Here is a 57,671-nt window from a genome sequence, read left to right as displayed (position 1 = left end):
CAGAGCAGCCCGGCTCGGCACGACCACTGCACTGGTCACCCTCTTCGCCTGCGCCCCTGTCGCGGCCGCATCCGCGACGGGGACCGGTTCCGCCCACGACAAGGGCAAAGAGCGGGTCATCACCCTCGTCGGCCGGCTCGCGGAGCAGTCCCGTTTCCCCGTCAACCCCGGCGGCGCCCCTGCCCAGGGCGATCGGACCGTCGTCCGCTCGATCCTCTTCGACGAGGCCGGCAAGCAGGTCGGCGAGACCGCCGGCACCTGCACCACGACCCGCGTCGCCGACGGCGGAGCGGAGGTGTGCACCGTGACCTACACCCTCCCGGACGGCCAGATCTCGGTGCAGGGCATGGTCTTCGGCCATCTGAACCCGGGCCCTCCCCCTTCGTTCGACAACGCGATCACCGGCGGCACCGGGAAGTACGACCGGGCTCGTGGCTCGGTCCACGCCGACACGATCGCTACGGGCACGAGGCGCTTCACGATCGACCTCAAGGGCTGACCGACCTTGCCCCCGCCCGGCGCGTCCGGCGGGGGCTCCTTCACGTGATGCATGCAGCGCTCAGCGGGCCGATCCCAGACGGTCACCGCGTACGGCATGGCCGACCCCCGTTGGCCGGCCGCCGCACCACCAGCCTCCGGTCATCAGGCCCCGCCGCCGTCATCCGCCGCCGCTGACCAGCGCCGGGATGACCGGCTTGGATGCAACGGCCTACGGCCGAGCCTGCTGCTCCAGACGCCGAACCGCCTCAGCCGCCCGCCCGTTCACACGGATGAACAGCCTGCGGTGCCGGGCGGGCACCTGCCGGGCTGCGGGGACCGGCCGAGATCGTCACCAGCACCAGCACCAGCACGGGCCGCGCGTACGGCGGAGGGCCTCGGGATCCAAGGCCGGCGCTGGCTTGCACGCGCTCTCATGGACCATCGGCACGGCGTCACCGAGCCGCCTCAGAGCCCTGGTCTTCGGCGCCGGATGGGTCGTCAGCGCGCACGACGGACCGGTCGCGGTCCACCGCCGGTGATCAGACCCCTGCGACGGAGGCCTCAGCCGTCGGCTCGGCCGGGCGCCGGTGCCGTACTGCCCCGCACGATCAGTTCGACAGGGACGATCGACCGGACACCGCGCTCCCCGTTCCCCGCCAGCCGCTGTACCAGCAGGTCGACCGCGCGGCGGCCCGTCTCCGCGAAGTCGTTGTGGACGGTGGTCAGGGGCGGCAGCAGGTAGGGGGCTTCGGGGATGTCGTCGTAGCCGATGACGCTGACGTCGTCGGGCACCCGCCTGCCCGCCTCGTGCAGGGCTCGCAGAACGCCCAGTGCCATGTGGTCGTTGGAGGCGAACACCGCGGTGGCGTCCGGCCGGGAGGCCAGTCGTCGGCCCAGGGTGTAGCCGGAGCTCGCGCTCCAGTCGCCGATCAGGGGCTCGGGCACGAACGCGCCCGCCGCCTCCAGGGCCCGGCGCCAGCCCCGTACGCGCTGTTCGGCGGCGAGCCAGCCGCTGGGCCCCGCGATGTGGTGGACGGTGCGGTGTCCGAGCGACAGCAGGTGCTCGACGGCCAGGCCGGCGCCCGCGGCCGAGTCCGAGGTGACCACGGGGACGTCCGGCCCGAGGTGGCTCTCCAGAATGACCAGGGGGATGCCGGGAACGATGTCGGCCAGTGCCTTGTCCGTGTCCTGCTGCGGAGCGATGGCGATGACGCCGTCCGCTCCCTCCGCGGCCAGTCGGCCCACGGCCTGCGCGACGGCGCTCGCTTCGGACGGGGGCAGAGCGATGGAGCTGATCAGGTAGCCGGCCTCGCGGGCCGCGAGGTTGATCGCGGTGAGGATGGAGGCGGGGCCGTGTCGGGACGCGTCGAACGAGATCACGCCGAGGACCCGGGTACGGCCGCTCGCCAGGGAACGGGCGCTCGAACTGGGGCGGTAGCCGAGCTCGTCCATCGCCGCCAGAACTCTTGCTCGCGTGTCGGGACGTACGGAAGGGTGCTCGTTGAGGACACGGGAGACGGTCTGCTTCGAGACCCCCGCCAGCCGGGCGACGTCATCCATCACCGGCTTGGCGCCGGCGAAGCTGCGGCGGCTGCGCCCGCCGGCAGCCGCTTTGCCGGTGGCGGCTGCGGACATCGTGGTCTCCTCGGGAGCACCGGATCGATCTCGGTCGTCGGCCGTCGGGCCGGCTCAAGGATATGCCGGACGGCCCTGCGATCGGCCACGGGCTCGGGCCCGCCGCCTGTGCCACGTGTGCCGGGTGTATCAGGCCGCCGCGACCCGAACGGCGAACGGCGTGTCTCAGCCCAGGCGGACCTGCCAGGCTCGCTGCGCGGTCCATGTGACACCGCCGACGTGGGCCTTCTGGTGCGGCGCCGTTCCCGACGGAAGGTGCACCCCCCGCTGTCCTGGGTGCAGTGGAAGGATCCGCAGCGTGATCCCATGGGTCCGCACCGCGCCCGCGTCCAGCCGGTCGAGGCCGATCTCCCAGGGCGCCCCGGACTGGAACTGGTCGGCCACGAGCGTCTCGCCGGTGTAGGCACGCGCGACGTCACCGGTCCAGTCGATGCGCAGGAGCACGCCGTCGGGCCGGTCGAGGAGCGTGTCCGGTACGTCGATGCGGTACTCGGCCGCCGCGGTCTCGTAGTACTTGTCGGCCGGAGCGCTCGCCCTGCCCATGGGGTTGGCCGTCGGCGCGGGTGCGGGTCCGGCCGGCCGGGTGAGCCGGACGGGGAGGGGTGCGTGGACGGGTGCGGGGAGGGGTGCGGGCGCCTGCGTCGGCGGCGGTGCTGACAGGCGGTAGCGGGTGAAGATCCCGTCAGGTTCCGTGTGCACCCGCCCGCCGGGAACGCTCAGCGGCTGCCGCGGCGCCGGGAAGACCGCGAAGGTCGGTTCGGCGGCGGTGCTGTGGACCCTTACCTCGTCGTGGTCGAAGACGACCCCCTCATGACACAGCACCAGACGCTCGGCGCCCCACGCACGGCCGCGGTAGACGCTCGGAGCCGTGGTCCCGTCCAGTACGAGCAGGCCGACGCGTCCGCCGTCAGGAGTGTCGATCTCCACGAGGGCGTCGGTTCCCGCTGTCAGGCCGGTGATCAGGATGCGGTCGTCGACATGCGTGACGTCGCCGCTCGGAGCCCTCACCGAGGAGACCGAGGAGACCGTGGAGGCGTCCAGGGCGAGTTCGGGGCGGATGCCGTCCACGGCGGCGAGGACGAGGACGGTCCGGCCTTCGTGGTCGACCCGGCACACCGGCCGGGCGGTCGCCCACTCCAGCAGGGCCCCTGCCACCCGCATGCGCAGGGGCCAGCAGAAGAAGGCGCCCGAGGGGATCGTGACGGGCGTGCTGGGCAGCGAGACCTCGGTGCCGTCGGGCCAGACGATGTCGAAGGTGGTGTCGGGATGGGAGGGCAGCGGCTCGTGCGGCTGGTGGTTGTTGACGAACAGGAACCCCGAGGAGGCGTCGCAGCGCACCGCCCAGCGCAGGGTGGAACGGTCCCGCTTTCCACTGGGCCGCTCCTCGGGCAGGACGGAGGTCATGGGTGCGATGCGGTGCCCGGAGTCGGCGAGCAGCAGGTGCTGGAGGCGCAGCTCGTGGTAAGAGGGCCGGTACTGGCCGTACTCGCCCAGCGGTGCCTGGAAGTCGTACGTGAGTACGGGCAGGTCGTTGGGGTAGCCGGTGGCGTGCGACTCCTGAAGGGTGCTGAGATCGCCCTTCGGGTTCGTACCGCCGTGGAACATGTAGTAGCCCTGCCACGTCGAACCGCAGCCGATCTTGACGAGCCCCAGAGCTGCCACGTCCGCGGCGTCGAGCCGTGGCCGCCGGTGGTAGGAGTGGGCCATGCCGCCGCCGAGTTCACAGGTCGCCCAGGGGAACCGGTCGGTGGGCGCGCCTCCCCCGCCCCGTACGGTCGTGGGCCGCAGGTCGGCGCCGATGCCCTCGTCGTCGCGCTGATGGGTGAAGAAGAAGTGGGTGCGGCAGGTGTCGGGCCAGCCGCCGTGGGCCTCGGTCCAGAAGGTCTCGGGGTAGCCGCCGTACAGCGGCAGCAGTTCGTCGGGCGGCAGTTCGACGCCGCCCCAGGCGGTGGCCGTCCACAGCGGCGCGCTGAGGCCACTGCGCTGGGCGAGTCGTTTGAGGGTGAGCAGGTGGCCGGGCTGGTCGTGGAGTTCGTTCTCGATCTGGATCGCGACGACGGGTCCGCCGTTCGCCCGGTCGAGTCCTCGCAGCTGTTCGCCGATGGCCGCGAACCATCGCCGTACAAGTGCCAGGTAGGCCGGGTCGTCGGTGCGCGGTACGCAGTCGAGGCCGAGTACCCAGTCGGGCAGGCCACCGTTGCGGACCTCGGCGTGGCACCAGGGTCCGATCCGGGGAACGAGGTCGAGACCGTGGCGGGCGCACAGTTCGGCGAAGTGCCGCAGGTCGCGGTCGCCGTCGAACCGGATGCGGCCCTCGTGCTCCTCGTGGTGGATCCAGATCACGTACGCGGCGACGACGGTGATGCCGCCCGCCTTCATCTTCAGGAGTTCCTCCTCCCAGCGCGCCGCCGGACAGCGGCTGAAATGGAACTCGCCGGAGACGGGGAACCACGGGCGGCCGCCCCTGGTGAGGTAGCGGCTGGTCACCTCGATGGGGTCGGTGACGTCGGGCGCGTCGCCGAACGGCAGGTGACCCGACAGCGGAGGGGCGGCGGGCGGCGGCAGCCGCAGGTGGTTCCGCATCAGGTCTTCTCCCCTCCGAGGTCGGGTGTATCGGTCAGGAGGGCTCGTGAGGTGACCGTGGCGTCGAGTTCGAGGAGCACCAGCTCATTGGTCCCGGCGCGCAGAACGGGCGCGGGCACGTAGAGGGTGCGTTGTGGGCCGCGGTTCCAGTACCGGCCGAGGTTGAAGCCGTTGATCCACGCCTGCCCCTTCGTCCAGCCCGGCAGCGCGAGAAAGGTGTCGGCGGGGGTGCCGACGTGGAAGGTGCCGTGGTGGAAGGCCGGCCCGGCCCGCGTGGCGTCGTGTGTGGCGTCCGCGAGGGGGGCGGGGTCGTGCAGCGCCAGCGGGTAGGCGTCCCACTCCCGCAGTACGGCGCCGTCGAAGGACACCGGGCCCAGGAGGCCCTTGTCGTCGCCGAGGCGGGGTCCGTAGTTGACCCCGCCCATGTTCTCCACCAGGACGTCGAGTCGGGCGCCGGCGCGCGGCACCCGCACGGTCAGGCTCTCCTGGTGGTGTTCGTGTTCGAGGACGCCGGCCGGGGCGCCGTCCACGAAGACCTGGGCGCGGTCGCCGACACCGTGGGTGAAGTGCAGCACCCCGTCACCCGCGGCGGGCAGCGCGGTGCGGTAGAGCACGAAGCCGGCGCGCAGCCCCATCGCCTCCATCGTCAGCGGTTCACGGGAGTGCACGGGGACGCCGAGTTCACCGGCCCGGTCCAGGAGCGGTGTGCGGCGGTCCAGGGTCACCGTGGTGGGGGGCAGCTTCGGTGACGGAGCGGGAACCGGCTCGTCGGGCACGGGCGCGTGGCGTGCGATGACCTCGCGGAAGGCGTGGTACTTGGGGCTGGGGTCGCCCGACTCGGCCAACGGCGCGTCGTAGTCGTAGGAGGTGACGACGGGGCTGTAGGCGTGGTCGTGGTTGGCGCCGTTGGTGAAGGCGAAGTTGGTGCCGCCGTGGAACATGTAGATGTTCACGGAGGCTCCCGACGCGAGGAGGGTCTCCAGCGAGGCGGCGGCGTCGTCCGCGCTGCGCACATGGTGCGGTTCGCCCCAGTGGTCGAACCACCCGATCCAGAACTCCGTACACATCAGCGGTCCACGCTTCTGGTGGGCGCGCAGCCGCTCCAGGGACTGCTCGATCTTCCCGCCGAACGTGCCGGTGGCGAGCACGCCGGGGATGCTTCCGGCCTCCAGGTGGGCGAGGTCGGCCTGGTCGCAGGTGAAGAGGAGTTCCTCGACGCCTCGTCGACGGAGTCCCTGTTCCAGGTGCTTCAGGTACGCGGCGTCGTTGCCGTACGCCCCGTACTCGTTCTCCACCTGCACCGCGATGACGGGCCCGCCCGCCGCTGCCATGAAGGGCACGAGCTCGGGAAGGAGCAGGTCGAAGTAGCCGTCGATCGCGTCGGCGAAGCGGGGGTCGCTGCTGCGCAGCCTGATGTCACGGTCCGAGGTGAGCCAGGCCGGCAGCCCGCCGCCGTCCCATTCCGCGCAGATGTACGGTCCGGGCCGCAGCAGGACGTGCAGCCCCTCCTCCTGCGCGAGGCGCAGGTAGCGCGGGAGGTCCAGGATTCCGTCGAGGTCGAGGGTGCCGGGGGCCGGCTGGTGGAGGTTCCAGGGGACGTAGGTCTCCACCGTGTTCAGCCCCATCAGCCGGGCCTTGCGGAGGCGGTCCGCCCATTGGCCCGGATGAACACGGAAGTAGTGCAGGGCGCCGGAGATGATCCGGAAGGGTTCGCCGCGCAGCGTGAAGCCGTCGGCGGTGGTGGTGAGCGCGCTCATCGTCTGGCGAGTCCTTCTGCTTCTGATGCGGGGTCGGTTGACGTACGGGTGGCGCTGATCAGCCGGAGAGTGGCGGCGAGGCACAGGAGCGAGACGGCGGCGAGGAGCAGGGGAACCGCCCGGATGCCCGCCCGTTCGACGACCTTGCCGAGCGCCGGTCCCGCGGCCACTCCGCCGACCATGGAGGCGGCGATGACCAGGGCGCTCGCGCGGCGTGCCTGCGGGGCGACCTCCAACAGCCACGGCAGCGCGGTGGGGAAGATCGGTGCGACGAAGAGACCGACACCCGCGTACGCGTAGGGTGCGGGTGCGGGTGCGGGAACGGCAGCCGCGAACAGACAGACCGTCATGCCTGGGCAGGAGACGGTGATGAAGGCCTGCGGCGATGGGCGCGACCAGGAACCGGCCGACGGCATCATCAGCCAGTACGCGGACGTGGCGGTCGCGGCGGCTCCCGCTCCGTATCCGACCGTGACGAGGTGGATGGGCTCCCAGCCGCCGACGCCCGCCTCGATGCCGACGTGCAGGACGTACAGCACGACGAAGACGCCCAGTACGGTGGCGAGGCTGCGGCCGAGAACCCTGGGAGCGGCCGGTGTCCCGTCGCCTTCCGCCGCCCTGGGGCACGGCCCGGTCCCGGACGCCGCGCAGAGCGAACAGCAGGGGCAGGGTGAGGACGGCGAAACCGAGGAAGACCGTGGGGTAGTACTCGGAACCGGCCAGTCCGATCAGCGCGGGGCCCAGGATGGCACCGACGCCCAAGTGAGCGTTGAGGATGTTGAGCATCGCGGTGGATCCGTGTCCGAACCTGGTGGCGAAGAGCTGGTTGAGGCCGTAGTCGATGCCGCCGAGGCCGAGCCCGGCCAGGAGCGTCGCGAGCAGCGCCATCGACTTCGGTTTCCACGTGCCGGGGCGCTGCCTCTTCTGCGGCACAGCACGAACTCCTTGCGGTTGGTCGCCGGAGCCGACGATGTGGCAGGACTCGGAGGGGCACTCGAAGCGTGGTTGATGTTACCGGTAACTTGAATGGCGTCAAGAAACGCTGGTCTCCAAGTCGATTCAGTGCGTGCTGCGTTGTACGCGCTTTCGAAGAGAACGACCACGCATCTGTCCGGATGATTCAGGAGCAGGTGGCTCCCCGACTGTGGCTGCGCGGGGCCATCGCCACCGTCCGGCATCGGTCGGCGGACCAAGGCCAGAGGCGTCAACCCGCCGCCGGGCCGCCGCCGACATGAGCCTGACGGCCCAGAGGCACAGCCCTCGCATGCTGAGCGCGCCGAGCGCAGGTCGGCGGCGCAATACAGGCGCACGCGGCACTGGCGAACCGTTCGCGGCGCCGCCGTCAGTCCCGGCAGCCGTACGCCGCTGCCACCTCCGCCAGTCCCTCCAGGCCGCCGTCCGCGCCACCGCCCTCGCCCACGCGGGCGAGGAAGAGCACCCGGGCCGGCACACCGGCGGCCGCGTACGCGACGAGGCGGTGATGGCCGTCCAGTACCGCACCGACCAGCCACCGCTCCTCGTGGCGCGCCTCCACGTAGCGGTCGTCGATCCAGCCGAGGACCACGGCGGCGGGCCGCTCCCCCGCCGCCATGGCCGCCGTGTGCCGGGCGATGGTCGCCGGGTCGAGTGCCTCCGGCGGCTGTGAGGGCAGGAGGGCGCCGTACGTGAACGGCACCCGGCCGCCCGGGACAGGTGTGGCGAGTTGGAAGTGCGCGACGCCGGGCCAGTAGTCCTCGGGACGGTCCTCGCCGTACTCCGAGTCCTCGCCGTCCTCCTCCGTCCGGGCCGCCGCCCGGCGGTACCACCACGACTGGGCCGGCTCGGACACGCGCTCCAGCGGCAGATCGAGCAGGAGGGCTCGGTAATGACCGGTCTCCAGCTCGCCGAGGACCGGGCTCCATTCGGCGAGCAGCGCGGCGTCGAGCCGGGACAGGTCGGCCAGCCGGCCGCGCATGCGGGCTGCGATCCGGCTCGCCTCGTCGTCCGGCCAGTCCAGCATCGTCAGGCCCAGTTCGCACGTGTCGCACAACGAGCCGACCCGGTACAGCGGCTTCCCGTCGAACGTCAGGGACCGGTCCCAGCGCGGCCAGGAAGAGCCGGGCGACGGCGGGTCGAAGGCGACCCGAACACGGCCCGCGCCTCCGTCGACGGAAAACCGGGCCCGTGCGCCGGACTCGACGACGACGTCCCGCACCACCGCGGGCGTGCGCTCGATGCGGCCGCCGGCCCAGGCTTCGCGCACGGCCGTCGCGTACGCCGCCCCGCTCGCCCCCTCCGGCAGGAGCGGGTCGCGTCCTGTCAGTCGTACGAGCGCGTGATGGACGTCGTACACCCGCTCCTCAGAGCCCTCGGCCAGCCATCGCAGCAGGTGCGGTACGGCGGCGGGATCGCCCATCAGCTCCAGGGCGACGACGAACGCGGTGCGGTCGAGCCCGGTCACCTCGGACAGCCGGCCCGCGATCGACGCCGTCCACTCGCGGGCACCGAGGCGGCCCAGCGCGAGCGCGGCGCGGCCGCGCGCGGCGGGGATCCCGAGGAGGGCACCGAGGCGCGGGGCGAAGGACGGATCGCCGGAGAGTCCCATGGCGTTGACGAGCTCGGGGGCGGGTGGGCCGTCGGCGCGGTCGTCGCTCCCACCGGACGCACGGGCCTCCTCCTCGTACGTGGCCAGCAACCCGGCGGGCAGCCGGAGCCCGCGCGCCACGGCGGCCCTCAGCACGTCCTGGCGGTCTTCGGCTGCGGACGCAGGTTCGCTGAACAACCGCAGCAACACCTCGTCGCCGGGCTCGCCGAGGGTGCGGAGGAGCCAGGTGAGGTACCGGCGGAAGTCGGCCCGTTCCGTGTCCGACCGGTACAGCTCCTCGACCGCCTCGGCGAGACCGGCGGGCCGCTCGGCCGTCAGCGCGTCCAGCCCGGCCCATGGGTCGTCGGCACGCAGGGCGGCGCGGAGACGTACGTGGACGGTGTCGTGATCCCCCATGCAGGGAGTATCGGCCACGAACGGACGACCTCAGCAGCGGATTTACTGCCGACCGGCCGACAGCAGCGGACAGCGGATCGAGGCCGCGGCGGTGTCCGCGGCCACGGCCACCGCCGAACTGCCCAACGTGCGTGATCCAGCCGTCATCAGGAGTAAAACCTCGACGCCGTCACCGCTGTCAGTGGGGCGCTCTAGATTGGTCGGTTGCGCGGGAGAGCGCGCTGCCGATCAGGGAGGGGACTTCGGTCTTGCCGTTCATCAACGGGTACACGAAGCGGGACGGGACGGTGGTCCGGCGCCATTGGCGGGCGCCGGCCGGGACGAGCCGGGAGACCGCGCTCGCCATCGGGATCGTGGCGGCCGTGTTCGTGTTCGGAGGCTCGTCCGGCACGTCTGCCGGCGACAGCGGCCCGAGTGCGGAGCGGTTACCCGCGCCGCGGTCCTCGTCGGCGGTGACCTATCCGATCAAGTGGCCCAGCGGGAACAGGACGGTGACCCGTCCGGCGCCGGCGGTGTCGTACCCGATCCGGTGGCCTGGGTGGCAGGAGCCTGCTCCGCGCCCGGTGCCGACGGTGTCGTACCCGATCAAGTGGGAGCGCGACGGGGGCGGGAGGTGAGCCGGCGTCCGTCGGCGCGGCGTCGTCCGGCCCGGCGGCGTTCGCGCAAGACGTCCGGTGGCGAACAGCTCCTTCTCGTGGGCGGGGGTCTGGTACTGGCATGGGTGCTGGTCACGGGCCTGGTCAGCTTCATGGCCGCCCACCCGTGGGTCCCGGTCGTCCTGGTACTGCTGATCGGCGGGGCAGCTGCGGCCTGGACGGTCCAGCGACGGCGGGCTGCCCGATGGGAGCGGGTCAGGGCCCAGGGGCTGCGTTATGCGCTCACGCAGTTGGACGCTTTGCACCACCGGCAGTTCGAGCACGCGGTGCGGGACCTGATGCGGCGCGACGGATGCGCGGACGCTGTACAGGTCGGCGGTGCCGGGGACAACGGCGCGGACGTGAAGGCGACCGATCCGTACGGGCGGTCGTGGGTGATCCAGTGCAAGCACCGGCGGGCGGGTCTGGCCGGTTCCCCGGTCGGCACGCCGGACCTGCAGGTGCTCAACGGCACCGGCCGGCCGGTACACAAGGGCGATGTGGTCGTCCTCGTCACCAACGGCGGGTTCTCCAAGCCGGCACTCGAGTTCGCCCGCTCTCAGCGGTTGCACCTGGTCGACCGCGCCGTCCTCGCCCAATGGGCGAGCGGATCCAGGCCTCTGTGGGAACTGCTGCCTGCCGTGCCTCCGCCCCGCCGCCCCACGTCCCTGTCCTGACAGCGAACCCGGCTTTCACCCGTATGGGTATAGACGGGTCACATCGTCCGGCAAAGGGCATCCTCAGGGCGTACCCGGGTGGCTTTGCCGTCGCCCTTTACCCGGAAAGGCGCCAGTGAACAGCGAGCCCGCAACCCTTTATCACGTCGATGATCTCCCCGCCCTGGACTTCGACCCGTTCCTGCGCACCTCGCTCCTTGAGGCTCCCGTCCGTCGGATCCGGCTGCCTCACGGTGAGGGCGAGTGCTGGCTCGTGACGAGTTACGACCTCGTGCGGTTCGTCACGTCGGACCGGCGCTTCAGCCGGGACATCACCGGCCGTCCCATTCCCAAGATGACCCGGCACGCCATTCCGCTGGACCGGGCGGTCAGCTTCGTCGACCCGCCCGGCCACGCCCGGGTACGGGCCGCTGTCGCACCGGCCTTCAGCAGCACGGCGATGGACCGTCTGCGGCCGCGCATGCAGGAGCTGCTGGACGCCCTGGTCGACCGGCTCCTGCTCAGGCGGCAGCCGGCCGATCTCGTCCGCGACATCACCTCCCCCTTCCCTCTCGCCGTGATCGGCCTGGTCATGGGCGTGCCGGAGGCCGACCAGGCCCAGGTGCGCGAGTGGGCCGACACCCTGTTGACCAGAGCGTCCGACGAACAGGCCGCCCAGCGTGCCGAACGCGTCAAGCGGGACAGTCGCGCCTACTTCCTGCGTCTTGCCCGGCTGCGGCGCGACGACCCTCGCGACGACACCATGACGACGCTGGTCGGGGCCATGGACCGCGGGGCCATCGACGAGGAGGAACTGCTCGCGCTCGCCACCCTCATCGGTCTCAACGGGTGGCACGCGGTGTGCAACAACGTCTCCAACATGCTGTACGCCCTGCTGACCACCGAGGACCTGTGGGACAGGCTGTGCGCCGAGCCGCACGCCGTGCCCCAGGCCGTGGACGAACTCCTGCGATGGGTGCCGCACAAGCACGGCGTGGGCCAGCCCCGTATCGCCACCGAGGACGTCCGGGTCGGGGAAGCGCTGGTCCGCGAGGGCGAGTACGTCTACGTCTCCTACGTGGCCGCCAACTGGGACGAACGCGTCTACCCCCAGGCAGGGGACATCGACTTCGACCGCCAGGGCCCCCGGCACCTGGCCTTCGGCAACGGTCCCCACTTCTGCGTCGGACCGCTGCTGGCCCGGATGGAAGCGGAGGTACTGCTGTCGACCCTCACCGCCCGTCTGCCCACCCTGCGCCTGTCCGTCCCCCACGACCGCGTCCCCTGGCAGACCGACATCCTCATCCGCGGGCCCAGGACACTGCCCGTGACCTGGTAGGCGCCGGCTGACCCGCGCAGGCGCGCGACGCTTTGGTGCCTGGACCGTCGCTCCTTCCGCGGCGGCGGCAGCGGCAGATCGCTCCCCCAAGTGAGCCCGCACGACGCACGGTTACTCTGTGGCGTGCGCGAGTGTCGGCCCTTCCCCTCCACCGGTTCCCGGTGCGGGAAGGCCGGTGGGGACGCACCTTTGTCGATGTCTTCGAGGGGAGCCGTTCATGACCACGGCGAAAGACCTGTTCATCATCGCCATCGGCCCGACGCCGCAGCATGCGGTGGGCCAGGGTAACCTCTCGCTCGCACTCGCCGGAGCGGAGCTGGTCGACCTCATCGGTGCCGGGGTCGTCAGCGTGGACGAGGACCACATCGTGGCGGAGGGGGCGTCGGCGCCGGACGATCGGCTTCTCGCCGAGGCCGCGGCGCAGCTCGTTCGGCAGCCGCCCCATGAGCTGGTCGAGGACTGGCTGTGGCGCCGGGGACGAGACCTCTCGGCCGCCTACCAGGCCGACCTGGAGGGGAGCGGTGACTTGATGTCGAAGCGAAGCGGCCGGTTGCCTTTCAGCCCGCTGCGCGTGGAGCCGGCCGATACGCCCATCCACCGCCGGGCGGCCGACCGCTGGCAGCAGAAGGAACCCGTCCTGACCGCCCTCGCCTCGGTTCTGGGCATCTCCCACGAGGGATCCGAGGACGAGCCCCGCCTCGATGACGATGCGGTGACGGCCGTGGTGGCCGCCGCACACGACGCGGTGATGGAACTCGAGGCCGCCCGTCAGCGACGAACCATCGAGAACGCGACCTTCGCCAACATCTGGCGCGGACCGTGATCCGCACCGGCACCGGCACCGACGTGCCGCGCGCCGGGTGCGTGCCGCCTGCGGCCGGGTGAGTCGCCGGGGCAGGGGCGACCTGCGCCACGAGGGCGCGGGCGGCTCGCGGAACGTGCGCGCCGCCCGTGCCGTCGTGTGTCCGCCTGCTCGGTGTCTTCGGCGGTGCCCCTTTTACAGGCCTTCGTCGGGGGCGCCGCTCTCGCCGAACTCCTCGTCCTGCATCATGACGCCGGCGAAGCCGCCCATGATCTCGTCCATGTCCAGCTCGGTGGCTCCCGCCGGGGCCGTCGGCTTGGTGCCCGCGCTCATCTTCAGCACCAGGCCGAGCTTCTTGACCTCGGCGCTCTCGGCCAGCTTGGCGAGGTCGACGTACACCTCGGTCAGCTCACCGTTCTTGAGCGTGAAGTCGGCCGTGACCTTGGTGTCGGGGGCGTCCTTCAGATCCTCGTCCGACGGCAGGTCCATGCCGGGCGGCAGGTCCGCCGTGAGCGGTCGGATCTCGCCGATCAGCTCGGTGACCAGGGTGCGGAACGGGGCCGTCGCGGTGATGTGCTCGGTGCCGTCCTCGCCGCCCGCCGTCTTGAAGTCGACCTCACGGGCGATGACCTCGCGGAGGGCGTCCAGGAGCTTCTTCTGGGTCTTGGCGTCCAGCGAGGGTTGCGGAGACGGCTCGGAGCCGGGCTCCTGGCCCATCTCCTCGCCGAACTTCTCCATCTCCTTGGTGCTGAACTTGACCCACTCGCCCTCCAGCGCCTTCTTGAGACCCCCGGCCTCCGGGGGCAGCTCGTCGGCGGGCGGCATGGGGGCGCCCATCGCCTTGCCGAGCGCTTCGACGTCGGACCGGATGTAGGTGTAGTCGCCGACGACCCGGTACTCGACCAGGTCGCCGTCGGGGTTGCTGATCTTCATCGCCATGCCGACGAAGTCCTTCTCCTCGGACTCGTCGATCGGCTTCTTCGACTCCACCGTGACGCTGATCTTCGCGCCGCTCATCAGTTCGGCGGCCTCGTCGGGGAGCTCGTCGCCCGGCTCCGGCTCCGACTCGGCGTCCAGCTGCTTCAGGGTCTCGGCGTCGACGTCCAGGTCCAGCTCGAAGGAGATCGACTTCTCCTTGCCCAGCTTCTCGAAGGCCTGGTCCAGCTTCTTCCCTGCGGACAGCTGCTCCACCGTGCCACAGGCGGCCGTACCCGCCAGGACGGCGCAGACGACTGCGGTGGCGCTGAGGGTCTTGCGTATCGCGGTGATGATGATCTCCTCGTAGGTCCGATCACTGTGTGACCGATCAGGAGACTCGCGACGCCCCTACAAGGTTGCCCCCGTCTCTCGGTGAGTTCCGTCGGCGACCAGTTCGGCAAAGGCCTCCGGCGTCATGACCTCGACGCCGAGTTCGGCGGCCTTGACCGCCTTCGAGCTCGGCTTCCCGTTCGCGGAGGGCGCCGCCACGAGGATGGACGTCCTGGCACTGACACCGCTGCCCGCCCGCCCACCGGCCTTCTCGATCAGCGCGTTCATCTCGGACCGGCCGAAACCCTCCAGCGGCCCCGTCATCTTCCCGGTGACCACGACGACCTTGCCCTCCAACGGTCCACCGGGCGATCCGGCCGACGGGTCCGCGGGCTCGGTCATGTTGACTCCCGCGGCGATCAGTTTGTCGATGACGGGTGCCAGTGCGGCGATCTGCTCGACGACGACCGGGGCCTTCTCCGGGCCGATCCCCTCCACATCCTGCATCCCGGGCGCGTCGGCCTCGCGAATCGCGTCCATGGTGCCGAAGTGCCGGGCGATACGGCGGGACATGCTGCGTCCGGTGCCGAGCACGCCCAGGGCGCAGAAGACCCGGCTGAGGGGACGGGCCTTGGCGGCCTCGAGCTGTTCGGCGAGCTTGGCCGCGCGCTTGGAGCTGCCCGACGCGGCCGTCAGCTGGTCGATCGTCAGCGTGAAGAGGTCGGCGACGTCGCGGACGTCTCCCGACTCGACCAGAGCCGCCACGTACGTCTTGCCCAGGCCGTCGATGTCGAGCATCTCGCGCCCGGCGGCGTACTCGATGAGCGCTGGGAGCGCGCAGGAGGCGCCCTGAGCGCATCGCCACCGCTCCTGGGCCGTGTTGATCTCGCCGCCGCAGCGCGGGCACGCCTCGGGCAGCGGTACCGGCGTCGCCCCGGCCGGGCGGAGGCGGACCACGGCCGCCTGGACGCGCGGGATGATGTCGCCGGCCTTGTACACCGTCACCGTGTCGCCGAGGTGCAGATCACGGCGGCGGATGTCCGCCGGGTTGTGCAGGGTGGCCCTGGTGACGGTGGATCCGTCGATCTCCACCGGGGCGAGGATGGCGGTAGGAGCCAGGACCCCGGTCCTGCCGACCTCCCAGACGACGTCCTGGAGGACCGTCTGCCGCTCGACCGCGGGCAGCTTCACCGCTATGGCCCAGTACGGGAACCGCGAGCCGAAGCCGATCTCCTCCTGTTCGGCGGAGTCGTTCAACTTGACGACCACTCCGTCGATCCCGACGGGCAGCTCCGCGCGCATCGCTGCGATCGCGTCGACCCTGGTCTGCGCCTCGGCCAGGTCGGGGACGACGAGGAGCCCCGCGGCGGAGGCCGCGGTCGTCTGCACGCCGGCCGCGGCCACGGCGGCCAGCGCGTCGTGGTGCGTCGACCCGGCGGGCAGGAAGGCGACGCCGTCCAGTTCGACGACACCGTAGGCCCAGAACGTCATCCGGAGCCGGTACGGGCGGTCCTTCGCCCTCAGCGTCCCCGCCGTGCCGTTGCGGGGGTTGACGAAGGCCGGGGCGCCGTGGGCGGTCCGGACCGCGTTCGCCTCCTCGAACTGCTCCTGGGTGAAGGCGACCTCGCCTCGGACCTCAACGGTGACGGCCTCGGCGAGCCGCTCGGGCAGGCCGTCGATCTGGCCGATGACATGGCTGACGTCCTCGCCGTGGCTGCCGTCGCCCCGGGTGATGACCTGCACCAGACGGCCGTCCCGGTACCGGGCGGCCACGGCCGCGCCGTCGATCTTGGGTTCGACGGTGAACCCGCCGGCCGGCGCGCGGCCCAGGCGACGCTGGACGGAGGCGCCCCAGGCCACCAGTCCCTCGGCGTCGAAGACGTTGTCCAGGCTCAACAGCCGGGAGGTGTGCTCGACATCGCCGACCGGAGCCGCACCGTCGGCGACCAGTCCGGTCGGCGAGTCGGGGACGGCCTCGGCGGGGTTCGCCTCCTCCCAGGCCAGGACGGCCAGCCGGAGCCGGTCGTAGGCGGTGTCGTCCAGGACGCTGTCGCCGTCTCCGTAATAGGACCGCGAGGCGTCGTGCAGGCGCTGCAGCGCGGCCTCGTACTCGGCGCGGCCGGACAGGGTGGTCAGGCCGGGGAGGGCCGGCGGGACGAGGAGGGTGGGCAGGGTGGACAGCGCCTCATCGGCGGGGAAGGTCGTCATAAGGTGATCCTCTCGCGAGGGTCTGACATCGAGGGGAGGAGCCGATTCCGTGCGGTCCCGGCTCGCGTTCCCTGCCGTCCATGCCGCGCACCTTCGACCTCGTGGTCAGGGACTCCTCGGGCGAGACGCGCGTCTCGCACCACCGTGTCAACGACGGCGGCACCCAGCGCGTCGACGTCCGGGTCCGTGACGCGCTGTCGGTGCAGCTGGTGCTGCGTACGGCCTGGCGGGCGGACTCCCGCAGGCAGGTGGCCGTCGCGGAGCTGGAGTTCTTCGGCCGTTCCGTGTCCTGACGCTCCGCCTGTCAGGTGCGCAGCCACACCGCCGTGTCGGTGGGGAGCCCGCCGTCGGCGTCCAGCGGGCCGCTCGACAGGAGCAGCCGCTCGTACGGCGGGAGGGCGGCCGGGGCCGGGGAGAGGTTGACCACGCACACCAGGCCGTCGGCGCGGGTGAAGGCGAGGACTCCCTCCCGCGCCGGCAGCCAGGTCAGAGGGCCGTCGCCGAAGCCTTCGACGGACCTGCGCAGCCGGAGGGCCTCGCGGTACAGCGCCAGCATCGATCCGGCGTCGGCCCGCTGCCGGTCCACCGCGTACCCCTGCCACTCCCGGGGCTGCGGGAGCCACGGCTCGGTGTGGGAGCCGAAGCCGTACCAGGGCTCGTCGGCCGTCCACGGCAGGGGTATGCGGCAGCCGTCGCGGCCCGGGTCGGTGCCGCCGGAGCGGGCGTGCATGGGGTCCTGGATCCGGTCGAGCGGGACCTCCGCCTCGGGCAGGCCCAGTTCCTCCCCCTGGTAGAGGTACACCGAGCCCGGCAGGGCCAGGGTGAGGAGCGCCGCCGCGCGGGCCCTTCGCGTGCCGAGGGCGAGGTCCGTGGGCGTGCCGAAGGTCTTCGTGGCGAAGTCGAAGCCGGTGTCCGCGCGCCCGTAGCGGGTGACCGTACGGGTCACGTCGTGGTTGCAGAGGACCCAGGTCGCGGGGGCGCCGACCGGGGCGTGTTCGGCGAGGGTGTCGTCGATGGTGGCGCGGAGCCGTCCCGGTTCCCAGGGGCAGGAGAGGAAGTTGAAGTTGAAGGCCGTGTGCAGTTCGTCGGGGCGCAGGTAGCGCGCGAAGCGTTCGGCGTCGGGCAGCCAGACCTCTCCGACGAAGACGCCGCCGTACTCGTCGGCGATGGCGCGCCAGGAGCGGTAGACGGCGTGGATCTCGTCCTGGTCGATGTACGGGTGCGGGTCGACGCCCTCGACGAAGTCGCGCAGGTCGGGGGCCTTGGCGAGCAGGGCCGCGGAGTCGATCCGTACGCCGGAGACTCCTCGTTCGAACCAGAAGCGGAGGATGTCCTCGTGCTCGTGGCGGACGTCGGGGTGGCTCCAGTTGAGGTCGGGCTGTTCGGGGGTGAAGAGGTGGAGGTACCACTCGCCGTCGGGGACGCGGGTCCAGGTGTTCCCGGAGAACTGGGAGGGCCAGTCGTTGGGCGGGAGTTCGCCGTGTTCGCCCCGGCCGGGCCGGAAGTGGAAGCGGGCGCGGGCGGCGCTTCCGGGGCCGGCCTCCAGTGCCTCCCGGAACCAGGCGTGCTGGTCGGAGACGTGGTTGGGGACGATGTCGACGATCACCCGGAGGTCGAGCGCGCGGGCTTCGGCGATCAGCTTCTCGGCCTCGGCGAGGGTGCCGAAGGCGGGGTCGATGGTGCGGTAGTCGGCGACGTCGTAGCCGCCGTCGACCAGCGGTGAGAGGTACCAGGGGGTGAACCAGACGGCGTCGACGCCGAGTTCGGCGAGGTAGGGCAGTCTCGCCCGGACGCCCGCGAGGTCCCCGGTGCCGTCGCCGTCGCCGTCGGCGAAGCTGCGCGGATACACCTGGTAGATGACGGCGTCGCGCCACCAGTCGTCGGCGCGGTGCGAGAGAGGGGCTGCCACGTGAGGTCCTTTCGGGCAGGTCGGGGTGCGGAGGCGGGGGGCTTGGCACGGGCGGGCGGTCAGCCTTTGAGGCCGCCCGCCGTGAGGCCGCTCATGATGTTGCGCTGGAAGATCAGGAAGATGAGCAGGGTCGGCACGGAGGCGATGGTGAGCGCGGCGATCAGCACGTTCACGGGCACTCCGTTGGAGAGCGAGTAGATGCCGACGTTGAGCGTCTGCATCGCGGGGTCGGGGAGCGTGAGCATCGGCCAGAGGAAGTCCTTCCAGACCCCGACGACGGCGAAGATGGAGACCACGCCCAGGATCGGCCGCGAGATGGGCAGCACGATCGACCAGAGGATCCGTACCGGGGAGGCCCCGTCCATCGACGCGGCGTCGAGCAGTTCCTTCGGGATGGAGTCGAAGAAGCGCTTGAGCAGGAAGATGTTGAAGGCGTTGGTGACGGAGGGCAGCCAGATCGCCCAGGGCGTGTTCAGCAGGTTGCGCTCGAAGATCGGCACGTCCAGGACCGTGAGGTACTGGGGTACGACGAGGACGGTGGCCGGGATCATCAGGGTCGCCAGCATCAGGCCGAGGATCGCCTTGCCGAGGACGGGCCTCAGTTTGGAGAGCGAGTAGGCGGCCGCCACGTCGAGGACGAGCTGGAAGGCCAGGGCGCCGAGCGCGTAGTAGAGGGTGTTGAAGAGAAGGGTCGCGAGGTCCATGACCTCCCAGGCCCGGGTGTAGTTCTCCGGTTCGAGCGATCCGGGGACCAGGGTCGGCGGTGTCTGGATCACTTCCTGGGTGTCCTTGAAGCCGCTGGACACCAGCCAGTACAGGGGGCCGAGGAACGCCAGGGTGAAGCCGCCGACGACCAGGGCGAAGACCACCCAGTAGACGACCTTGCCACGGGGGCGGGCCAGCTGCGCGGGCGAGATGAGTGTGCGTGTGGACATGCTGGTCTCCCCGGTCCTACTCGTCCTCGGCGCGGCTGAGCTTCACGTACGCCGCCGAGAATCCGGCCAGGAGTACGAGCAGGAGCAGGCCGAGCGCCGCCGCGGCACCGTAGTTGTTGAAGTTGAAGGCGTACTGGTAGATGAGGTAGACGACGGTCGTGGTCGATCCCTCGGGTCCCGCGCCGCCGGTGAGCAGGAACGGTTCGACGAAGACCTGCATGGTCGCGATGATCTGCATGAGCAGCATCAGGGAGAGGATGAGGCGGGTCTGCGGGATGGTGACGTGCCAGATCTTCCGGAAGAGGCCGGCGCCGTCGAGTTCGGCCGCCTCGTACAGCTCGCCGGGGATGCCCTGGAGCGCGGCGAGGTAGATCAGGGCCGCGCCGCCCATGTTCATCCAGGTCGACGCGATGACGACGGAGAGCATGGAGAGGTCGGGGTCCTGGAGCCATTGCTGCTCGGGGAGGTGGAGGGTGCGGAAGAGTTCGTTGAGGAGTCCGTAGCCGGGGTCGTACAGGTACTTGAAGAGGAGGACCGAGGCGACCGGCGGAAGCATGACGGGCAGGTAGACGAGCAGCCGCAGATATCCCTGGCCGTGGTGGAACTCGTTGATGACGAGGGCGACGGCGAAGGGCACGGCGAAGCCGAAGACCAGCGCGAGCACGGTGAACAGGAGCGTGTTGCGCCAGGCCTGCCAGAAGGCCGGGTCGTTGACGACGGTGACGAGGTTGTCGAAGCCCACCCACGTCGTCTGTCCGCTCTCGGTCTTCTGGAAGGCAAGGAGGAACTCCCTGACCATCGGGTACCAGGAGAAGAACGCGAAGCAGAGGACGGCGCCGATGAGGAAGCCGTGGGCGGTGAGGTTGCGCCGCAGGCTCTTCGCGAAGCGGTCACGGCCACCGGGAGGTACGGGGCCGGCCGTCGGCGGCGAAGAGTGACGGGGACTGCCCGCCTTGCTCGGGGTCACGCTGGGGGCCGACATCGTCGCTCCTTGGTTCTGGTCTGCCGGGGTGGTCCTGGGGTGATCGAGGGGCGGCGGGGGCGGCCGGCCGGCCCGCCCCCGCCGGGGCCTCTCACCGCGTGGCGAGGACCTGGTCGACCTGTGCCTCGGCGGTGGCGAGGAGCTTGTCGATGTCGGCGTCCTTGTTGGTGAGGAGGCCGGACATCACGTTGTCGAGGACCTTGTAGACCTCCTGCGCCTTGGGCGGCTCGGCCTTGCCCGCGACGGGGTTGTCCATGAAGGACTTGAAGTTCGCGACCGGCATCGTGGCGTTGGCGACGCGGGCGGCGTCGTCCTTCGTCTTGGACTCGTTCAGCCAGAAGTTGGGCTGCGGTACGCCGACGGGGAGCGCGTCCCGCTTGGTGCGGGCCCAGTCGAACTGGCCCTTGCCGACGGTGAGGTTCTTGAAGTTGAGCCAGGCGACGGCGGCCTTGATCTTGTCGCCGGAGATGCCCTTCTTGATCATGTAGTTGTTGCCGCCGGCCAGGGTGTTCTTCGCGCCGGGGATGGGGCCCATGCCGAAGTTCTCGTACTTCGCGCCGAGCTGCTGGACCATGTACGCGATGTCGTCGGGGGCGGCGAGGAACATGCCGAGCTTGTCGGTGGCGATCTGCTTCTGCAGGTCGCCCCACTTGAGCAGCTGGGTCTTGCCCATGCTGTCGTCCTCCCAGCGCATGGCGTGGAGGTTCTTCGCGACCTGCTTGCCGAGCTCGTTGTTGAAGGCGGCCTTCTTGCCGCTCGCGTCGACGACCTCGCCGCCGACGCTGTACATCTGCGCGGTGAAGTGCCAGCCGCCGGTGTTGCCCGCGCTGTACTCGCCGAAGCCGGCGATGCCGTCGCCGAGTCCGGCGATCTTCTTGGCGGCGGCGCGGAGCTCCTCCCAGGTGCGCGGCGGGGCGTCGGGGTCGAGGCCCGCCTGCGTGAAGAGCTTGCGGTTGACGAGCAGGCCCATCGTGTAGTTGCTGGTGGGGAGGCCGTACAGCTTGCCGTCGTGCTTCAGGGAGTTCAGGACGTTCGGGTCGATGTCCCCCAGGAGCGGGACGGTCTTGTCGTTGACGTACGCGGTGATGTCCGCGGCGCCGTCCTCGGAGAGCACCTGCGGCAGGTCGGTGAAGTACGTGTAGAACACGTCCGGCTGGGACTTGGCCTTGAGCATCGCGGTGAAGCGCGGCGGCTCCAGGCACTGTCCGGGGGTGGAGCGGCCCTCGATGGTGACGTTCGGGTAGGTCTTGTTGAACTCGGCGACGTCCTCCTTCCACTCCTTGAGCTCGGCCGCCTTCGCCGCGGGGGGCATGCAGTCGATCGTGAGCGTCACCTTGGTCTTGGGGTCCAGCGGGGCGGTGGGGTCGGATGATCCCCCGCCCTCGGAACCGCCGCTGCCGTTGTTGTCGTTGCTGCTGCTCGTGCCGCAGGCGGCGAGCGCGGTCAGCGTGAGCGCGGAGACGAGGGTGACCGCGCTGGCGCGGCGCGTACGGCGGAACCGGGCACTTCTCATGGGTGGTCCCCTTCGGGCCTGAACGTGGAGGTCGCCCCACCGCCTGTGCGTTGTGGGGCGCCGCTCACTCAACCACCACCAACAAGTGAACGCAAGATATCGCGCTGATTTCGTAATTGCCTGACAGTCAGGGGCTGATGGGCGGTGTTAGCCACTCAGGAAGCCGACAGTTCAAGGGTACGAGGCGCGACCGGCCGGGATCGCCGCGCGAGCCCGGCGACAGAACGCACGCAAGACCGATGCAAGTGGCTGCAAGCCACCTGCATCGGCCTCGCGGGCAGGGTTATGGGGAGGGGAGGTTACGGGTTGACGTTGATCCTGAAGGTGGAGGTGGTGTTACGGATGTCCACCGCGTTGCCGCTCAGCCGCAGCCCGTTGAAGGTCACCTCCCCCACGGCGGGCCCCTGCCCCGACTCGGGCATCTCGTTGGCCCACAGACCGAATCCGGACCTGGCGTCGAACGCGTCACCGCTCTTGCGCGCCCCTGTGATCGAGACGTCCGTGAACACGGTGTCCTTGATGGGGAACTGTGGCTGACCGCCCACGTAGTTCGTCTGGAACATCACCCCGCTGTACGTGGGGTCGACGATGTCCACGTGGTTCACCCTGATCCCCTGGAAGACCTTGGAGGCGGAGAACACCCAGATGCCGGGGAAGGTCTGTGAGCCCCAGAAGTGGCCGCCTGCCCGGACGATGGAGATGTTCTCGAAGGTCGTGGGCCCGGTCCCGAAACCGTTCATGGGATAGCCGAAGTCCAGGGACGAGATGGTGATGCCCGCGTAGACGAGCGTGTCGGCGATGTGGATGTTGCGGAAGGTGTTGTCGTAGCCGCCGTAGACGGCCACGCCCGCCGCTCGCCAGGTCAGGGTGGTGGTGAGGTTCTCGTAGACGTTGTTCTTCATGTCGGCGCCGCCGGCGTCGATCGCGGAGAACAGGGCGAAGCTGTCGTCACCGGTCGCCCGCGCGTCGTTGTTGACGACGTGGTTGTCCGTCGAGCCGTTGGTCATGTTGACGCCGTCGGCGAACATGTTGCGGATCCGGGAGTTCTTGATCGTCATCCGGTCGGTGTTCGCGCCCCAGTAGAGGCACACCATGTGCTCGTTCCAGATGTCGTCGATCACGATGTCCGAGACGTTCGCGAAGTCGAACACCTTGCCCGGTCCGTCGATGCGCGAGGTGTAGTTGCCGAAGTAGGCGAAGCCCTTGAACAGCGAGCCCTTGGCCGCCGCCTCGGCGCGGAAGCCGACGTCGGTGTTGTCCTGGGTCGACGGCGCGTGGAACGCCGTGAACCATGGTCCGGCGCCGACCACCTTGACCGGCTTCCCGTACACCTGGAACTTGCTCGCCGTCTGGTAGTCGCCCGGCGGCAGGTAGACGCCGACGAGGGTGCCCGTGGTGTCCATCCGGACCCTGTCCAGGGCGTTCTGCACGTCCTGGTGACCGAATCCGGCCGGCACGGTGTACGCGGCAGGGTCCGGGTTCCCGGCCGGGGCGACCTGCTCCAGGTTCACGAAGTCGATCGCGTACGTGGAGGTGTTCGCGGCGTCCTTCTGGAGCCGGATCCTGCTGCCCGCCTGGACGGTCTCGCCGAGGAGGAGGTGCGCCTCGTCGTAGATGTGGCGCGGTGCGCCCGAGCCCGGGGAGTTGCCGGGGCCGGCCTCGGCGCCGTACAGCCAGGCGTACTTCGACGTCAGCGGGAGCGACTTCTTGAACACCCCGTCGACGTAGACGTTGATGGTGGAGTCGATGCCGCCGCCGCTCGGGGAGTCAGGGATGGAGAAGCGGGTCACCAGGGTGTTGGTCGAGCGCCGGGTGGTGAACTCGACGTACTCCCCCGTCGCGTCCAGGCTGACGGCCTTGCGGCCGGAGGCCTCGCCCGCGATGTCGCCGATGGTGCGGTTCGGCCCGGCGACGGTGGCTCCGCCGCCGACGGTGCCGTCCTCCGCCTCGTACATGTCGTAGGGCATGTCGGCGCCGCGTCCGACGAAGAGGGGCTGGGTGGAGGTGTTGTTGGCGCGCTTGACCGGGAGTTCGTTGGCGTCGTCGGCGACGACCGTCCGCACCGTGTAGGAGCCGTTGGCCGCCGTCCACGGGCCGAGGGTCACCTCGGCGCCCGCACCGGCGGCGAGGGCTCCGCTGTGGGTGCCCGTCAGGGACTTGACGGTGGCTCCCGTCGAGTCCGTGAGGGTGAGGCTGACGCCGTGGCCGCCCGCGGCGCTCGGCGCGGTGCCCTGGTTCCTCAGGGCCACCTTGAAGGTGACCGTGTCGCCGGCTGCCGGGCTGGACGGCGACGTCGTCACCGAGGCGGCGACCAGGTCGGAGCTCGACACCGGTGCGACCACCAGGGCGGTGGGGCGGGTGTACGTGTTGTCGGACTCGTTCTGCTCGATGACGGCGTTCGCCTCGTCGGCGACGGCGCTGAGCTGGTAGCTGCCGGCGTCGCGGACGCCGATGGAGGCGCTGACCGTGGTCTGGGCGCCGGCGGCCAGGGCGCCGACCTGCGCGGTGGCGACCTTGGTGCCGCCGAGGCGCAGCGCGACGGCGCTGGCCGGTGCTGCGGCAGGGCCGCTGTTGCGGACGGTGGCGCTGACGGTGATCGGCTCCGACTCGACGGGCGAGGCGGGCGTGGTGGTGAGGCCGGTGACCTGGAGGTCGGGGTTGGGGGCGGGGACGCCGATGACCTGGAACTCGGCGAGCTGGCCTGCCGCGGAGCCGGTGTTGGCGGTGAACCTCAGCCGGACGTCGGCGACGCGGGCGGAGACGGGGATGGTGACGGTGTTGCCGCTCGCCGGGTCGAAGGTGTGGCTCTTCGCGGCCACCAGGCCGGTGAAGCCGGTGGCGTTCTGTTCGCGGCCGAGGACCTCGACGGTCTGGCTGCGGGTCGCCCAGGCCGCGTCCGGGTTGAGCTTGAGGACGAGGCTGTCGACGTCGGCGTTGGAGCCCAGCTTGACGGTCAGGGTGTTCGGGTAGCTGCCGCCGGCGCCCTCCCAGTAGGTGCTGAGGCTGTTGTCGTTGGCGTTGGCCGCGTTGTAGGTGTGGACGAAGGAGGAGGCGTCGATCTCCTTGCCGACGGCGAGGTTGGAGCCGGTGCCGCCGCTGCCGGTGCGGGTGACGGCGTTGCTGTCGGCCGACCGGTTGCCGGCCGCGTCCTTCGCGCGGACGCGGTAGGTGACGGTCGCGGAGGCCGGCTGGTCGTCGGTGTAGGCGGTGACGTTCCCGGCGACGCTGCCGCGGAGGACGTTGTTCGCGTATACGTCGTAGCCGGTGACACCGGTGTTGTCCGAGGAGGCGTTCCAGGTCAGCTTGATCTGCCCGGCGGTGGCCTCGGTGAACGCGAGGTTCGCGGGCGCCGTCGGGGCCTGGGTGTCACCGGTGTCGCCGGTGCGGGTGACGGCGTTGCTGTCGGCGGACTGGTTGCCCGCCGCGTCCTTGGCGCGGACGCGGTAGGTGACCGTCTCGTTCGCCGGCCGGGTGTCGGTGAACGTGGTGACGTCTCCGGCGACGCTGGTCAGCAGGGTGCCGTTGGCGTAGACGTCGTAGCCGGTCACGCCCGTGTTGTCGGTGGCCGCGTTCCAGGTGAGCCGGATCCGGTCGGTGGCCGGCTGGGTGAGGGCGAGGTTCGCGGGCACGGTCGGGGCCTGCGTGTCGCCCGATTGCGGTCCGTAGATCTCCAGCTCGGAGAGCTGGGCGGCGGGCTGGACGCTGTTCGCCGTGACGAGGACCCGGACGTACCGGGTGGTGGTCGCGTCGAACGCGATCGTCGCGGCCCGTCCCCCGGCGGCGTCGAAGGTGTACGCCTGGGAGGCGGTCAGATCGCTGAAGGCGGTGCCGTTCGCACTGCCCTGGATCTTGAGGGTCTGGCTGCGCGCGCCCCAGCCGTCGGGAAGCCGGAGCACGACCCGGTCGACGCGGACGGAAGCGCCGAGGTCGGCCTGGATCCACTGCGGGAGGGCGTTGTTGGCGCTCTCCCAGTAGGTGGCCCGGTTGCCGTCGTTGGCGTTGCCCGCTCCGTACACCTCGGTGTGGCTGCTCGCGGTCAGGGTGCGGCCGCTCGCCAGGTTCGTGGAGGAGCCTTCGGCGGCGTGTACCTCCAGTTCGGAGAGCTGGGCTGCCTGCCAGCCGGTGTTGGCGGTGATGTGGACCCGTACGAACCGGGTCTGGGTGGCGGGGAAGGCGACCGTGACGGTGTTGGCCGCGCCCGGGCTGAACGTGTAGGAGGCGGAGTTCTTGAGGGTGGCGAAGCTCGTGCCGTCGGCGCTGCCCTGGACGGAGAGCGTCTGGTCGCGGCTCTCCCAGCCGGCGGGCAGTTTCAGGACGACCTCGTCCACGCGGGTGGTGGCGCCGAGGTCGACCTGGACCCACTGGGGCAGGGCGCTGCCCGCGCTCTGCCAGTACGTGCCCTGACTGCCGTCGGTGATGTTCGCCGCGCCGTACTCGGCGTGGGCGCCGGACGCCGCGGTCGCGTCCCCCAGGGCGATGTTCGGGCCGCCCGCAGCCTGGGCGGACACGAGGGGTCCGCCCAGGGACAGGAGGCTGGTCGCGATCACGGCGCTCAGGCCCCGTGATCTCCAGCTGCGGAAACTCATCCGTCCTCGCTCTCGAATCGGGTGCACGGGGATCAGCCGGCCCTGTTGACGACGAACTGGGAACCGGGCTCGACGAGGACGTCGCCCTCGGCCGAGTCGGTGATGGTGACGCCGGTCAGCGTCGCGCTGCCGCGGGCGCCGCTCATCGCGAGGATCCCGGAGCCGTTGACCGACGTGGCGATGCGGACATCGGTGATCTTCACGTCCGGCATCTCGCCGCCGCCCGTCTTGAACTGGATGCCGTCGTAGGTCGAGTCGTGGATGTCGGTGTCGCGGATGGTGACGCCGGGGATGGGCTGGCCCTGGGCGAAGAGGGTGATGGCGCCGAACTCCTGGTCCTCGTTCCAGAACGCGCCGCCGGTGCGGTGCAGGGCGTTGTTGGAGATGAGGGTCTGGCCGGAGAAGGGCAGCGGGTCGTGGTCGGTCGCGAGCATGATCCCGGGGTAGTTCATGGTGTCCGAGATGATGTTGTTCTCGATGGTGTTGCCGTAGCCGCCGTAGACCGCGATGCCGTTGGCGCGCCAGGGCAGCTGGATGGTGTTGTTGCGGAAGTGGTTGTCGTGTCCGACGTCGACCGAGGTGTCCTTGACGTACTTGCTGGCCCAGACGGCCAGGGCGTCGTCACCGGTGTTGCGGAAGGACGAGTCGAAGACGGTCGAGTTGCGGGTGCCGTTGGCGAAGTTGATGCCGTCGGCGTAGGTGTTGCGGATCCGCATGCCGGTGAACTGCAGGCCGTCTCCGGGGCCCCACAGTTCGGGGATGTTGGCGTAGTCGCGGCCGGCCCAGACGCCGACGTTGGCGTGCTCGATCCAGACGTTGCTGATCCTGGTGTCCTTGCCGAAGCGTCCGTTGAGGCCGACGCCGCCCTCGGCGTTGCCGTCGCCGCCCCGGATGGTGCCCGAGCCGAAGATGGCGAGGTCGGAGATCTGGGTGTTGTGGTCGATGTCGAAGCCGAAGTTGCCCTCGTGCGGGTGGTTGATGCCGCCGGCCTCGTGCGGCGGGGTGAGGGTGTGGAGCTGGGAGTGCCACATGCCCGCGCCGCGGATGGTGACGTCGCGGATCCCGACCTGGTTGAACTGACCGCGGTCGAGCGGGTCGTCGGTGAGGATCTTCTGCTCCTGACGCCACTGGCCGGCGGGGATCCAGACGCAGGGGATCCGGCCGTTCTGGTCGGCGGTCACCGCGCGCTGGAGGGCGTCGGTGTCGTCGATGCCGTCGTTGGGGACGGCGCCGTACTCGGTGATGGAGACGCAGTTCGCCGGCTTGGCGGCCGGGGGCGCGACCTGCTCCAGGTCGATCAGGTCGATGATGTGGAAGGCCGCCGAGTCCCCGGCGTCGCGCTGGAGGCGGAACTTCGTGCCCACCGGGTAGGACTGGGCGAGCAGGGCGTGGGACTCGTCGAAGAGGCGCCGGGCGTCGCCGCCGGGCCGGTTGGTGAGTCCTTCGGGGTCGTCGGTGCTGCCGTAGAGCCAGCTGTGCTTGGACGACAGGGTCAGCTTCCGGACGAAGACGTCGTCGGCGTAGAGGCTGATCGTGGCCTCGGCTCCACCGCCCGCGGCCGCGTCGGGCACGGAGTTGCGGACGACGATGGAGTTGGCCGGGTTGGTGGAGGTGAACTCGACGAACTCACCCGTGGTGGCGAGCCGGACCGACTTGCGGCCGGAGGACTCGGTGGCGAAGTTGGTGTGCCCGAAGGTCCGCTTCCGGTCGGCGGTGAGCAGGGTGCCCTGGTAGCGGGCGTCCTCCGCCTCGTACTCGGTGTACGGAACGGCGGCGCCGCGGCCCACGACGAGGGAGCGCGCGAAGACGTTGTTGGTCTCGTCGGTCTCGGTGAGGGTGCCCGTGGCGTCGGCGGTCGCGGTGAGCGTGGCGCCGCCGGTGGTGGCGGTCCAGCTGCCGGAGATCGGCACGTTGACCGTCTGGCCCGCGGCGATGGCGCCCGTGGTGCCGTTGAGGGTGGTGGTGCCCGCGGTGAGCCGGGTGACCGTGCCGGCGGCGCCGGTGGTGCCGCGGTTCTGGACCGCGACGGTGAAGGTGACGGCGGAACCGACGGACGGGCTGGTCGGGTTGGTCGTGATCGCGGTGACTCGCAGGTCGGGGCCGGGGCTCTGGCCGACGACCAGCTTCGTGGCGGCCGTCCGGCTGTTGTTCTCGTTGTCCTGTTCGGGGACGGTGTCGGTGGGGTCGACCACCGCCGAGACGGTGTACGAGCCCATGGGCCGCTTGCCCACGACGACCGGGACGGTCGCCGAGGCTCCGGCGGCGAGCGCGCCGACCTGGGCGGAACCGGCCACGGCCCCTTCGACACTGACCTCGACGGTCGCGGCGGCTGCCGCAGCGGTGCCGGCGTTGCGCACAGTGGCGTGGACGGTCACGGCGTCGGTATCGGAGGGGGCGGACGGAGCCCAGTTCAGATCGGTGACGGTGAGGTCGGGGCCCGGCGCCGCCGCGCCCACGACCTGGAACTCCGCGACCTGGGCGCCGGGGGCGCCGGTGTTGGAGAAGAAGGTCAGCCGCAGGTCGGCGTAGCGGCCGGTCACGGGGATGGTGATGGTGTTCTGCCCGGTGGAAGGGCTGAACGCGTAGTCGGCCCGTGCCTTGAGCGAGGTGAAGCCGGAGGCTGACTGCTCCCGCCCGAGGACCTGGATGGCCTGGGTGCGGGGGCCCCAGACCTGCGCCGGGTCGAGCTTGACGACCACGGCCGTGACGTCGGCGTCGGCGCCGAGCTTCACCGTCAGGTCTGCCGGGAATCCGGCGGACTCCCAGTAGGTGGTCGCGCTGTCGTCGTTGGCGTTGGCCGCGACGTACGTCTGTGTCGTGGAGCTCGCCTCGATGGGCTTGTTGCGCGCGAGGTTGGTGCCGGTGGGCGGCGGGTCGACCGGGCCGCCGCTCTCGCCGTGGATCTCGACCTCGGAGAGCTGGGCGGCGTTCCAGCCGGTGTTGGCCGTCACCTGGACGCGGACGTACCGGGTCGTCGTGGAGGTGATGCCGACGGTGACGGTGTTCGACGCGGAGGGGTCGAACGCCCGTGACCCGGGCGCGGCGAGGGTGGTGAAGGTGCTGCCGTCGGTGCTGCCGAGCACGGCGACGGTCTGGAAGCGGGCCTCCCAGGTGGTGGGGAGCTTCAGGACGACGCTGTCGACGCGGGTTCCGGCGCCGAGGTCGACCTGCACCCACTGCGGGAACGATCCGGCGGGGCCTTCCCAGTAGGACTGCTGGCCGCCGTCGGTGACGTTGCCGGCCGGGTAGGCACCGTGCGCGCCCGATGCCGTCGTCGTTCTGCCGAGGGCGAGGTTGGTCGCGGCCGCCGCGTGGGCGGTGACCGGCAGGAGTCCGACGGCGATCAGTCCGGCTATCAGGACGCCGATCGTCAGCCGCCAGCTCAGAATTTTGCCTCTCATATGGGCCTCTCCGTCTGCTGGGCCACACGCTCGGAGCCGGAACAAGGCCTCTAGCCAGGAACCCAGCGGGACTCTGACAATGAATGACGGCGAGATACAGACTTATTGAGCATTTTCGTTAATCTTTTGCGCCGCCGGGGTGTCAGGTTTCTAGCAGGTCACCGCTTTGTCAACAGCCGTGACCGAAACGGCGGTTGGGCCCCCGCATCCGTGCAGGTCAACGAAGAACGGCTCCGGCGCCGGGGAGGCGGTGAGCCTCCCCGGCGCCGGAGCCGGTGAACGGTGGGCGGAAGGGTCAGACGGTCGGGGGCGGCGCCGTCGAGCCGCGCACCACGAGTTCGGGCTCGAAGAGGAGCTCACCGGGATCGGTCTGGGTCCCCTGGATCTGGGCGCAGAGCAGCTCGACGGCGGCGCGCCCCATGGCCTCGATGGGCTGGCGGACGGTGGAGAGCGGCGGCTCGGTGCAGTTCATGAAGGCGGAGTCGTCGAAGCCGACGACCGACACCTGCGCGGGGACCGAGAGGCCTCGGCGGCGCGCGGACCGGATGGCACCGAGGGCGAGCGGGTCGCTGGCGCAGACGATGCCGGTGACGCCCCGCTCCAGCAGGCGGGTGGCGGCGGCCTGGCCTCCTTCGAGCGAGAAGATCGACCGTACGACGTACTCGTCCGGCAGCTCCCCGCCGGCGGCACGGGCCACGGCGCGGGCCGCTTCGAGCTTGCGGCGTGAGGGGACGTGGTCGCCGGGGCCGAGGACGAGACCGATGCGCTCGTGCCCGAGGGAGGCCAGGTGGCGCCAGGCCTGCTCGACGGCGACGGCGTCGTCGCAGGAGACGCAGGGGAAGTTGAGCCCCTTGATGGAGGCGTTGATCAGGACCACGGGGATGTTGCGCTCGGCGAGCTGGTGGTAGTGGTCGTGTGGCGCGTCGGCCTGCGCGAAGAGGCCGCCGGCGAAGACGACTCCGGACACCTGCTGCTGGAGCAGGAGTTCCACGTAGTCCGCCTCGGAGACGCCGCCCTTGGTCTGCGTGCACAGCACGGGGGTGAGGCCCTGTTGCGCGAGCGCGCCGCCGATGACCTCCGCGAAGGCGGGGAAGATGGGGTTCTGGAGCTCCGGCAGCACGAGCCCGACCAGGCGGGCGCGCTCTCCGCGCAACTGCGTGGGCCGCTCGTATCCGAGGACGTCCAGGGCGGTGAGCACGGACTGCCGCGTCGCGTCTGAGACACCGGGTTTGCCGTTGAGGACACGACTGACCGTCGCCTCGCTGACTCCCACCTTCTTGGCCACTTGAGCAAGTCGTCGCGTCATGAACGCAAGACTATCGCAAGCTTCGCAAGCCAGTTGCGTCATTGCCAACTCCTTGCATCGGGCGAACGCAACCCGCGCGGGGCGGCATCGAGCAGGAGCGCCCGAAGGGTTGACGACCCCAGGGGTGCCCCATAACTTCATGCCTTGATAAAAGGCCTGCTGTTGGGGTGTTTCCGTTGGGCGCGAAACGGCGAAAGGTTTGTCAGGTGCATTACACAATCAGCCGGGGGCTCAGATACCTCCGCGGGCTGCGGCCCCTCACGGCGCTCACCGCCGGCATCCTCGTCGCCGGCAGCCTGGTCCTCACCGGGCCCGGCACCGCGCAGGCCGCCGGCGAGCGGGTCGACGTCTGGCTCACCACCACCTCCGACTCCGGCGGCCGGGCCGTCACCCGGGGGCTCGCCCCGCAGGCACCCCTCGCGTTCGGCCCGGCAGGCGGCGCCGCGAACCACACCATCACCGTCGACGAGGGCACCACGTACCAGCGGTTCGAGGGCGGCGGTGCGTCGATCACCGACACGACCGCCCATCTGCTGCGCGGGGGCGCGGTCAGCGCCGCCACCCGCGACGAGGTGATGCGCAGGCTGTTCTCCCCCACCGAGGGCATCGGCCTCTCCTTCGTCCGCAACCCCATCGGAGCCTCGGACCTCTCCCGTCCCGGGAACGTCTCCCTCGACGACACCTGCTGCGACCTGAACGACTTCGGGGCCAACGGCTACGACACGAACGTCCGGCTGCTCACCGCGCAGGCCAAGCAGCTCAACCCGGCGCTCCGGGTCAAGGGCGTGCCGTGGAGTGCACCCGGCTGGATGAAGGACAACGGCCGGATGGACCAGATGGGCTGGCTCAAGGCGGAGTACTACCCGCTGTACGCCCAGTACCTGGTCAAGTACGTGCAGAGCTACCAGGCCGCCGGAGTGAAGGTCGACTACGTCTCCGTGCAGAACGAGCCGAACTGCTGTCAGGCCGGCAACCCGACCGCCATGAACTACCCCGGCATGAGCTGGAACCCGGCCGGGCTCGTCGAGTTCACCAAGAACCACGTCTACCCGGCCTTCCGGGCCGCGGGCCTCACCACCAAGGTCCTCGTCCACGACTGGAACTACGGCGACTACGCCGGCTTCGGCGCCGGGATCCTCGGCGACGCGGGCGTGCGCGACGATCCGCTGTTCGGGGGCATCGCCTGGCACGGCTACTTCGGCGACCCGGCCGTGGGCACGCAGGTGCACCGGCAGTACCCGACGGTCAAGCAGTTCAGCACCGAGCACTCCGGCGGCACCTGGATCACCGACCAGCACGACGAGGACCTCAGGGACATCGTCGACTACGCCCGCAACTGGAGCGGCAGCCTGGTCAAGTGGAGTCTGGCCCTCAACCAGAACATGGGCCCGCACAACGGCGGCTGCGGCACCTGCACCGGTCTCGTCACCGTTCAGGAGGGCGGCGCCCGCGCCGGGCAGGTCGACTACACGATCGAGTACTACACGACGGGTCACCTGACCAAGTTCGTCAGGCCCGGGGCGTACCGGATCGCCTCCACCGCCAACAGCACCGTGAAGAACGTGGCCTGGCGCAACCCCGACGGCTCCAAGGCGCTGATCGCCCACAACGGCGGCGGCTCCGCCCAGTCCGTCCGGGTCGACTGGGGCGGCCAGTCCTTCACGTACACGCTGCCCGCCCGTACCACCGCGACCTTCACCTGGGCGGGGACGCCCGCCGGCGGAGGAGAAGCCGGCCCGCTGACCGGTCTGGCAGGGAAGTGCCTGGACGTGGCCGGCGGGGCCACCGCCGACGGCACGCCCGTCCAGCTGTACGGCTGCAACGGCACCACGGCGCAGCGCTGGACGCTCGCCGCCGACGGCAGCGTGCGGGCGCTCGGCAAGTGCCTCGACGTCACCGGCGGTTCGACGGCCGACGGCGCGCGGGTCCAGTTGTACAACTGCAACGGCACCGCCGCGCAGCGCTGGACCTACGACGCCGCCACGCACGACGTGGTGAACACGGGCGCGAACAAGTGTCTGGACGTCACGGGCAACTCCTCGGCCGACGGGACACGGGCGCAGATCTGGAGCTGCACCGGCGGGGCCAACCAGAAGTGGACCCACAACCCGGCCTGATCCCCGGCCCTCATAGCCCTTCTCCGTCCCCCACCCCCCACAGGCCCCGCGCCTGTTCGAAGGAGCCCGCATGCCACCCGTACGTCCCCGGAGGACGCTGAGCGCGGCGGTGGTCGCCACGACCGCCGTGCTCACCGGTCTGCTCACCGGCGGTCCGCCGAGTGCCGCCGCCCAGGAACCCGCTCCCCGAGCCGTCGACCGGTTCGAGGGAGAGGTCCCGTTCGCGGGGCCGCCGGCGGAGGGACTGTTCACCTGGGGCGACGCCGCCGGGTCGCACCCCCGGCTCGAACTGAAGGAGCGCGCGGACGCCCCCGAGGGCGGCAAGGTCCTCGAAGGCCGCTACGACATCGGCGGCTGGGGAGGCTTCACCCACGACTTCGCCTTCGACCGGCCGGCGCACGACTGGACCGCGTACAAGGGCATCCGGCTGTGGTGGTACGGCCAGAACACCGCGCCGCTGCCGCCCGGCTCGGGCCGCCGGATCGCGCTGGAGATCAAGGACGGCGGCGCGAACGGTGAGGCGTCCGAGCTGTGGACGACGTCCTTCACGGACGACTGGGAGGGCTGGCACCTCGTCGAGATCCCGTTCTCCGAGTTCGTCTACCGGACCGACTACCAGCCCGTCGGGGGCATCGACCAGGTCCTCGGGCTCGACCGGATGTGGGGGTACGCCGTCACGCTTCCCACCGGCGGACCGGGGGCGTTCGCCCTCGACGGCGTGGAGCTGTACGGCACGGCGGAACCCGCCCTCACCACGAGGGTGGTGACGAAGTCCGTGGTGCACCCGGTCGAGGAGGGCGGCAGCGCCCGGGTGGACGTCTCGGTGGCCACGACGGGCTCCGGGCCGACCGGTGAGCCCGTCACCGTCACGTACGGGACGGGGGACGGCGGCAGCGCGGAGCCGGGGAAGGACTACCGGCCCGTCACGGGCAGCGTCGTGTTCCCCGCCGGGACGCCGTCCGGCACGACCCGTTCGATCACCGTGCCGACGATGAAGGACGGTGCGGCCGAGTCCGCGGAGACCGTTCCGCTGCGGCTGACGGTCGACGGCGCCAAGGCTCCCGCGGAGGACCCGCTGGTCGTGGTGAACGCGCACGGTCTGCCGTACCTCGACACGCGGCTGCCGGTGCGCAGGCGGGTGGCCGACCTGGTCTCCCGGATGTCCCTGGCGGAGAAGGCCGGGCAGATGACGCAGGCCGAGCGCAACGCCCTGAAGGCGCCGGGTGACATCGCCGGGTACGGCCTCGGGTCCCTGCTCTCCGGCGGCGGTTCGGTCCCGACCCCCAACACGCCCGTGGCCTGGGCCGCGATGGTCGACGCGTACCAGCTGCGCACCCGGGCGACCCGCTTCCAGATCCCGCTCATCTACGGCGTGGACGCGGTGCACGGGCACAACAACGTCATCGGCGCGACGATCATGCCGCACAACATCGGCATCGGCGCGGGCCGCGATCCGGAACTGGCCGCGAGGACCGGGGCCGTGACCGCGAAGGAGGTACGGGCCACCGGCGTCCCCTGGGACTTCGCGCCCTGCGTCTGCGTGACCCGCGACGAACGCTGGGGCCGCTCGTACGAGGCCTTCGGTGAGGACCCGGCGCTCGTCACCGCCATGGAGACCGTCATCAACGGCATGCAGGGCGCGCGCAACGGCAAGGACCTCGACCGCAACGACAAGGTGCTCACCAGCGCCAAGCACTTCGTCGGCGACGGCGGCACCGCCTTCGGCTCCTCGACCACCGGCTCGTACACGACCGACCAGGGCGTCACCCGGGTCAGCCGCGCGGAGCTCGAAGCGGTGCACCTCGCCCCGTTCGCCGAGGCGGTGAAGCGGGGCACCGGCACGGTGATGCCCTCGTACTCCTCCCTCGACGTCCTCGGCGACGACCGGGGACCCGTCAAGATGCACGCGAACGCCGAGATGATCAACGGAGTCCTCAAGGACCGGATGGGCTTCGAGGGCTTCGTCGTCAGCGACTGGCAGGCCATCGACCAGATCCCCGGCGACTACCCGAGCGACGTGCGCACCTCGGTCAACGCCGGGCTCGACATGATCATGGTGCCGACGAACTACCAGGAGTTCACCCGCACCCTCACCGCGGAGGTGGAGGCCGGCCGGATCTCCACCGCGCGGATCGACGACGCCGTGGCCCGCGTCCTGACGCAGAAGTTCCGCCTCGGCCTGTTCGAGAAGCCGTACGCGGACCCCACGCACCTGCCGTCGGTCGGATCCCCCGGGCACCGCGCGGTGGCACGCGAGGCCGTGGCCAAGTCCCAGGTGCTCCTGAAGAACGAGGGCGCGGTGCTGCCGCTGAAGCCCACGCAGAAGGTGTACGTGGCCGGGTCGAGCGCCGACGACCTGGGCAACCAGGCCGGCGGCTGGACCATCAGCTGGCAGGGCGCGTCCGGGCGGACGACGACCGGTACGACGATCCTCGAAGGGATGCGCAAGGCCGCGCCGGGTGCCGACATCGCCTGGTCGAAGGACGCCTCGGCGCCGACCGAAGGCTACGACGTCGGCGTGGTGGTGGTCGGCGAGACCCCGTACGCGGAGGGATTCGGCGACGTCGGCAACGGCCACGACCTCGAACTGACCCCCGCCGACAAGGCGGCGGTCGACAAGGTCTGCGCGGCGATGCCCTGCGCGGTCCTGGTGGTGTCCGGGCGGCCCCAGCTGATGGGCGACCGACTGCCGGCCGTCGACGCGCTCGTCGCGTCCTGGCTGCCCGGCACGGAGGGCGACGGTGTCGCCGACGTGCTGTACGGCACGCGGCCGTTCACCGGCCGGCTGCCGGTGACGTGGCCGAGGTCGGAGGCGCAGCTGCCCGTCAACGTGGGCGACAGCAGCTACGACCCGCAGTTCCCGTACGGCTGGGGGCTGACCACCCTCACCCCGGCCCGGTCCGGAGGGGAGCCTGTGCTCCGTGCGGCGCGTGTCGCGGCCGAGGTGCTCCGGACGGCCGGTCGGGGCGGCTCCGCCGAGGGCCGGAGGCTCGTCGAGACGGCTCGGCTGATCGTGCAGGACAAGATCGGTCAGAACATCACGGAGGCCGTGGCCAAGCCGTTCGCCGAGGCGGACCATCTGCTGCTCACGGGCGATCCGGCGGGCGCGATCGGCAAACTGACGGAGGCGTACCGGGCCGCCGGTTGACGGAGGCGCAGGGGGCCGCGGACTGACGGTTCGATCCCCGGGGCGAGAGGCTCGCCCCGGGGATCACGCTTGTCCCGAGCCTCCCCCACCGCTATCTTGCATTACATGGTTCCTGGTAAAGCAATGAACGAGGCGGGAGGCAGGGTGCCCAGCCAGCTCCGCAAGGGGCTGCTGGAGTACTGCGTCCTCGCGCTGCTCAGGGACGAGCCGAAGTACGGCGTCGAACTCGTCGCCGAGCTGTCCGCGGTGAGCGTCATGACCACCAGTCAGGGAACGATCTACCCGCTGCTTTCGAGGCTGCGCCGCGAGGGGCTCGTCGACACCGAGCTGCGCGACTCCCCCAGCGGGCCGCCGCGCCGCTACTACACGCTCACGCCCGTCGGGCTCGCCTCGCTCACCGAGTTCGCCCGCGCGTGGCCGCTGTTCCGGGACGCCGTCGACCACTTCCTCACCGACCCGCAGGGGGATCCCGCATGAACGCCATCGACCACCCGCTCGTCACCGCCTACCTCGACGCGGTCGCGCGCGAGACGGCCGGACTCCCCGCCGAGCGCAGGGCCGAACTCCTCGCGGACCTCCGCGAGCACGTCGAGGCCAGCGACGCGCGGGACGACGACCAGGTCCGCGAGGTCCTGACCGGGCTCGGGGAGCCCCGTACGGTCGCCGCGTCCGCCCTCTCCGAGGAGACGTCCGGCGGCCAGGCGCACCCCTCTCCGGTCGCGCCCGGCCACGCCAAGCTGACCGTGATCCTGCTCGGCTGCTCAGGACCCCTGCTCCTGGCCAGCTCCCTCGTGGGAACGATCGCCCTGATCGCCGGCCTGGCCCTGCTGTGGCGCGCACCCGAGTGGGAGACGCGGCACAAGATGATCGGCACCGCGACCGCCGTGGCCGTCCCGGTCCTGGTGCTCGTGGGCTCCCTGCTCGGGGCCGCGTCCCGGATCGGCCCGATCGAACTGCTGCTGCTGCTCGCGTTCTCCGTGGGCGTCCCGGCGGTCGGCGCCACCGTCCTGCTGCGGGCCGTACGCCGCTGATGCCGGGCCGCGATACGGCTCCGGGACGCCCCCCTCCTCGGAAGGGCGTCCCGGAGCCGGTCGTGCCGTGCGTGCCGTGCCGTCAGGCGGCGGGGCCGGGGATCTGCAGAGCACGGGAGTTGCGCTCCCAGCCCGACCACAGATCGCCGTCGGCGCAGTAGCCGCACCCGGGACCGAAGAACATCCCCCGGGCGTTCTCGTCGCCGAGCAGCCAGAAGCGCAGCCAGGCGGTGGTCGGGGCGCGGAAGTCACCACCGTCGCCGATGGAGTCCAGGTGTCCGGCGCCCCTGACCTCTCCGTAGACGGCGGGCACGTGGTCCGAGTCCCGGTACAGGGCCTTCACCAGGGCCGGCCACACGGTCAGGTCGCGCTGGCCCGCCAGGTAGAAGACGGGTTCGTCCATCAGGTCCGGGTCGGTCAGCGGCCCCGGCTGGATGGGCAGGGCGGCGTCCACCCGGGGGTCGACGGCGGCGTTGACGGCGGCCGCGCCGCCCTGGGAGTGACCGGCGGAGGCGATGTGGTCGAGGTCCACCTTGCCGTGGAACCGGCTCGCGCTGTCCCCGTCGCGGTGTTCCAGGACGTCGATTCCCGCGCGCATGCTGAGCGCGAAGTTCGACGTGGGGGTGTTGGCGGCGACGACGATGAGGCCGTGGCTCGCCCAGTGCCGCAGCAGCGAGCTGTAGAAGCCGGGCACGGCCCCCGTACCGTTGCCCCAGATGACCACCGGGTGCCGCTCGCCCGACCGCCCCATGTCCCGCGGGTGGTAGAAGGTGTGCACCGGCTCGATGTCGACGTCCACCTCGTACGGTCCCGGCTGCCCCCAGGCTGTGCCGACGGAGGGAACACTCCCTGCGGTGGTCCCGTCGGCGACGGCGCCGGCGGTCCCCGGCGTGGTGCACACCGCCGACAGGGCGGCGAGCAGAAGGCCGCCGATGACGCGGCCCGTTCTCCCTGGCATACGAACTCCTCTACGGATCCGGCACGTTGCGCGTCCTCGCAAGCGTGGCCAGGGGCCATGATCGAGCGGTGCCGGGGCGGCTGTCTGTCGGCAGGGGCCCAGATCTGCGGAGGCCGGCTTGGGCAACTGCCCACAGCACGCCGCCGCCCCCGCCGAATCCGTGGTTCGGTGGGGGCGGCGCGCGGTGACGGCGTCCGGGTCGGCGGACAGGCCGGCGGGTGGTGGCGTCCGGGTCAGCGGGCCAGCAGCTGGAGCGTGTCGATCACGCGGTTCGAGAAGCCCCACTCGTTGTCGTACCAAGCGACGACCTTGATGTGGCGGCCCTCGACGCGGGTGAGCTCCGAGTCGAAGATCGACGAGGCCGGGTTGCCCGTGATGTCGGAGGAGACGAGGGCGTCCTCCGAGTACTCCAGGACACCGGCGAGCGGGCCCTCCGCCGCGGTGCGGTACGCCGCGAGGACGTCCTCGCGGGTCACGTCGCGGGCGACGGTGGTGTTGAGCTCGACGATCGAGCCGACCGGGACCGGCACGCGGATCGAGTCGCCCGACAGCTTTCCGTCGAGGTTCGGCAGCACGTGGCCGATCGCCTTGGCGGCGCCCGTCGAGGTCGGCACGATGTTGACGCCGGCGGCGCGGGCGCGGCGCGGGTCGCGGTGCGGGCCGTCCTGCAGGTTCTGCTCCTGCGTGTAGGCGTGGACCGTCGTCATGAAGCCGTGCTCGATGCCGGCCAGGTCGTCGAGGACCTTGGCGAGGGGCGCGAGCGCGTTGGTCGTGCACGAGGCGTTCGAGACGATCGTGTGCAGGTCCGCGTCGTACGCGTCGGTGTTGACGCCGTAGGCGAGGGTGACATCGGCACCGTCGGCGGGCGCGCTGACGAGGACGCGCTTGGCGCCGGCGTCGATGTGGCCGCGGGCGGCCTTCGCGGAAGTGAAGCGGCCGGTCGCCTCAAGGACGATCTCGACGCCGAGCTCGCCCCACGGCAGCTGCGCCGGCTCGCGCTCGGCGAGCACCTTGATGCGGCGGCCGTCGACGACGAGGGTGTCCCCCTCGACGGTCACCGGGCGGCCGAGGCGACCCGAGGTCGAGTCGAAGGCGAGGAGCCGTGCGAGCGCCTTCGGCTCCGTCAGGTCGTTGACAGCCACGACCTCCAGGTCGGTGTCGCGCTCCAGAAGTGCGCGCAGCACGTTGCGTCCGATGCGGCCGAAACCATTGATGGCGATGCGAGTCATGAGGTGTGTCCCTTCTGCGTCGCCACCAGGTTCGCTCGCCGGGACCGGCCGTGACAGAGGCGGGATCGCCACGGTCCGCAAGGATCACGCCAACGGGGGAACGGACCGCCGGACGGACCCCTCGACCGCTCGGCTACTCGCCCTTGGCGAAGGTGCGCCGGTACTCGCTGGGGGTGGTGCCGAGGATGCGCTGGAAGTGAAGCCGCAGGTTGGCGCCGGTGCCGAGCCCGACGTCCGCGGCGATCTGCTCGACGCTGCGCTCCGAGCGCTCCAGGAGTTCCCTCGCGAGGTCGAGGCGGGCGCGCATCACCCACTGCATGGGGGTGTAGCCGGTGTCCTCGACGAAGCGCCGCGAGAACGTGCGCGGCGAGACGGCAGCGTGCTGGGCCAGTGCGTCGAGCGTGAGCGGTTCGTCGAGCCGGTGCAGGGCCCACTCGCGGGTGGCGGCGAACCGTTCGCCGAGCGGCTCGGGCAGGCTGCGCGGTACGTACTGGGCCTGGCCGCCGCTGCGGTAGGGGGCGGCGACCAGGCGGCGGGCCGCGTGGTTGGCGGCGGCGACCCCGAGGTCGCCGCGCAGGATGTGCAGACACAGGTCGATGCCGGAGGCGGCGCCGGCCGAGGTGAGCACGCTGCCCTCGTCGACGAAGAGGACGTTCTCGTCGACCTGGACGAGGGGGCGCTTCGCGGCGAGCGCCTGGGCGTAGTGCCAGTGGGTGGTGGCGCGCCTGCCGTCGAGCAGGCCCGTCGCGGCGAGCGCGAAGGCGCCCGTCGAGATCGCGGCGAGGCGCGCGCCCCGGTCGTGGGCCGCGATCAGCGCCTCCAGGACGGGGCGGGGCGGGTCCTCCCGGTCGGGGAAGCGGTAGCCGGGGACGAAGACGATGTCGGCCCACGCCAGGGCGTCGAGGCCGTGCGCGACGACGTACGAGAGACCGTCACCGCCGGTGACGGGACCGGGCTCCGCTCCGCAGACCCGTACCTCGTACGGCATGCTCGCGCGGGTCGTGAAGACCTGCGCGGGGATGCCGACGTCGAGCGGCTTCGCCCCTTCGAGCACGAGGACGGCGACACGGTGGAGGCGGAGGGTGGGCGGCACGGGGTCGAGCGTACGCGGCGGGGTGGGACGCGGGGCTCCGGCCACGGCGGTCCCGGTCCGCGCCCGTGGCGGCTCGGTCGGTTCGGCCGTCCTGAGAGGTGCTCGGGCGGGTCCGGGACATGCGCGATTTCCGGCCGGTCCCGCCGGTGGGCGCCGGGAGGCGGTGTCGGGGGCGCGGGGCGGCACGCCGTACGATTCCCCCGTTGTCACCTACATCGCCCGAAGGAGATTTCCCCATGGCCCAGGTCACGCTGAAGGGCAGCCCGGTACAGGTCAACGGCAGCCTGCCGACCCCGGGGAGCCAGGCTCCTGAGTTCACGCTCGTCGCCGAGGGTCTCGCCGACAAGACGCTGAAGGACTTCGCCGGTCAGCGCAAGGTCCTCAACATCTTCCCGAGCGTCGACACCCCGACGTGCGCGTCCTCCGTGCGCGCCTTCAACAAGAAGGTCGGCGAGCTGGAGAACACGGTGGTGCTCTGCATCTCCGCCGACCTGCCCTTCGCCCAGGCGCGCTTCTGCGGCGCCGAGGGTCTGGAGAACGTCAAGAACCTCTCGACGCTCCGCGGCCGGGAGTTCCACACCAACTACGGCGTGGAGATCGCCGACGGCCCGCTGGCCGGTCTGACCGCCCGCGCGGTCGTGGTCCTCGACGAGAACGACACCGTTCTGCACGCGCAGCTCGTGGGCGAGATCGCCGAGGAGCCCAGCTACGACGAGGCGCTCGCCGCCCTGAAGTAGTCGGCCCGGAACAGTCGGCCTCGAAGTGGTCGGCCATGAGGCGGCCCGCCCCTGAGGCCGTCCGTCTTGAGACCGGCTTGAAGCCGGCTTGAGGCCGCCTTGAAGCACTCCACGGGATCCGTCCCGCGCGAAAGGGCCCCTCCACCGCCACGGTGGAGGGGCCCTTTCGCGTACGCGCGCCGCGCAGGAGGGTCAGGCGCAGGAGGGGCAGAGCCCGCGGTACGTCACGTCCGCCGTGTCCACGGTGAAGCCGAACCGCTCCGCGGGCGGCAGGGCGCCCAGCGGGTCGCCCGTCGGGTGGACGTCCCGGATGAGGCCGCAGTTCGAGCAGACCAGGTGCTGGTGGGGGTGGTGCGCGTTCGGGTCGTAGCGCTTCGCGCGGCCGTCCGTGGAGAGCTCCACCACCTCTCCCAGGGCGACCAGTTCACCGAGGGTGTTGTAGACCGTCGCCCGTGCGATCTCCGGCAGGTGCGCCACGGCGCGCGCGTGCACCTCGTCCGCCGTGAGGTGGACGTGGTCGCCGGCGAGGACCTCCGCGACGACACGCCGCTGGGACGTCATCCGCCAGCCGCGCTCACGCAGTCGCTCCAGCAGGTCACTCATTCGGGCTCACCCCTCCGGATGATTGGCGGCGTTCTTGACTTGGACTAGGTCCATTGTAGGATCACATCCGGCAATAGCCAAGGGAGACACAGGCTCCGGTCGGGCGCGACACCCGGTCGGTGCCCGCCCCAGGCCGAGCACCGTGATCCGCCCCGTCCGGAAGGATTTGCATGTCCGAGAACCACGACGCCATCGTCACCGACCCCGTACCGGAGGAGGCGGGCGGCTGCCCGGTCGCGCACGGCCGTGCCGCGCACCCGACCCAGGGCGGTGGCAACCGCCAGTGGTGGCCGGAGCGGCTCAACCTGAAGATCCTCGCCAAGAACCCGGCCGTGGCGAACCCCCTCGGCGAGGACTTCGACTACGCCGAGGCCTTCGCCGCCCTCGACCTCGCGGCCGTGAAGCAGGACATCGCCGAGGTGCTCACCACCTCGCAGGACTGGTGGCCCGCGGACTTCGGCCACTACGGCCCGCTCATGATCCGGATGGCCTGGCACAGCGCCGGCACCTACCGCATCAGCGACGGCCGCGGCGGCGCCGGCGCCGGCCAGCAGCGCTTCGCGCCGCTCAACAGCTGGCCGGACAACGGCAACCTGGACAAGGCCCGCCGACTGCTGTGGCCCGTGAAGAAGAAGTACGGCCAGAACATCTCCTGGGCCGACCTCATGATCCTCACCGGCAACGTGGCCCTGGAGACGATGGGCTTCGAGACCTTCGGCTTCGCGGGCGGCCGCGCCGACGTGTGGGAGCCCGACGAGGACGTCTACTGGGGTCCCGAGACCACCTGGCTCGCCGACGAGCGCTACACCGGTGACCGTGAGCTGGAGAGCCCGCTCGGCGCGGTGCAGATGGGCCTCATCTACGTCAACCCCGAGGGCCCCAACGGCAACCCGGACCCGGTCGCCGCGGCCCGCGACATCCGCGAGACGTTCCGCCGCATGGCGATGAACGACGAGGAGACCGTCGCCCTCATCGCCGGTGGCCACACCTTCGGCAAGGCCCACGGCGCCGGCCCCGCGGAGAACGTCGGAGCCGACCCCGAGGCCGCGCCGCTCGAGGCGCAGGGCTTCGGCTGGGCGAACACGTACGGCACCGGCAAGGGCGCCGACGCGATCACCAGCGGTCTGGAGGTCACCTGGACCACCACGCCCGCGCAGTGGGGCCACGACTTCTTCAAGCACCTCTTCGAGTACGACTACGAGCTGAGCAAGAGCCCGGCCGGTGCGCACCAGTGGGTGGCGAAGAACGCCGAGGCGATCATCCCCGACGCCCACGACCCGTCGAAGAAGCACCTCCCGACGATGCTCACCACCGACCTGTCGCTGCGCTTCGACCCGGCGTACGAGCAGATCTCGCGGCGCTTCTACGAGCACCCGGAGCAGTTCACGGACGCCTTCGCCCGCGCCTGGTACAAGCTGACCCACCGTGACCTGGGTCCGGTCGTCCGCTACCTCGGCCCGGAGGTCCCCTCCGAGGTCCTGCTGTGGCAGGACCCGCTGCCGGCGCGCGAGGGCGAGCTGATCGACGCCGCGGACGTCGCCTCCCTCAAGGAGCGGATCCTCGCCTCCGACCTGACGGTCTCGCAGCTGGTCTCCGCGGCTTGGGCCGCGGCCTCCTCCTTCCGCGGCAGCGACAAGCGCGGCGGCGCCAACGGCGGCCGCATCCGCCTGGAGCCGCAGCGCAACTGGGAGGTCAACAACCCGGACGAGCTGGCGCAGGTGCTGCGCGTCCTGGAGGGCGTCAAGGCGTCCTTCGACTCCGCGGGCGCCAAGAAGGTCTCGATCGCCGACCTGGTCGTGCTCGCGGGTTCCGCGGCCGTCGAGAAGGCGGCCAAGGACGCCGGCTTCGACGTCGAGGTGCCGTTCACGCCGGGCCGGGTGGACGCCTCGCAGGAGCAGACGGACGTCGAGTCCTTCGCCGCCCTCGAGCCGCAGGCGGACGGCTTCCGCAACTACCTCGGCAAGGGCAACCGGCTCCCGGCCGAGTACCTGCTCGTCGACCGCGCGAACCTGCTGACCCTGAGCGCGCCCGAGCTGACGGTCCTCGTCGGCGGTCTGCGCGTCCTGGGCGCGAACCACCAGCAGTCCTCGCACGGTGTCCTCACCACGACCCCGGGCACCCTGACGAACGACTTCTTCGTCAATCTGCTCGACATGGGCACGGTCTGGAAGGCGACGTCCGGGGACGCGACCCTCTTCGAGGGCCGCGACGCCGCCACGGGCGAGGTCCGGTGGACGGGCACCCGTGCCGACCTCGTCTTCGGATCGAACTCCGAGCTGCGCGCGGTGGCCGAGGTCTACGCGAGCGACGACGCGAAGGAGAAGTTCGTGAACGACTTCGTCTCCGCGTGGGCCCGGGTCATGGACCTGGACCGGTTCGACACCGTCTGATCCTCTGTCCGATCGCTTGTTCCGGGCCCGGCCGACATCACGTCGGCCGGGCCCGGCGCATGTGCGGCGGCGGGGGTCCGGGGCCCGGGGTCGGAACTGTCCGCTCCATAACCCGTGTCCCGTGTCAGGAACCGATCCCGGACGTTGGCACTCATGATCCATGGGCGCGGGGGCCGGACCTCACGGTGCGGTGCTCCCCCGCCCCGCGGCGCACCCCTGCCGTGCGCCGTGCCGAACGATCCGGAAGAAGCCGAGGAACCACCGTGCCCCTGCCGTCCCACCGCCGCCTGACCGTGAGCGCCACCCTGATCGCCGCGCTCGCCGCGGGCGTCGTCCCCGCCACCAGCGCCTTCGCCGCCCCCGGCGCGCCCGCCTCCGCCCCCGCCGCCCCGGCGCCCCCCGTTCCCGCGCCCGACATGGACGGTGTGGTCGCGGCGCTGAACTCGGCCATGGCCAACGGGGCGCCGGGCGCCATGGCCCGGTTCACCGGTCCCGACGGGGTCCGGAGCCGGACCGTCGGCGTCCAGGACCGTGTCGCGGGGACGCCCATGGACATCCACTCGCGCTTCCGCATCGGGAGCGTCAGCAAGACGTTCTCCACGGTCGTGCTCCTGCAGCTGGTGGATGAGGGCAAGCTGGCGCTGGACACTCCGGTGAACACCTACCTGCCCGGACTGCTCCCCGACGACCGCATCACGGTCCGTCACCTGCTGACGCACCGCAGCGGCCTGGCCGACTACACCAACGCGATGTTCGAGCACACCGTGCCGGGCTTCGAGGCCGTACGGAACCGGGTGTTCAGCTACCAGGAGCTCGTCGACCTCTCCCTGAGCGAGCCGCGCACCACCGAGCCGGGCGTGTCCTACAAGTACTCGAACGCCAACTTCGTGGTGGTCGGCATGCTCATCGAGAAGACCACGGGCCGGCCCGTGTCCGAGGCGTACCAGAGCCGCATCTTCAAGCCGCTGAAGCTGCGCAAGACCTCGTACGTGCACCCCGACACCCGCATCAAGGGGACGCACGTGCGCGGCTACCTGCACCCCGACGAGGCCGGCGGCGCGCTCGTGGACTCCACGGAGCAGACCGTGTCCTGGGCGCAGTCCGCCGGCGCCGTCATCTCCAGCCCCGCCGATCTGAACACCTTCACCAGCGCCCTGATGCGCGGCCGGCTGCTGTCCCCGGCGATGATGGAGGCCATGACGACGGTCACGCCGACCGACGCCACCAACACCCGCTTCTACGGACTCGGCCTGCGCCGCTACGACCTGTCGTGCGGTACGCGGGTGTACGGGCACACCGGCACCGTGCAGGGCTTCTACACGTACGCCTTCTCGACCCGGGACGGACGGCGCAGCCTCTCCGCCCTGGCGAACACCTCGAACCACGGCGCCGCCAACACGGCGCTCGGCGGGACCCTCGAGGCGGCGTTCTGCGGGAAGAAGCCCGCCGCCTCGGCGTCCGCGCGGGCCGCGGCCCCGTCCACGGCCGGCGACCTCACGTCGCTGCCGGCGGAGCGGGACCTGCCCGAGCGGCACTGAGCACTCCCCTGACGGGAAAGCCCCTGCCGCTCAGGCCTCGTACTCGGTGAGGTCGATGGCGTAGACGCGCAGGGGCACGTCGAACTCCGGGTGGTTCGTCTCGCGCTCCGCGGTCATGCCCAGCTTGCCGATCACGTTCTCGGAGGCCTGGTTGCTGATGTGGGTGATGGCGACGACCCGGTCGAGCCCGCGGTCCTGGAGGGCGAACTCCAGGACCGCGTGGGCGGCCTCGGAGGCGTATCCCTGGCCCCAGAAGGGCCTGCCGAGGCGCCAGCCGATCTCCACGTCGGGCATGACCTCGGGCAGGAACTCCGGCACGGACAGGCCGGCGAAACCGATCAGCTCGCCCGAGGCGATGAGCTCGACGGCGAAGAGCCCGAAGCCCTCCTCGTCCCACTCCTCCTCGTACCGCTCGATGTCCTCGGCGGTCTGCTCCAGATCCCGGACGGAGCCGTCCCCGATCCAGCGCATGACCTCCGGGTCGGCGTTGATCTCGGCCAGCGGGACGAGGTCGTCGTCGCTCCAGCGGCGGAGGATGAGACGGGGGGTGCGAATTTCGGTCATGCCCCCATCCTGACGCACGGAACGAGCCACCCGCGCCACCGGCCCCGAGGGGCCGGGTGACGGGTGACATGGCCGGTCAGCCGCCCGCGGGGCCGGAAAGCGGGGCGTCCGCGAGGGCACGGGCGAGCGCCGCGGCGAACCCGTCCGCGTTGTCCAGCATCAGGTTGTGTCCCGCGCGGGGGATCTCGACCACGGGGACGCCGAAGGCGGCCGCCTTCTCCGCGTCGGGGTCGGGCAGGCTCCACTCCCCCACCAGGAACGTCCGGGGCACGGTGAGCGCGGCGAGGAGGTCGCCGGGCGCGGGGACGCTTCCCTCGACGAGGGCGACCGCGCTCCGGTGCACGGCCAGCGGGTCGGCGAGACGCAGCCGGGCCGCGTAGTCGGGGCGGTCCACGGTGGCCAGCATCCGGGCGTACCCCTCCGCCACGAAAGCGGCCTCGTCCTGCGCGGCCACCGGGGAGCTGAACGTGCCTCCGCCCGCGTACAGGTTGGGCTCCGCCACGACGAGTCGCGCCACCAGGTCCGGGCGGTCCGCCGCCAGACGGATCGTCACGGCGCCCCCCATCGAGTGCCCGACGAGGTCGACGCCCGCGAGACCCAGGTGGTCCAGGACCGCGGCCACCGCCGCCGCCTGGGACTCCATGCGGTAGTCGAAGCCCGGCGGCCGGTCGCTCAGCCCGTAGCCGAGCAGATCGACGAGCAGCGCCCGCCCGCCGGCGAGGGCGGGATGGCTCGCGATGTGGGCGAAGTCCGAGGCCGCGGTGCATCCGAGGCCGTGGACGAACACCCGGACGGGCCCGTCCCCCGGCAGGTCGATCCATCGGATGTACGCCTGCTGGTCCGTGAGGAACAACTCCCGCATGCCGTCCGCTCTCCCCTGTGTCGTCACCGCCGTACCGTTCGGGCGCCACCCTACGAGTCGCCACTGACAATGCGCGGGACCGCCTGCCGACGGGCGGGAGGTCGACTAGCGTCTGCGGGAGGCGGCCGGACGGCGCCGCCGCACACCCGGAAAGGACCCTCATGCCCCTCGAAGGTGAGTACGAGCCCAGCCCGACGGCGTGGGTGCGCAAGCAGGTCGAGCTGTACGAGTCGTCCGGCGGGACGAAGGGCACGACCCTGCGCGGCCTTCCCGTCGTCCTGGTCACCAATGTCGGTGTGAAGAGCGGCAAGCTCCGCAAGACCCCGCTCATGCGGGTCGAGCACGAGGGCGCGTACGCACTCGTCGCGTCGAACGGCGGAGCGGTGGAGCACCCCGTCTGGTACCACAACCTCGTCGCCTCGCCGGTGGTGGAACTGCGCGACGGCACGCGCGTGTGGGACATGAAGTCCCGGCTGGTCACCGGTGAGGAGCGGCGGGTCTGGTGGGAGCGGGCGGTCGAGGCCTTCCCCGACTACGCCGACTACCAGCGCAGAACCGACCGGGACATCCCCGTCTTCGTCGCCGAGCCGATCGGCTGAGCGGGTCCGCCGGGAGCCGGGGGCCGGGCCGTACGCGTCCCCGCCCGCGTCAGGCCCACTCCCACCAGGACCACCGCCATGCCCGCCACGACCCGTAGGGTCAGCGGCTCGTCGAGGACGACGGCGCCCAGGGTCACGGACACCACCGGCAGCAGGTAGCTGACGGTGGCGGCGGCGGTCGGGCCCTCGTCCGCGATCATCCGGTAGTTCAGGTGGAAGGTGAGCCCGGTGGCGAGGACGCCGAGGACTGCGACCGCGGCCACGCCCGCCCAGGTCACCGCCGGCGTTCCGCCGGCCGCCAGGGCGGGTGTGCTGAGGCCGGTCGCCGTCATGAGCTGGGCGGCGGAGAGCGCCAGCGGCGCGGTGCCCCGGCCGGTGAGCCGGCGGGCCATGTACGCGAAGGCCACGGCGTAGCTCACCGAGGCGCCGAGGAGCGCGAGGGCGCCCCGGCTCATCAGTCCTGAGCCGTGGCTCCAGGGCGCGAAGATCAGCAAGACTCCGGCGAAGCCGAGCGCGAGGCCGGCCGACCGGGTGGCGCGCAGGGGGCGTTCCGAGCCCAGGGCCAGGCCGATGAGGAGCGACCAGAGCGGGGTGGTGGCGTTGAGGACGCCCGCCACTCCGCTGTCGACGGTCTGCTCCCCGATCGAGAAGAGCAGGAACGGCAGCGCGTTGCAGAGGAACGCGGCGACGACGAGCCGCCCCCAGGTCGTCCGGTCCCGTGGCAGCCGCTGTCCCGCCCCGTAGGCGAGCGCGAGGAGCACCGCGGCGCCGAGCAGGCAGCGGATGAAGGTGATCGCGCCCGGGGTGAGGCCTTCGTTGAGGCAGATCTTGATCCAGAGGAAGCCGGAGCCCCAGAGCAGGGCGAGGACCCCCATGCGTATCGCCGATGTCATGTCCTCACGGTCTCCCGGGCCCATCCGACAGGACAAGCGATGATTCATGGAGCCGGCGTTAAGCTCTGCTACATGCTGGACGTGAGACGCATGCAGGTGCTCCGGGCCGTCGTCACCAGCGGCTCCGTCACCGCCGCCGCCGCGAACCTCGGGTACACCCCCTCCGCCGTCAGTCAGCAGATCGGCGTACTGGAGAAGGAGGCAGGCATCACGCTGCTCGAACGGTTCGGCCGGGGCGTGCGGCCGACCGCCGCCGGGCGGCTGCTCACGGAGCACGCCGCCGTCATCGGGCGGCAGGTCGCCGAGGCCGAGACCGCCCTCGCAGATCTGCGGGCGGGCCGCACCGGGCGGATCTCGGTCCGCTACTTCGCCACCGCGGGCGCCGATCTCGTCGCTCCCGCCCTGGCGCGTTTCCGCACCGAACACCCGGGCGTCCGCGTCGATCTGAGGATCGCCGACGGTGCTCCCGACCCGGAGACCGACCTCACCCTGGTCGTACGGCCCCGGGGCGGCGGCCCGGCCGTGCCGGGCGAGGGTCTCCGGCTGGTCCATCTGCTCGACGATCCCTATCGCGCCGTGCTGCCCAAGGGCCATCCGCTCGCCGACCGCCGTACCGCCGTCGAGCTGGCCGAGCTCGCCGCCGAGCCGTGGGTCGGCAGCGAGCGTCCCGGTCCGTGCCTGGACGTGGTGACGGATGCCTGCGCGGCGGCCGGATTCACCCCGGACATCGCGGTGGAGTGCGAGGAGTACGCCACCGCGCAGGGCTTCGTCGCGGCCGGTCTCGGCGTCAGTCTCATCCCGCTGACGGGCCTCGGCAGCCGCCACCCGAACGTGGTCGTCCGGAAGGTCCGCGGTCCGGAGCCGGTGCGTTCGATCCATGCCGCGGTACGGGAGTCCTCGCTGACCCTGCCGGCCGTGCGGGGTCTCCTGACGGCGCTCCAGGAAGCGTGAGGTGACAGCGAGGAGCAGACCTTTGCTCCATTGGTCTTCGGTCAGACCAATTTTCACCGCCGAGAGCATGGTTCTTGGGTGTTAATCCAGTAATTACCGCACGGCTGTATACCTTTAAGGTCGCCTCCCTCATCATGTCTCCGATGTGCCGCCCGGGCACACCGCGACAGGAGAGGCGGAGCATGATTCCCATCAGCCGCAGAGGATTCGTCGGCATCGGCGCGGGGCTCGTGGCCGGCGCGACGATGCCGATCGCCCGTGCGTCCGCCGCCGCGAGGGCGGCCACCGGCACGCTCGCCGACGTCCGGCACGTGGTGATCCTCATGCAGGAGAACCGCAGTTTCGACCACTACTTCGGCACCCTGCGCGGTGTCCGGGGCTTCGGCGACCGCGCGGCGGGGAACCTGCCCGGCGGCTGGGGCATGTTCAACCAGCCGAACTGGGGCGGCCGTCAGTACCCCTGGAAGCTCAGCGACACCCCGCCCGCAGGCGGGGTGGACGGCGACACCCTCGCCCAGTGCACCGGCGACCTGCCGCACAGCTGGACCTCGCAGCACGCCGCCTGGAACAAGGGCCGCATGGACAACTGGGTCACGGGCGTGGGCAACACCCGGACGCTCGGCCACCTCGACCGCGAGGACGTCCCCTTCCATCACGCGCTCGCCGACCACTACACGGTCTGCGACGCGTACTTCTGCTCGGCGCTCAGTGCCACCGGTCCGAACCGCACGTTCCTGTGGAGCGGCAGGATCGACGGCTCGAGCAAGGACGGCGGCGAGGAGTCGGGGCTGGCCTGGGAGACGTACGCCGAGGCGCTCCAGCGCGCCGGGGTGAGCTGGAAGGTCTACCAGAACGCCCAGGACAACTACGGCGACAACGGTCTCGCGTACTTCAAGAAGTTCACCGACGCGCGTCCCGGCGACCCGCTGTACGACCGGGGCATGGACTCGGTCCCCAAGGTGACCGGCTCGACGCCCGACGACATCGCGGCGGCGATCCGCGCCGACGTCGTGGCGGGCACGCTGCCGCAGGTGTCGTGGGTGGTGGCGAGCGAGGCGTTCTCGGAGCACCCGTACGCCCCGCCGGGGGACGGCGCGCACTTCGTCGACCTCGTGTACCGGGCGCTGGCCGCCGACGCCGAGGTCTTCGACTCGACCGTGCTGTTCCTCAACTACGACGAGAACGACGGCTTCTTCGACCACGTCCCGCCGCCCGTCGCTCCTCCGGGAACCCCAGGCGAGTATCTGGACGGCATACCGATCGGGCTGGGCTTCCGCGTCCCCATGATCGTCATGTCTCCGTGGACCCGGGGCGGCTGGGTGAGCTCCGAGGTCTTCGACCACACCTCCGTGCTGCGCTTCATGGAGAGCTGGACGACGGCCCTCGGCACACCCGCCACCTGCCCGAACATCAGCGCCTGGCGGCGGAAGGTGACGGGTGATCTGACCGGGGTCTTCGACTTCGCCCACCCGGTGTACGGAGTGCCGGCCGGCCTTCCCTCCACCGCGAAGGTGATCGGTCAGTCCACCTGCGCCCCGCTGCCCAACCCCGCCCCGCAGAACAACGCCCTGCCCGCGCAGGAGCCCGGCACCCGGCCGGCGCGCGCCCTGCCGTACCAGGTGAACGGCAACCTCGACCGGTTCGAGTTCGGGGCCGCCGGCAAGATCCTGGCCTGGTTCTCGATGACGAACCAGGGGGCGGAGGCGAAGCGGGCGGCGCACTTCACCATCCACCCGCACCAGCACCGCGACACGGCGGCCTGGCAGTACACCGTCGAGGCGGGCAGCACGGCCTCCGACTACTTCAACATCGGGCTCGGGTCGGGATCCGGGAAGTACGACATCTCGATGATGGGCCCCAACCGCTTCCTGCGGCGCTTCACCGGTGACGCCTCCAGGGCGGGCAGGTCCGTGGAGGTCGCGGCCCGGTTCGCGCCCGAGGCGGGGACCGGCCGGACGGCCCTGTGGTTCAGGATGAGCAACGCCTCGGCCGGCCCCGTGACCTTCACGATCCGCTCGAACGCCTACCGTACGGACGGCCCGTGGACGTACACGGTGCCGGCGAACTCCACGCGCGAGGACTTCTTCAACGCGGTGGCCTACCAGCACGGCTGGTACGACTTCACGATCGTCGCGGACATCGACGGGACCTGGTCGCGGCGGTACACGGGCCACATCGAGACCGGGAGCGCGAGCATCACGGGCTGAGCCCGCGGCGGGGTGCCGGGCGGCGGGGCTTCCGGCCGTCGCCCGGCCCGTACGGGGTGCGGTCAGCGGCCGGCGTGCGCCGCGCGGTGGATCGTGGCGTCGAGGAGCGCCACCGCGTCGGCGGCCGTGCGGCCGGGTGCCCGGTTCCACGGCCCGATCAGGTCCTGCCAGCCCCGCGATCTGAGTTCGGCCATGATCCAGGCCGCCGACTCGTTCATCGTCGTCGCGCTGCCGTAGCCGAGACGGTGAGCGGCGAGGAGCGCGCCGCAGACGCACCGGGCCCCGCGGGCGTCCCGCAGCCTGTACGGGGCGTTCTGCCAGCCCCACTCCGTCAGGACGAGGCGGGCGTAGCCGAGGTGGACCGAGGGGCGCAGCTCGGACCGGCCGACCCGACGCCAGGCGTGCAGCCGGTCGGGCAGTACGGCTCCGAGCCGGCCGGGGAGGCGGCGCTCGGCGGGAGGGGGCGGCGGCAGCGCCAGGAGCGCGTCGGCGACGAGCCGGTCCACCGGCACGGTGAGCAGGTCGCGCCAGCTCTCCGTTGCCGTCGCGGGTTCGTCGGGGGGCGCAGGGAGCGGTTCCCCGGTGGTCAAGACCGTGACGATCCGCTGCCAGGTCGCGCTCTCGTAGAGGGCGGCGGCCTCGCGGTCGAGGGTGTCGGGGTCGAGCAGGGGGACGGCAGGCGGCATCCGGGGGCTCCTCGGTCGGGTTTCTCCATCCTTCACAAGGAATGTCGGCTTTGCGACTTTTGCCCTTGAGTGCCCACTCGGACGACAGTGCTCTTATCGCCCACTTCCCCATAAACAGAATTACGGCGCATATTCGGACATTGAACGCCTGGTGATGCGACTCACGTTCCCGGAAAGGCAGCGGCGCCGCGGGTGCCCGCAGGCCGTACCGGACAAGGAAGTTCGACCGGCCCGAGACGGCCCCGATCTTGAATTCCGTGAATTCCGTGATCCATTTATCGGGTTCCGACTTCCACTCCCCTTGTTCTCTGTCGCATTACTGGCCTACGGTCACCTCCATTCGAGCGGATCGCCGAATCCTGCCACCGCTCGTGACACCTCCCTTTTCACCCGACGGCAGGAGCGGGGGACCCACGAAAACGCCGGTCCGGACCTCCGGAGCGGCTCGGGGTGAAGCCGCGTGCGCGCGGCCGGACACCTCCAGTCCGAACCCGACAGCTCACCCCGAAGGCGCCGGAGAGGAAATCCGTCATGCCCGCACACGGTAAGCACCGCCGCCCCCGACGCCACCCCGTCTCCCGGGGACTCGCCCTGGTCGGCACGGGTGGGGCCGCTCTCGCCCTCCCGCTGATCGCCCCCGCCGCGGCCGGCGCCGCGCCCGTTTCCGGAGCCCCGGAGATCAGCAGGTCCGCCGTCGCTCCCGCCGCGGCGCTCGCCCCGGCGGCAGCGCCCAAGGCGCCCGCCGCAGCACGTACCTACACCGTCGTCAGCGGTGACTCGCTTTCCCTGATCGCCCAGAAGAAGGGAATTCAGGGCGGCTGGAAGAGCCTTTACAGGACCAACAGGAGCACGGTGGGTGACAATCCGTCACTTATTCACCCGGGTCTTGAACTGACGATCGGTCGGGATTCCGCGAAGGCCGCCCCTGCCAAGGCGAAGGCCACCCCCACCAAGACGAAGAAGGCCGGTACGGCCGATCGGGCGAGCCGCTCCGAGCGCAGGGCTGCCGCCCCGGCCGCCGCCGGCACGGGCGCCTCCGCCGCGGCCGCTCCCGCCGCCGCTCCCGTCCAGGCCGCCCCGGTCGCCGCCACCCAGTACGCGAACAACCTCGACGGCTGGATCCGGGAGTCGCTGGACATCATGGCCCGGCACGGCATCCCCGGTTCCTACGACGGAATCCTCCGCAACGTCATGCGCGAGTCGTCCGGCAACCCGCAGGCCATCAACAACTGGGACTCCAACGCGGCCAAGGGCACCCCCTCGAAGGGGCTGCTCCAGGTGATCCAGCCGACCTTCGACGCCTACCACGTGCCGGGCACGTCCACGGACCTGTACGACCCGGTCGCCAACATCACCGCCGCCTGCAACTACGCGGCCGACCGCTACGGCTCCATCGACAACGTCAACGGCGCCTACTGATCCCTGAAGTGCCCGGTGAACCAGGAGGTGGCGAGCTCCGCCACCTCCTCGAGGGCGCCCGGTTCCTCGAAGAGGTGGGTGGCGCCCTCCACGACGGCCAGCCGGTGCTCGCAGCGCAGCCGGGAGCCGGCCCGCCGGTTGAGGTCCAGGACCAGGGCGTCCCTGCCTCCCACGACGAGGAGCGTGGGCGCCCGCACCCCGGCGAGCCGGTCGCCCGCGAGGTCAGGCCGGCCACCGCGTGAGACGACGGCGGCCACGGGCGACCCGGGGTCGCCCGCCGCCCACAGCGCGGCGGCCGCCCCCGTGCTCGCGCCGAAGTAGCCGAGCGGGAGGCCGTCGCTCTCGGGCCGCCCGGCGAGCCAGTCCGTGGCTCCGGCGAGCCGCCCCGCGAGCAGCGGGGTGTCGAAGACGTGTGCCCGGTCGGCCGCCTCGGTCTCGGTGAGCAGGTCGAAGAGCAGGGTGCCGAGACCCGCCCGGTTGAGTTCCGACGCGACCGCCCTGTTGCGGGGGCTGTGCCGGCTGCTGCCGCTGCCATGGGCGAACAGGACGATGCCGACGGCCCCCTCGGGCACCGCGAGCCGCCCCGCCAGGACGGCCCCGGTGGCGGGGATCCGTACGTCCGACTCGTGGACGACCGGGCCGTGGGCCGCGCGGTTCCTGTCCAGGCAGGCGACCACCTCGGCGTCGGGGGTCTGGGTGAAGTCCCGGTAGAACTGCCCGATCGCGTAGAACAGCTCCGGTGTGCGGACGCTCACGGTCTCGTCTGCCTCGCCGCCGAGCCGGTCGGTCCAGCCCTGCGGCGCGACGGCTACCGCGAGGACGATCCGGGCGGCACCCTTGGCCCGTACCACCCGGCAGGCGGCCAGGGCGGTGGCGCCGGTGGCCAGGCCGTCGTCGACGACGAGGACCGTGCGGCCTTCGAGAGGGATCGACGGCCTGCTGCCCCGGTAGCGCCCGGCCCGCTGGTCGAGTTCGGCGTGCTCCCGCTCCTCGGCGGCGGCGATGTCCCGCTCGTCCGCCCCCGTCCGGCGCAGCACCCGCTCGTTGAGCACCCGCACCCCGCCCTCGCCGAGCGAGCCCATGGCGAGTTCCGGCTGTCCCGGGGTCCCCAGCTTCCGTACGAGACAGATGTCGAGCGGAGCGCCGAGGGCGTCCGCGACCTCCGCCGCCACCGGCACGCCGCCGCGCGGGAGACCGAGGACCACGACGTCCTGGTCCTTGAGATGGCCGAGGCGGGCGGCGAGCTGCCGACCCGCGTCGGTGCGATCGCTGAAGTACATGACCCGCCGCCCTTCCGCCTGCGCGGCTCCGGGCGCGGGGCGCGACGGTGTGCACCGTCCCCTTGCCCGTACCTCCAGGGTAGGCACATGCGGCGGCGTCCCGTCAGGCGGCGAGGAAGGCCTCGATGGCCTCGGCGAGCGCCTGCGGGGTCTCCTCGGGCGCGTAGTGGCCGGCGTCCTTGAGGACTTCGAGTCGGGCGTTGGGGTACCAGCGAAGCCAGGTGGCCTCCATCGCGTCCGCGCCGAGCGCCGGGTCGTGGGCGCCGACGACCAGGAGGACCGGGGTGGGGTTGTCCCGGACGCGCTCGTGGAAGTCGGTGCGGGACCAGGAGTCCAGGTAGGCGCGGAAGGCCGTCGCGGAGGAGCGTCCGACCGAGCGCTCGACGAGTGCGCCGAGCCAGGCGTCGTCGTATCGGCCGCCGGTGGTGTTGTCGATGATCGCGCGCCGGTTCGCCGGTTCGTCGGCGGCTCCGGCGAAGAGTTCCCAGGTCTCGCCGTCGAGGGGGAAACCGGCCGCGGAGACGGGCGAGATGCCGATGATCGAGCGGACCCGGTCGGGGGCGTCGAGGAGCATCAGCTGGGCCGCCTTGCCGCCCATCGAGTGCCCGATGACGGAGAAGGAGTCCCAGCCGAGGTCGTCGGCGACCGCGAGGGCGTCGGCCGCGACCTCCTCCATCGTGTAGGCGCCCGTGCGGTCGAGCGCCTCGCCGTAGCCACGGCAGTCTACGAAGGCGTAGGAGCCGTCGGTGTCGTTCAGATGGGCGCGCAGCGGGGCGAAGCTGGAGCGGTCACCGAACCAGTTGTGCAGCACTAGGGCCCGCCGGGGGCCGCCGCCCTGTACGTCGTACGGAAGAACGCGGTCCGTCATCGTGCCCCCTGAGCGCGAGGTGGTGGTGGCGCCGCGTCCGCGGCGCCGGTCGACGACCGAGTGTGACGGCGCGAGCGCGCCTGGTCAACACCGACGGGCCGGGGAGGGGCCCTCGGGTCCGGGGATGCGGTGCCCTTGGTCCCGGGCGCATCCTTGCTGTGTGACCCCGCACGGCACGTCCGGACCCGGCCCGGTCGGCGGCACCGGGCGTCTGTCCGGGAACGGAACCGCCGACGGGCCTGGGTCCAACACGCTGACCTGGGCGCTCGCGGAGGCGGCGCTTCGTACCGTCGAGGAGGTCGGCGGGTGCGCGGGCGGGGTGTATCTGCGCTCCGGCACGACGGGGCTGCTGCGGCTCGCGGTTCTGGTCGGGCTGCCGGGACCTTTGTTCCGCCCGTGGTGGCGGATGCATGAGAACAGGCCCTTCCCGGTGGCGGAGGCGCATCGCTCGGGCCAGCCGGTGTATCTCGCCGACGTCGAGGACGCGATGCGGCAGTTCCCCCAACTGGTGGCGAGCCTGCCGTTCCCCTTCGGTTCGCTCTACGCGCCGGTCGTCGCGGGTCGTGAGCGCTTCGGGGTGCTGGTGGTGCTGCGGGCGCCGACGCCCGGGGTGGCGGTGAGCGGTCCTGACCGGAACCGGATGACACGGGAGGCACTGCGCCTGGGCAAGTCCCTGGCCGGCCTGTCGCGGCTGGGCACGGTGGTCGAGTGGCCCGGTGATCCGGTGTGCGTGCAGCTGTCCACGGCGGGCGCGCCGCCGGTCCGGTTCGGCACACTCGACTGGGATCTGGACACCGGCACGGTGACGATGGACGCCGGGCTCCTGGAGATCCTCGGCGCGGAGGTGACCTCGCCGTGCTCGATCGAGGTGCTGACGTCCTTCCTGGAGCCCGAGGACGGGTACGCGCTGTGGGCGGCGGCCCGTCAGGCGACGGGCGCTGACGGACGGCCGTCGGTGCGGAGGTTTCGGCTGAAGGGGCCGGACGGCGGGCTGCACCTCCTGGAGGCCTCCACGCGCGCGCGTGCCCGCCCACCGGATCCGGACGGCGGGACGACCGGTCCGACGCCGGGTCCCGACTCGTCCGAAGGGGGCGGCGTAGGCGCCGGCGGCAAGCGCCTCCTGTGCACCCTCGTCGACCTCGGGACCGGACTGATCGGTTCCGACGCCACGGACCGGCTGCCTCGGGCCATCCTGGCGATCGACCGCCTGGGACGCGTCACCTACGTCAACGAGCTCACCGAACGGCTGCTCGGCAGGCCCCGCGGGGCCCTGGCAGGGCGGACGTTGTGGGAGGCGCTGCCGTGGTTCGGCCTCCCGTACCACGAGGAGCAGCTCCGCGCCGCCCTCGTCTCCGGTCAGCCGGTCCGCTTCGTGGCCCGGCCGGAGCCCGGCCGGTGGCTGTCCGTCTCGCTGCATCCGGGGCGGGACGGGGTGACGATGGTCCTGGTCCCCGAGGAGGACCCGACGGAGCCCCGCCGGGGAGTCGGCGGCGAGACGGTGAGGGGCGGCGAGAAGGGAACCGACGGCGAGAAGGGGACGGAG

General features: G+C 71.4%; 41 protein-coding genes and 1 riboswitch (2 of these 42 only partly in view). Of the genes, 17 read left to right on the top strand and 24 right to left on the bottom strand.

All coding sequences use genetic code 11. The annotated features are described in order from the left end of the window. Nucleotides 1-499, top strand: the 3' portion of a protein-coding gene (locus ACIA8N_RS28005; RefSeq protein WP_365785581.1) for a hypothetical protein. The gene continues 11 nt to the left of window position 1, outside the view; only the last 499 of its 510 coding nucleotides appear in the window; its start codon lies off the left edge, out of view; its stop codon occupies nucleotides 497-499. 542 nt (nucleotides 500-1,041) lie between these two features. Here the strand turns inward: ACIA8N_RS28005 and ACIA8N_RS28000 are convergent. The 5 genes from ACIA8N_RS28000 to ACIA8N_RS27980 all read right to left on the bottom strand — a co-directional run bounded on the left by ACIA8N_RS28000 (nucleotide 1,042) and on the right by ACIA8N_RS27980 (nucleotide 9,435). Then, nucleotides 1,042-2,115, bottom strand: a complete 1,074-nt coding sequence (locus ACIA8N_RS28000; protein WP_365785583.1) for a LacI family DNA-binding transcriptional regulator — start codon at nucleotides 2,113-2,115, stop codon at nucleotides 1,042-1,044. A gap of 165 nt (nucleotides 2,116-2,280) precedes the next feature. Next, complete coding sequence (locus tag ACIA8N_RS27995; RefSeq protein ID WP_365785585.1) at nucleotides 2,281-4,698, bottom strand: beta-galactosidase; 2,418 nt, start codon at nucleotides 4,696-4,698, stop codon at nucleotides 2,281-2,283. Beyond that, on the bottom strand, nucleotides 4,698-6,455 hold the full coding sequence (locus ACIA8N_RS27990) for a glycoside hydrolase family 35 protein (RefSeq protein ID WP_365785587.1): 1,758 nt from the start codon (nucleotides 6,453-6,455) through the stop codon (nucleotides 4,698-4,700). The genes ACIA8N_RS27995 and ACIA8N_RS27990 overlap by 1 nt, the downstream gene beginning before the upstream one ends. Beyond that, on the bottom strand, nucleotides 6,452-6,994 hold the full coding sequence (locus tag ACIA8N_RS27985) for a hypothetical protein (protein ID WP_365785589.1): 543 nt from the start codon (nucleotides 6,992-6,994) through the stop codon (nucleotides 6,452-6,454). Before ACIA8N_RS27985 ends, ACIA8N_RS27990 begins: the two co-directional genes overlap by 4 nt. Before the next feature lie 803 nt (nucleotides 6,995-7,797). Continuing rightward, nucleotides 7,798-9,435: a hypothetical protein gene (locus tag ACIA8N_RS27980; protein ID WP_365785591.1), complete on the bottom strand. Its 1,638-nt coding sequence runs from the start codon at nucleotides 9,433-9,435 to the stop codon at nucleotides 7,798-7,800. A gap of 721 nt (nucleotides 9,436-10,156) precedes the next feature. On the opposite strand from ACIA8N_RS27980, the gene ACIA8N_RS27975 reads away from it, so the two are divergent. From ACIA8N_RS27975 to ACIA8N_RS27965, 3 genes are all read left to right on the top strand, one after another. Further along, the gene (locus tag ACIA8N_RS27975; protein ID WP_399416809.1) at nucleotides 10,157-10,747 is read left to right on the top strand and encodes a restriction endonuclease; all 591 of its coding nucleotides are present in this window, start codon (nucleotides 10,157-10,159) and stop codon (nucleotides 10,745-10,747) included. A 115-nt stretch (nucleotides 10,748-10,862) separates the two neighbouring features. Then, nucleotides 10,863-12,065 (top strand): cytochrome P450, encoded by a 1,203-nt coding sequence (locus ACIA8N_RS27970; RefSeq protein ID WP_365785596.1) that lies wholly within the window; start codon nucleotides 10,863-10,865, stop codon nucleotides 12,063-12,065. A 217-nt stretch (nucleotides 12,066-12,282) separates the two neighbouring features. Then, nucleotides 12,283-12,888: a GPP34 family phosphoprotein gene (locus tag ACIA8N_RS27965; protein WP_365785598.1), complete on the top strand. Its 606-nt coding sequence runs from the start codon at nucleotides 12,283-12,285 to the stop codon at nucleotides 12,886-12,888. Nucleotides 12,889-13,062: 174 nt separating this feature from the next. On the opposite strand, the gene ACIA8N_RS27960 is transcribed toward ACIA8N_RS27965, so the two are convergent. Next, nucleotides 13,063-14,058 carry a hypothetical protein gene (locus ACIA8N_RS27960; protein WP_365785600.1) on the bottom strand — a complete coding sequence of 332 codons (996 nt, stop codon included), beginning with the start codon at nucleotides 14,056-14,058 and terminating at the stop codon, nucleotides 13,063-13,065. A gap of 135 nt (nucleotides 14,059-14,193) precedes the next feature. Beyond that, complete coding sequence (gene ligA / locus ACIA8N_RS27955) at nucleotides 14,194-16,323, bottom strand: NAD-dependent DNA ligase LigA (RefSeq protein ID WP_365785602.1); 2,130 nt, start codon at nucleotides 16,321-16,323, stop codon at nucleotides 14,194-14,196. Between the two features lie 80 nt (nucleotides 16,324-16,403). Between ligA and ACIA8N_RS27950 the strand changes: the two genes are divergently transcribed. Beyond that, the gene (locus ACIA8N_RS27950; protein ID WP_365785604.1) at nucleotides 16,404-16,616 is read left to right on the top strand and encodes a hypothetical protein; all 213 of its coding nucleotides are present in this window, start codon (nucleotides 16,404-16,406) and stop codon (nucleotides 16,614-16,616) included. 11 nt (nucleotides 16,617-16,627) lie between these two features. On the opposite strand, the gene ACIA8N_RS27945 is transcribed toward ACIA8N_RS27950, so the two are convergent. The 7 genes from ACIA8N_RS27945 to ACIA8N_RS27915 form a co-directional block, all read right to left on the bottom strand. Further along, nucleotides 16,628-18,232: a glycoside hydrolase family 13 protein gene (locus ACIA8N_RS27945; RefSeq protein ID WP_365785606.1), complete on the bottom strand. Its 1,605-nt coding sequence runs from the start codon at nucleotides 18,230-18,232 to the stop codon at nucleotides 16,628-16,630. Nucleotides 18,233-18,291: 59 nt separating this feature from the next. Further along, nucleotides 18,292-19,167: a carbohydrate ABC transporter permease gene (locus tag ACIA8N_RS27940; protein WP_365785608.1), complete on the bottom strand. Its 876-nt coding sequence runs from the start codon at nucleotides 19,165-19,167 to the stop codon at nucleotides 18,292-18,294. Nucleotides 19,168-19,183: 16 nt separating this feature from the next. Further along, nucleotides 19,184-20,149, bottom strand: a complete 966-nt coding sequence (locus tag ACIA8N_RS27935) for a sugar ABC transporter permease (protein ID WP_365785610.1) — start codon at nucleotides 20,147-20,149, stop codon at nucleotides 19,184-19,186. A gap of 91 nt (nucleotides 20,150-20,240) precedes the next feature. Then, nucleotides 20,241-21,662, bottom strand: coding sequence for an extracellular solute-binding protein (locus tag ACIA8N_RS27930; RefSeq protein WP_365785612.1), 1,422 nt, complete (start codon nucleotides 21,660-21,662; stop codon nucleotides 20,241-20,243). Nucleotides 21,663-21,961: 299 nt separating this feature from the next. Further along, nucleotides 21,962-26,248, bottom strand: coding sequence for a discoidin domain-containing protein (locus ACIA8N_RS27925; RefSeq protein WP_365785614.1), 4,287 nt, complete (start codon nucleotides 26,246-26,248; stop codon nucleotides 21,962-21,964). A gap of 32 nt (nucleotides 26,249-26,280) precedes the next feature. Next, entirely contained in the window at nucleotides 26,281-29,649 is a 3,369-nt protein-coding gene (locus tag ACIA8N_RS27920; RefSeq protein WP_365785616.1) for a CARDB domain-containing protein, read from the bottom strand. 295 nt (nucleotides 29,650-29,944) lie between these two features. After that, nucleotides 29,945-30,955, bottom strand: a complete 1,011-nt coding sequence (locus ACIA8N_RS27915) for a LacI family DNA-binding transcriptional regulator (protein ID WP_365786635.1) — start codon at nucleotides 30,953-30,955, stop codon at nucleotides 29,945-29,947. 206 nt (nucleotides 30,956-31,161) lie between these two features. On the opposite strand from ACIA8N_RS27915, the gene ACIA8N_RS27910 reads away from it, so the two are divergent. The 4 genes from ACIA8N_RS27910 (at nucleotide 31,162) to ACIA8N_RS27895 (ending at nucleotide 37,251) form a co-directional block, all read left to right on the top strand. Then, complete coding sequence (locus ACIA8N_RS27910; protein WP_365786637.1) at nucleotides 31,162-33,072, top strand: lectin; 1,911 nt, start codon at nucleotides 31,162-31,164, stop codon at nucleotides 33,070-33,072. A gap of 70 nt (nucleotides 33,073-33,142) precedes the next feature. Next, nucleotides 33,143-36,220: a glycoside hydrolase family 3 N-terminal domain-containing protein gene (locus ACIA8N_RS27905; RefSeq protein WP_365786639.1), complete on the top strand. Its 3,078-nt coding sequence runs from the start codon at nucleotides 33,143-33,145 to the stop codon at nucleotides 36,218-36,220. A gap of 105 nt (nucleotides 36,221-36,325) precedes the next feature. Then, nucleotides 36,326-36,697 (top strand): PadR family transcriptional regulator, encoded by a 372-nt coding sequence (locus ACIA8N_RS27900; RefSeq protein ID WP_365786641.1) that lies wholly within the window; start codon nucleotides 36,326-36,328, stop codon nucleotides 36,695-36,697. Continuing rightward, a complete protein-coding gene (locus ACIA8N_RS27895) occupies nucleotides 36,694-37,251 on the top strand; it encodes an HAAS signaling domain-containing protein (protein WP_365786643.1) in 558 nt (185 codons plus the stop codon). Before ACIA8N_RS27900 ends, ACIA8N_RS27895 begins: the two co-directional genes overlap by 4 nt. A gap of 82 nt (nucleotides 37,252-37,333) precedes the next feature. Here ACIA8N_RS27895 and ACIA8N_RS27890 read toward each other — a convergent pair whose 3' ends face one another. The 3 genes from ACIA8N_RS27890 to ACIA8N_RS27880 all read right to left on the bottom strand — a co-directional run bounded on the left by ACIA8N_RS27890 (nucleotide 37,334) and on the right by ACIA8N_RS27880 (nucleotide 40,531). Beyond that, entirely contained in the window at nucleotides 37,334-38,209 is an 876-nt protein-coding gene (locus ACIA8N_RS27890) for an acetylxylan esterase (RefSeq protein WP_365786645.1), read from the bottom strand. A gap of 233 nt (nucleotides 38,210-38,442) precedes the next feature. Beyond that, nucleotides 38,443-39,438, bottom strand: a complete 996-nt coding sequence (gap, locus tag ACIA8N_RS27885) for a type I glyceraldehyde-3-phosphate dehydrogenase (RefSeq protein WP_365786647.1) — start codon at nucleotides 39,436-39,438, stop codon at nucleotides 38,443-38,445. Between the two features lie 133 nt (nucleotides 39,439-39,571). Beyond that, nucleotides 39,572-40,531 carry a GlxA family transcriptional regulator gene (locus ACIA8N_RS27880; protein WP_030212321.1) on the bottom strand — a complete coding sequence of 320 codons (960 nt, stop codon included), beginning with the start codon at nucleotides 40,529-40,531 and terminating at the stop codon, nucleotides 39,572-39,574. A 236-nt stretch (nucleotides 40,532-40,767) separates the two neighbouring features. On the opposite strand from ACIA8N_RS27880, the gene tpx reads away from it, so the two are divergent. Then, nucleotides 40,768-41,268 (top strand): thiol peroxidase, encoded by a 501-nt coding sequence (gene tpx, locus ACIA8N_RS27875; protein ID WP_365786649.1) that lies wholly within the window; start codon nucleotides 40,768-40,770, stop codon nucleotides 41,266-41,268. Between the two features lie 192 nt (nucleotides 41,269-41,460). Here the strand turns inward: tpx and ACIA8N_RS27870 are convergent, their stop codons facing one another. Beyond that, nucleotides 41,461-41,871, bottom strand: coding sequence for a transcriptional repressor (locus ACIA8N_RS27870; RefSeq protein ID WP_365786651.1), 411 nt, complete (start codon nucleotides 41,869-41,871; stop codon nucleotides 41,461-41,463). A gap of 170 nt (nucleotides 41,872-42,041) precedes the next feature. On the opposite strand from ACIA8N_RS27870, the gene katG reads away from it, so the two are divergent. Together katG and ACIA8N_RS27860 are read left to right on the top strand one after the other, a co-directional pair. Beyond that, nucleotides 42,042-44,261: a catalase/peroxidase HPI gene (gene katG / locus ACIA8N_RS27865; protein WP_365786653.1), complete on the top strand. Its 2,220-nt coding sequence runs from the start codon at nucleotides 42,042-42,044 to the stop codon at nucleotides 44,259-44,261. A 263-nt stretch (nucleotides 44,262-44,524) separates the two neighbouring features. Continuing rightward, nucleotides 44,525-45,799, top strand: coding sequence for a serine hydrolase domain-containing protein (locus ACIA8N_RS27860; RefSeq protein ID WP_365786655.1), 1,275 nt, complete (start codon nucleotides 44,525-44,527; stop codon nucleotides 45,797-45,799). 30 nt (nucleotides 45,800-45,829) lie between these two features. Here ACIA8N_RS27860 and ACIA8N_RS27855 read toward each other — a convergent pair whose 3' ends face one another. After that, complete coding sequence (locus ACIA8N_RS27855; RefSeq protein ID WP_030212337.1) at nucleotides 45,830-46,363, bottom strand: GNAT family N-acetyltransferase; 534 nt, start codon at nucleotides 46,361-46,363, stop codon at nucleotides 45,830-45,832. 76 nt (nucleotides 46,364-46,439) lie between these two features. Then, nucleotides 46,440-47,225, bottom strand: a complete 786-nt coding sequence (locus tag ACIA8N_RS27850) for an alpha/beta fold hydrolase (RefSeq protein WP_399416808.1) — start codon at nucleotides 47,223-47,225, stop codon at nucleotides 46,440-46,442. Nucleotides 47,226-47,386: 161 nt separating this feature from the next. On the opposite strand from ACIA8N_RS27850, the gene ACIA8N_RS27845 reads away from it, so the two are divergent. Further along, nucleotides 47,387-47,824, top strand: coding sequence for a nitroreductase family deazaflavin-dependent oxidoreductase (locus ACIA8N_RS27845; RefSeq protein WP_365786659.1), 438 nt, complete (start codon nucleotides 47,387-47,389; stop codon nucleotides 47,822-47,824). Here the strand turns inward: ACIA8N_RS27845 and ACIA8N_RS27840 are convergent. Further along, complete coding sequence (locus tag ACIA8N_RS27840) at nucleotides 47,767-48,717, bottom strand: DMT family transporter (protein ID WP_365786661.1); 951 nt, start codon at nucleotides 48,715-48,717, stop codon at nucleotides 47,767-47,769. The two genes, ACIA8N_RS27845 and ACIA8N_RS27840, sit on opposite strands and share 58 nt — an antisense overlap. Before the next feature lie 72 nt (nucleotides 48,718-48,789). Here ACIA8N_RS27840 and ACIA8N_RS27835 point away from each other — a divergent pair, with 72 nt between their 5' ends. Next, complete coding sequence (locus ACIA8N_RS27835; protein WP_365786663.1) at nucleotides 48,790-49,668, top strand: LysR substrate-binding domain-containing protein; 879 nt, start codon at nucleotides 48,790-48,792, stop codon at nucleotides 49,666-49,668. Between the two features lie 182 nt (nucleotides 49,669-49,850). Continuing rightward, a complete protein-coding gene (locus ACIA8N_RS27830; RefSeq protein WP_365786665.1) occupies nucleotides 49,851-51,875 on the top strand; it encodes a phosphocholine-specific phospholipase C in 2,025 nt (674 codons plus the stop codon). A gap of 62 nt (nucleotides 51,876-51,937) precedes the next feature. Here the strand turns inward: ACIA8N_RS27830 and ACIA8N_RS27825 are convergent, their stop codons facing one another. After that, nucleotides 51,938-52,561, bottom strand: a complete 624-nt coding sequence (locus ACIA8N_RS27825; protein WP_365786667.1) for a hypothetical protein — start codon at nucleotides 52,559-52,561, stop codon at nucleotides 51,938-51,940. A gap of 340 nt (nucleotides 52,562-52,901) precedes the next feature. Next, nucleotides 52,902-53,087: riboswitch (cyclic di-AMP (ydaO/yuaA leader) on the top strand. 5 nt (nucleotides 53,088-53,092) lie between these two features. On the opposite strand from ACIA8N_RS27825, the gene ACIA8N_RS27820 reads away from it, so the two are divergent. Beyond that, nucleotides 53,093-53,980: a LysM peptidoglycan-binding domain-containing protein gene (locus ACIA8N_RS27820; protein WP_365786668.1), complete on the top strand. Its 888-nt coding sequence runs from the start codon at nucleotides 53,093-53,095 to the stop codon at nucleotides 53,978-53,980. Here the strand turns inward: ACIA8N_RS27820 and ACIA8N_RS27815 are convergent. Next, complete coding sequence (locus tag ACIA8N_RS27815) at nucleotides 53,974-55,260, bottom strand: phosphoribosyltransferase family protein (RefSeq protein ID WP_365786670.1); 1,287 nt, start codon at nucleotides 55,258-55,260, stop codon at nucleotides 53,974-53,976. The two genes, ACIA8N_RS27820 and ACIA8N_RS27815, sit on opposite strands and share 7 nt — an antisense overlap. 103 nt (nucleotides 55,261-55,363) lie before the next feature. Then, a complete protein-coding gene (locus ACIA8N_RS27810; RefSeq protein ID WP_365786672.1) occupies nucleotides 55,364-56,128 on the bottom strand; it encodes an alpha/beta hydrolase in 765 nt (254 codons plus the stop codon). A gap of 160 nt (nucleotides 56,129-56,288) precedes the next feature. Here ACIA8N_RS27810 and ACIA8N_RS27805 point away from each other — a divergent pair, with 160 nt between their 5' ends. Continuing rightward, nucleotides 56,289-57,671, top strand: the 5' portion of a protein-coding gene (locus ACIA8N_RS27805; protein WP_365786674.1) for a SpoIIE family protein phosphatase. It continues 1,284 nt past the right edge of the window; 1,383 of the gene's 2,667 nt are visible here — the first part of the coding sequence; the start codon lies at nucleotides 56,289-56,291; the stop codon falls past the right edge of the window.

This window comes from Streptomyces sp. NPDC051822 (assembly GCF_044452745.1).
Taxonomy (GTDB): domain Bacteria; phylum Actinomycetota; class Actinomycetes; order Streptomycetales; family Streptomycetaceae; genus Streptomyces.
Note: the sequence above shows the minus strand (reverse complement) of the source record. Positions and strands in the feature narration are given on the sequence as shown.

Excerpts from the sequence above, each read along its gene's own strand:
- ACIA8N_RS27825 (WP_365786667.1), bottom strand. The coding sequence starts at position 52,561 with ATGCCGCCTGCCGTCCCCCTGCTCGACCCCGACACCCTCGACCGCGAG.
- ACIA8N_RS27870 (WP_365786651.1), bottom strand. The coding sequence starts at position 41,871 with ATGAGTGACCTGCTGGAGCGACTGCGTGAGCGCGGCTGGCGGATGACG.
- ACIA8N_RS27920 (WP_365785616.1), bottom strand. The coding sequence starts at position 29,649 with ATGAGAGGCAAAATTCTGAGCTGGCGGCTGACGATCGGCGTCCTGATA.
- ACIA8N_RS27950 (WP_365785604.1), top strand. The coding sequence starts at position 16,404 with ATGCCGCGCACCTTCGACCTCGTGGTCAGGGACTCCTCGGGCGAGACG.
- ACIA8N_RS27810 (WP_365786672.1), bottom strand. The coding sequence starts at position 56,128 with ATGACGGACCGCGTTCTTCCGTACGACGTACAGGGCGGCGGCCCCCGG.
- ACIA8N_RS27935 (WP_365785610.1), bottom strand. The coding sequence starts at position 20,149 with ATGTCGGCCCCCAGCGTGACCCCGAGCAAGGCGGGCAGTCCCCGTCAC.
- ACIA8N_RS27900 (WP_365786641.1), top strand. The coding sequence starts at position 36,326 with ATGGTTCCTGGTAAAGCAATGAACGAGGCGGGAGGCAGGGTGCCCAGC.
- ACIA8N_RS27830 (WP_365786665.1), top strand. The coding sequence starts at position 49,851 with ATGATTCCCATCAGCCGCAGAGGATTCGTCGGCATCGGCGCGGGGCTC.
- ACIA8N_RS27995 (WP_365785585.1), bottom strand. The coding sequence starts at position 4,698 with ATGCGGAACCACCTGCGGCTGCCGCCGCCCGCCGCCCCTCCGCTGTCG.
- ACIA8N_RS27820 (WP_365786668.1), top strand. The coding sequence starts at position 53,093 with ATGCCCGCACACGGTAAGCACCGCCGCCCCCGACGCCACCCCGTCTCC.
- ACIA8N_RS27815 (WP_365786670.1), bottom strand. The coding sequence starts at position 55,260 with ATGTACTTCAGCGATCGCACCGACGCGGGTCGGCAGCTCGCCGCCCGC.
- ACIA8N_RS27835 (WP_365786663.1), top strand. The coding sequence starts at position 48,790 with ATGCTGGACGTGAGACGCATGCAGGTGCTCCGGGCCGTCGTCACCAGC.
- gap (WP_365786647.1), bottom strand. The coding sequence starts at position 39,438 with ATGACTCGCATCGCCATCAATGGTTTCGGCCGCATCGGACGCAACGTG.
- ACIA8N_RS27940 (WP_365785608.1), bottom strand. The coding sequence starts at position 19,167 with ATGTCCACACGCACACTCATCTCGCCCGCGCAGCTGGCCCGCCCCCGT.
- katG (WP_365786653.1), top strand. The coding sequence starts at position 42,042 with ATGTCCGAGAACCACGACGCCATCGTCACCGACCCCGTACCGGAGGAG.
- ACIA8N_RS27925 (WP_365785614.1), bottom strand. The coding sequence starts at position 26,248 with ATGAGTTTCCGCAGCTGGAGATCACGGGGCCTGAGCGCCGTGATCGCG.
- ACIA8N_RS27905 (WP_365786639.1), top strand. The coding sequence starts at position 33,143 with ATGCCACCCGTACGTCCCCGGAGGACGCTGAGCGCGGCGGTGGTCGCC.
- ACIA8N_RS27980 (WP_365785591.1), bottom strand. The coding sequence starts at position 9,435 with ATGGGGGATCACGACACCGTCCACGTACGTCTCCGCGCCGCCCTGCGT.
- ACIA8N_RS27990 (WP_365785587.1), bottom strand. The coding sequence starts at position 6,455 with ATGAGCGCGCTCACCACCACCGCCGACGGCTTCACGCTGCGCGGCGAA.
- ACIA8N_RS27915 (WP_365786635.1), bottom strand. The coding sequence starts at position 30,955 with ATGACGCGACGACTTGCTCAAGTGGCCAAGAAGGTGGGAGTCAGCGAG.
- ACIA8N_RS27890 (WP_365786645.1), bottom strand. The coding sequence starts at position 38,209 with ATGCCAGGGAGAACGGGCCGCGTCATCGGCGGCCTTCTGCTCGCCGCC.
- ACIA8N_RS27855 (WP_030212337.1), bottom strand. The coding sequence starts at position 46,363 with ATGACCGAAATTCGCACCCCCCGTCTCATCCTCCGCCGCTGGAGCGAC.
- ACIA8N_RS27845 (WP_365786659.1), top strand. The coding sequence starts at position 47,387 with ATGCCCCTCGAAGGTGAGTACGAGCCCAGCCCGACGGCGTGGGTGCGC.
- ACIA8N_RS27965 (WP_365785598.1), top strand. The coding sequence starts at position 12,283 with ATGACCACGGCGAAAGACCTGTTCATCATCGCCATCGGCCCGACGCCG.
- ACIA8N_RS27930 (WP_365785612.1), bottom strand. The coding sequence starts at position 21,662 with ATGAGAAGTGCCCGGTTCCGCCGTACGCGCCGCGCCAGCGCGGTCACC.
- ACIA8N_RS27850 (WP_399416808.1), bottom strand. The coding sequence starts at position 47,225 with ATGCGGGAGTTGTTCCTCACGGACCAGCAGGCGTACATCCGATGGATC.
- ACIA8N_RS27895 (WP_365786643.1), top strand. The coding sequence starts at position 36,694 with ATGAACGCCATCGACCACCCGCTCGTCACCGCCTACCTCGACGCGGTC.
- ligA (WP_365785602.1), bottom strand. The coding sequence starts at position 16,323 with ATGACGACCTTCCCCGCCGATGAGGCGCTGTCCACCCTGCCCACCCTC.
- ACIA8N_RS28000 (WP_365785583.1), bottom strand. The coding sequence starts at position 2,115 with ATGTCCGCAGCCGCCACCGGCAAAGCGGCTGCCGGCGGGCGCAGCCGC.
- tpx (WP_365786649.1), top strand. The coding sequence starts at position 40,768 with ATGGCCCAGGTCACGCTGAAGGGCAGCCCGGTACAGGTCAACGGCAGC.
- ACIA8N_RS27840 (WP_365786661.1), bottom strand. The coding sequence starts at position 48,717 with ATGACATCGGCGATACGCATGGGGGTCCTCGCCCTGCTCTGGGGCTCC.